Source organism: Brevibacterium sp. UCMA 11754 (assembly GCF_021532275.1).
Taxonomy (GTDB): domain Bacteria; phylum Actinomycetota; class Actinomycetes; order Actinomycetales; family Brevibacteriaceae; genus Brevibacterium.
Genome location: NZ_JACBOT010000029.1, coordinates 1 through 57,311 on the forward strand (window position 1 = coordinate 1; position 57,311 = coordinate 57,311).

Here is a 57,311-nt window from a genome sequence, read left to right on the forward strand (position 1 = left end):
AGATGCCGTTCCGACCAAGCGTCAACCCCAACCAGCGTGAACGCCTGAAGATGAACGGCCTCGACGCCGCCGTCTGATCGACGCCGCCGTCTGATCGACGCCGCCGTCTGATCTGCGGCGAGTGACTGGATAGCGGGAGGTCTCTGCCTCTGAGTTCCGCTCCCCTGATCCGAGCGCGGTCACCGTGCAATATGCCGGTGGCCGCGCTCGCTTGCGCCCCCAGCTGGGTATCTCGCTCAACATAGTTGGGCATCTTACTCACCGCAGAGCCAAAGACTTCCCGCGCGGCTACTGCCTTCTCGCGGTGCCGATAGCAACCGCTGGTTTCACCTGAGGCACTGTCGTGCCAATTCATACATCTGCGGCGGGGTGATTTGCGGCTTGCGGTGAGGTGGAGCCCACCAACACGCGTGCAACGAAGTCGATGTCTCCGATGGCCGCACTATGGTCTTGGCCGCGCTCTCACGAAGCGGTGAAGTGTCTGCTGCTGCGATTCAGCCTCCGTGTCGCAGGCCGCTTCTCACTGCGGCCGATTCTCACTGCGGCCCTCTCCGAGTCACTTCTTGCGCAGCGCCTTCACCTTGGCCAGGAGTTCGTCTTCGGCGTTGGGACCTGCTTTGACGCCGGTGGGCAGGCGGAACATGAAGAAGATGCCGACGGCGAGCCAGAGTCCGAACATCGCCCACGACTGCCACGCCAGCTGCGCGGAGAACGGGGTGATGGGCAGGTAGAGGATGAAGAGCGCCAGGGTGAGCACGGCCGAGATGGTGCCGATGACCATGCCGCCGTTGCCCTTGCCGCCGATGCGCAGGGGACGGCCCATCGCAGGTTCGCGCTTGCGCAGAATGATGAACCCGACGCTGACGAGGAAGTAGGCGATGACGATTGCCGTGAACCCCGTCGACGATCCAGCCCAGGGCCGCTGAGCCGAGGAACGGAGCCAGGGCGGAGAGGATTCCGATGAAGATGATCGAGTTGACGGGGGTGCGGTACTTGGGGTGCAGCTTGCCGAACCAGGCAGGAATCATGCCGGCCACGGCCATGGCCCACATCAGGCGGGACGACCCCATGAGGAACGCGTTCCACGAGGTGATGATGCCGGCGAGCCCACCGGCGATGACGAGCTTGCCCCAGAAGGCGGAATTGAACATCGTCGCCAGCGCATCGGCCGTGACGAGGTCGTGGGTGGCCAGTTCGGAGGCCGGCATCGCCAGCGAGGTCATCCAGATGATGATGATGTAGAACGCGATCGCCATGAAGACTGAGGCAACGACGAGCTTCCCGATCTTTGCCGGTGGGAGCTTGATCTCCTCCGCCGACTGCGGGATGACGTCGAAGCCGACGAACAGGAACGGCACGACAGCGACCACGGCGATGAAGCCTGCGCCGCCGCCGGTGAAGAGTGGTTCGGTGTTGGCAGCTTCTCCGCCGGTGAGACCACCTGCCAGGAGGAGGAGGGCGACGATGACGAGGAATGAGACGACGAATGTCTGCACCAGTGAGGCAAGCTTGACGCCGCGGATGTTGATCCACGAGATGATGATCGCGGTGACGGTCCCGACGAGGGCCCAGGTGAGGTAGACGTCGAATTCGGCGATGGTCCACAGCTTGAAGTGTTCGAGGTTCGGGAACAGATACAGGGCGGTCTTCGGCACTGCGACTGCTTCGAACATGACGACGCTGATGTAGCCGCCGGTGATCGCCCAGGACCCGAAGAGTGAGACCTTGGGGCCCATCGCCCGGATGAGATAGTTGTGCTCACCTCCAGCGTGCGGCATGGCAGCGACCATCTCGGAGTAGACCGTGCCGACGAAGCACATGATGATGCCGCCGACGACGAACGCGAGAATCGCACCCATTGTGCCGGCACCGCTGAGCCATTCTCCGGTGAGGACGACCCAGCCGAAGCCGATCATCGCTCCGAATCCGATGAATAGTGCATCGACCGTGCCAAGCGCCTTGACGAAGCCGTGGCCCCGGTCTTCGACCTCTGTCTGCTGTTGCGACATCGCATCCCTCATTTCACCCGACTGTGCTGTTGTGCACAGTAGCAGGATTCTGAGAGTTTCCGGCCGGTAATCTCAACGCCATCTCCAAAAGGGTCACGGGTGCGATCACCCAACAAATGGGAGCTGTCAGCCAGAGCCTATGGGCGGCAGGGCGGGCAACCCAGTGGCTGTGGTGCCGGTAAGGACTCGACCTTTGAGTTCGCCGTGTCTCGAGTTCGGCGGCTCCCTGGCGAGGGGGCTCGTCAAGCACGGAGTCGAGGTCATCGGCATCGACATCTCCGAGGAGGTCGACCGTGTCGTCATCGCAGTGGGCAGCGACCTCGAGGCGAGCATCCTCATCACCTCACGCATCCTCAAATTGGGCAATCGGCACATCTGGGCCAAGGCCATCACCGAACCCCACGCCGAGATCCTGCATCAGCTGGGGGTCAAGAAGGTGGTCAGTCCGGAGAACGACATGGGTCGGCGCCTGGCGCACCTCATCAAGGGACACATCTCGGACTTCCTGCCCATCGATGAGAATTTCGTCCTCGCCAGGACCACACCGCCGGTGCGAGTCGCCGACGTGCCGCTGGGGTCGCTGGGACTGCGTACGGAATACGGCGTCACGATCGTCGCCTTCAAACGCGATGGAGGCGGTTCCTGGGACATCGCCGGCACACCGCGGAACGTGGAGACCTTCAGCGAACTCGACAAGGACAGCGACAGCTGGAGCGCGATCCGCTGCCCCGTCGACGGCAGATGTCAGTCGCCGAGGTCGACGACCTCGAACTCGAGAAGGTTGGCTTGTTCCGAGACGGGTTCTTTGCCGCCGGTTTCGTGTGAGGGCTTGCGGGCGGAGCGCCAATTCTCGAAGTCCTCACGGGTGGCCCATTGGGTGTAGACGAAGTACTGGTCACCGCCGGAGACCGGACGCAGCAGCTGGAAGCCCTCGAAGCCGGGCGAACCGTCGACGGAGTGCTTGCGTGCCGCGAAGCGCTTCTCGAGTTCACCGCGTGCGGCTTCGGGAACGGTGAGGGTGTTGATGGCGACGATTGACAAGATTGCTCCTTGTGAAGAGGGTTTTTGCGGCGATGACCGGTCGTTCTTCAGCCTACGATCCGATTCTGGATCTCCGCTGAAGTTCTCACCGGGTCGGTTGGTCTGCGGTCTTCTTCGTCGCGTCGATGACGCCGAAGGCAGTCCCGGAACCGGCACCGAGGTGAGGGGAGGTGAACGCAGATTCGGCCGTGCCGTGGCAGTCAGGGCACGGCACGGACTCGGGTTTCCTGCTCATCGGAAAGGCCTGTTCGGTGTCGCCGCAGGTGGTGCATCGGTAGACGTAGTTGGGCACAAGATCACTCTTCTCGAAATCATTGCCGACAGATCAGCCTTAATGCATTCCTACACCGTCGCCAGGAGAGACTCAAGGATGCTGATGAGAATTCACTGCTCGGCCACCGCGACTTCGGTGAAGCGAAGCTCGGGGTGGTGGCGTTTCGCGGCACGTCGGATCCGCTCTGCGGTGAGTCGGCTGATCTCGGGGAAGCCGTCCTCGGAGTCCGCGCCCACGAGGCTGCGCGCATTCTTCGTCTGCAGCGGTTCCGGGGTCTGGATGAGGATGAACGTGCGTGAGCCTGCGTCGCGGTGGTTGGCAGCCATCACCGCCTGCGCGGTTGTGCCGGAGCCGGCGAAGAAGTCGAGGACGATTGCTTCGGGGTCGAAGAAGGTCTGGGAGGCCACGAGCGTCTTGACCAGTTCGACGGGCTTCGGATAGCTGAAGATCCCGCCCAGCCCGAGATCCTCGAGGTCGTTCTGTCCTCCCAAGGCCTTGATGATCGAGTAGAGCTTGGAGCTCGCCTTCTCCGCCGGTGTCACCCGCACCACAGCATGTTTGCCCGTCGGACCCCAGGCGCGCAGAACATATTCTCCCGTGCCCAACTTCGCGTCCACCTCGGCGAGCTTCTTCGCGCCCTTGACCTCGAGGATGTCCTCGTACATGAGCCGACGTTCCTGGCCGCGAGCGTAGCGGCCGAATCCGGCGCGGAGCACATCGGTTTCGACGAGCATGCGTCTGCCGTCGATGATCTCGAGCTTCGCCGGTGCCTTCTTCTCCGTCAGGAACGCACCTACTTGTTCGGCGGATTTGGCCCACACATGGACGTAGTCGTGACCGCGGACGAAGGAGGGGGAGTTGCCTCCGCCCTTGGCACGCTGATGGATGAGCGTGCCCAGAGAATTATCCTCGCCGAAGATCTCATGCCCCAGCAGCTGCGCCCAGGCACTCTCACCATCGTCGAGGTGGATGAAGATCACCCCGTCCTCGCGCATGAGTTCGCGCGCCAGCATCAGCCGCGGCGTCATGAAGTTCAGCCAGCTCGCGTGATCATGCCCGTGATCCTTATACGCCAGCGCGTTGCCCGTGTTGTAGGGCGGATCGATGTAGATGACCTTGATTCGTCCCCGGTGTGTGGCAAGCAGCCCGGTCAGCGCCGGCAGATTGTCCCCGACGACGAGCATGTTCTCATCGACGGTGGGGACGTAGGAGTCGCCGTCACGAAGGAAGTGCGGACCCTCGCCGAGGCGGCCCGAAGTCTCCGCAGAGATCAGCCGTCGACCGAGTGCGAAGGCGGCGTCCTTGCCAGTCCAGTTCAGGGCCGTCGACATCCTTCTCCTTCTCCGCGATCGGTGCCAAGATTGCTGTATGAGTATTTCACGAGTGGCCATAGTCGGTGCCGGAATCGTCGGAGTGGCGCTCGCCCGTGAGCTCACCGGCAGGCTCCCCGCCGCCGAAGTCACCGTCTTCGACAAGGCAGACCGCCTCGCCGCGCATCAGAGCGGGCACACATCGGGAGTCGTGGATCCCGACCTCGCTGCGCAGCCGGGTTCGCCGGAGGCGAAGCTCGCTCGCCGAGGTGTGGAGCTGCTGGTCCCGTTCGTGTCCGAACGCGGCATCCCCTACCGCGAGTGCGGGCAGCTGCTCGTTGCGCAGAACACGGACGAGGCCGACCGGCTTGAGGAGATCCTCGCCCGGGCCGAAGCGAACTCGATCCCGGGAGTCCGGCTGCTCGATCGTAAGCAGATGCTGGAGGTCGAACCCAACGCCAGGGGCGTCCTCGCGCTCTACGCACCGCACACGGCCGTCACCGATTTCACGGCTCTGACCGAGGCGCTCGCCTCCGATGTCAGCGCTGCCGGCGGCACGTTCCGCTTAGGCACGGAGGTCACCGGCTTCGACGTGATGAGCGACGAGGTTCGCCTGCGCCTGCGCACGGCAGCGCCCGAGCAGAGCGAGCCCGCTGGCGGCCCCGATAGCTCCGGCGATGACTCCGCTTCAGGCTCCGAGGGTTCTGCTTCAGTCCGCGACGCTGACTCCGCCGCAGAATCCGACAGGGATATCGACGATCAGGTGCACGAGGCTCCGCGGACATATCGCGGCGATAACACCACCGGACCGGTCATCGACGTCCGCGACGAGCTGCGCAGTCGTTTCGGCTCTCAGGACTGGTTCAAACAGGTCGAAGACACGATCGGCAACCTCAGTGAACGATTCTCCAACCCCGCCTCGGGACGGTCTCGACACTCGGGTGCGGACGAGCCCCGGCACACCGGTGGCGACGAGCACCGGGAACCTGCCGGACGCGAGCGCGAACGTGCGGTCCGGCCCGAGGACACGGAGGTGTTCGACCTCGTCATCGTCTGCGCCGGCCTCCAAGCCGACCGTCTGGCAGCGGCGGCGGGCTTCGACGAGGAGCCTCGCATCGTCCCGTTCACCAGCGACTACTACGCCATCGACAACCCCGCCACCGACAACCCCGCCGAGGTGGTCCGGGGCATCATCAGCACGGTTCCCGATCCGAGCTCCCCGTTCTCCGAGAGATCCGTGGTCAGAGGCATCAGCGGTGAGCTGGTCCTAGGGCCGAACACCATCGTGTCTCTGGGGCGCGAACGCTATGACAAGCACGGCTTCAACCTCGGCGATATGGGGTCGACAGTCGGCTTCAAGGGATTCTGGAAGTTCGCGGCGCAGACAGCGAAGACCGCCGCTCGCGGAGCCAAGTCAGCCGTGAGCACCTCCGCCTTCGTCGAGGAGATCCTAAAGTTCGTTCCTGCCATCGACGCAACGGCTGTCCGAGCCGACTCGCGCGGAATCCGCGCGCAGGCAATCGACGCCGATGGCACGCTCGTGGACGAACTGCGCGTGACCACGCGCGGCAGGCTCACCATGGTCAGAAGCCTCCCCAGGTCAGGGGCCACCTCGGCGCTGGCGACGGCTGAACGTGTCGCGAACCGAGTCCTCGACGGCCCCGCCGACGCGGACGGCTGAGGCGAACGCTCGGTAACCTCAGCCGGCACGCACGCTCGGTGACCTCAGCCGGCACGCACGGTTGGTTCGTCCGAATCAGCCGGAGTGGCGTTCGAGGAACTCGTAGACCTCGGTGTCATCGACACCCGGGACAGCGCCCGGGGGCACAGCCGCGAGCAGGGATGCGTGCATCTGCGCCGAGGGCAGTGCCTGGTTCTCCCACTTCTCGGCGAGGTCCTCCGGCGCCTGCCGGCAGCAGGCGGGATCCGGGCAGGCCGACTTCGAACGGATCGGTGATTCCCGTCCCTCGAACCACTTCACGTGGGCGAACGGAACGCCGACGCTGATGGCGAAGTCACCGCCGGGGAGCACGCGAGCGGTGCACCAGAACGATCCCTCCGGGGTGTCCGTGTACTGGTAGTACGGGCTGAATCTGTCGGCGACCCGGAACACCGTGCGAGAGGTGAACCGTTTGCACGCGAACTGTCCCTCGATGGCGCCGAGCGGGTCGGTCGGATAGGGCAGGCCGTCATTCGAGTACGCCTTGTGGATCGTGCCCGAGCGATGGACCTTCATGAAGTGCACGGGCAGCCCCAGATGCTCGGTGGCCAAGTTCGTGAACCGGTGGGCGGCCATCTCGTAGCTGACTCCGAACATATCGCGCAGGTGCTCGACCGAGATCTCACGCTTGCGCTTCTCCTCCACGAGCATCGGCACGGCAGCGCTCTGCGGCAGCAGCACCGCAGCGGCCAGATAGTTCGCCTCGACCCGCTGCTGGAGGAATTCGCTGAAGTCCTTCGGGGAATCATGACCGAGGACGTGGGCGGCGAGGCTCGTGAGGAGATGGGAGCGCGGATCCGCGGCGGCATCGGCGTTGGGCAGGTAGAGACGGTTGTTCGCGGTATCGGAGATCGACCGGGTCGAATTCGGCAGGTCGGAGACGTAGTGGAGGCTGAAGCCCAGCTTCTCCGCGATCATCGCCGTCTGCCGCTGTGACACGGTGCCGGACTCATAGTCGGCCAGGCGCAGCAGCTCCGCGGCCTGGGCCTCCAGGTCGGCGAAGTAGTTGTTCTTCTCGCGCATCCGCTCGCGCAGTTCCCGGTTGGCCCGACGAGCCTCTTCCGGAGTCGCGGCACGGCGTTCGAGAACCTGGCCCAACTGCCGCTGCAGACCCACGATCGCTTCGAGGGCATCATGGGGCAGCGACTTGATCCGCACCTGCGGCAGACCCAATGACGAGTACATGGGTGAGGCCTGATTGCGCTCGGCTTCAAGCTCAAGAGCCTGTCTGCCATCGACGGGCGTGGGATCGATGAGCTCGGCGACCTCGGTCTGCAGGGCTTTCGCGATGGCACTGAGCAGGGTGACAGAAGTTTCTCGCTTGCCGTTCTCAATCGTCGAGATCTGGGAGGCTGCACGCCCCACTTTCTCGCCCAGCTCGGTGAGGGTCAGACCGCGCTGTTTGCGAAAAAACCGGATTCTTCTGCCGATGCTCAGGGTGTCCGCTTCTGCCTCGGCATCCCTCAGATCGGTCTCGTTGCTTGTCATTGCGGCTCCAGTCGATATCGTGGCGTGGTTCACATGCACTGAAAATCAGTATGACAGAACGTCGGAATTTCTAAAACCAGAAAACAGTCGATTATTCATCGGAGAAATCTCTATCGGCCCCCTTGCAGTCACGGCAGACTGATCTCACCAACCCCGAACGACTAGGAGTGAATGAGAATGACTGAGAACACCACGCAGAGCAACTTGCACGATGCTGAGGCCATCCGCCGCGACTGGGCCACCAATGCCCGCTGGTCGGGAGTTGCTCGTGACTACGAGCCCGAGGATGTCGTCAAACTGCGCGGTTCGCTGATCGAAGAGCACACGCTGGCTCGCCACGGTGCCGAGCGCCTCTGGAACCAGGTGGCCTCCACCGACATCAAGTCCGGCGACTACGTCAACGCACTCGGTGCGCTGACCGGCAACCAGGCAGTGGAGCAGGTCAAGGCCGGCCTCAACGCCATCTACCTCTCCGGCTGGCAGGTCGCCGCCGATGCGAACAATGCCGGACAGACCTACCCCGATCAGTCGATCTACCCGGCCAACTCGGTGCCACAGGTCGTGCGTCGCATCAACAACGCCCTGATGCGCGCCGACCAGATCGAGACCTCGGAAGGCAAGAAGAACGTCGACGACTGGTTCGCACCGATCGTGGCCGACGCAGAAGCAGGCTTCGGCGGTTCGATCAACGTCTACGAGCTCATGCGCTCGATGATCTCCTCCGGCGCAGCCGGTGTGCACTTCGAGGATCAGCTCGGTTCTGAGAAGAAGTGCGGCCACCTCGGCGGCAAGGTCCTTGTCCCGACCTCGCAGCACATCCGCACCCTCAACGCGGCTCGCCTCGCAGCCGACGTCGAGAACGTGCCCAGCCTCGTCATCGCCCGTACCGACGCAGAAGCGGCAACGCTCATGACCTCGGACATCGACGAGCGCGATCAGCGCTTCGTCACCGGTGAGCGCACCTCTGAAGGCTTCTACAAGATCACGAACGGCATCGAAGCAGGCATCGCCCGCGGACTGTCCTTCGCTCCCTACGCAGACATGCTGTGGATGGAGACCTCCACACCGGACCTCGAAGCTGCCAAGCAGTTCGCGGACGCCATCCATGCGGAGTACCCGGACCAGATGCTGGCCTACAACTGCTCGCCGTCGTTCAACTGGAGCAAGCACCTCGACGATGCCACCATCGCGAAGTTCCAGCGTGAGCTGGGAGCCATGGGCTACAAGTTCCAGTTCATCACCCTGGCCGGCTTCCACGCGCTCAACTACTCGATGTTCGATCTGGCTCACGGCTACGCCCGCAACCAGATGACCTCGTACGTCGAGTTGCAGGAACGAGAGTTCGCTGCCGAGAGCCGCGGCTACACCGCAACCAAGCACCAGCGTGAGGTCGGAACCGGATACTTCGACCTGGTCTCGACCGCGCTGAACCCAGAGTCCTCGACGACAGCTCTGGCCGGTTCGACCGAATCCGCTCAGTTCAGCTGAGCCTTCGGTGACCCGACCGGTCACGCGACGACGCACACCGGCCTCGCCGGGGCCGGTCACCTAGTACTCGGCGCGGATCGACAGTGTTTTCACGGGGTTTGCACTGTTGGTCCGCGCCGGCACACCAGACATCACAGCTCCAACCACAACCTCGGCGACACCAGCACCACCGCAGAACCGCACCACCGCAGCACAGCCACCGCAACGCACATCAGCAGCACACATTCCGACGGGTGAGGAGAAGCCCCATGTCTCACATCAAAATCAACGCCCCCATCGAACCAGGCTTCGACACGATCCTCTCGGAGTCCGCCCTCAACTTCATCGCAGCGCTCCATGATCGCTTCAGCGACCGTCTGGGCAAGCTGCTGGGAGTCCGCGGACGTCAGGCGCAGAGCATCCGGAACGGCACGTTCCCGAGGTTCACCCCCGACACTGCAGGAATCCGGGCCGACACCACATGGAAGGTCGCCGGCGCGACCGGAGCCCCCGGTCTCGAAGACCGCCGCGTCGAACTGACCGGCCCCGTCTCCGAACCTGAAGTGGTTGCGGCGCTGAACTCCCGTGCGAAGGTCTGGCTCGCCGACCTCGAAGACGCAACCAGCCCGACCTGGGCCAACGTCATCGGCGGACAGCTCAACCTGTTCAACGCCATCCGGGGCAACCTGCCGGGCGTGAACAACCGTGAGCAGCCCACCATCGGCCTGCGTCCCCGCGGCTGGCACCTGCCGGAGAAGCACCTGATCCACGTCGATGACAAGGGCAGCCAGTCAGAGACCTCAGGCGCCATGGTCGACTTCGGTCTCTACTTCTTCCATAATGCCCGCCGACTCGTCGACAACGGCTCGGGACCATACTTCTACCTGCCGAAGCTCGAGTCCTTCCGCGAAGCACGCCTGTGGAACGAGATCTTCGTCTTCGCACAGGACTACATGGGCATTCCGCAGGGAACCATCCGGGCGACAGCTCACATCGAGACGATCACCGCTGTGTTCCAGATGGAAGAGATCCTGTGGGAGCTGCGCGATCACTGCGCCGGCCTCAACGCCGCAGGTTGGGACTACCTGTTCTCACTCGTGAAGAACTTCCGCAACTCCCCGGAGTGGGTGCTGCCGGATCGCGAGCACCTGACAATGGGACTGCCGCTGCTGCAGGCGTTCGCAGACCGCCTCGTCTCGACGTGTCACCGCCGCGGAGCACACGCGATCGGGACCATGGGCAACCTCATGACCACTCACCCGGACAAGGAATTCGTTGCCTCGGAGCTGGTGAAGATGCGCGAAGACAAGGCTCGTGAAGCCTCGCGCGGCTTCGACGGCACCTGGGTGGCCGAGCCTGGACTGGTGGATGACGCGCTGGAGGTCTTCGATGCCGCACTCGGCGACAAGCCGAACCAGCTCGACAACCGCCGGGTCGATGCCCACGCCTGCGCCGAGCACATGCTCGACGTGTCGGGTCTGGACACCACGGTCACCGAGGAAGGTGTTCGCCTGAACATCCGTGTGGCCATCGGCTACATGAACGAATGGCTGGGCGGCAACGGCAACGTCGCACTCGAGAACCTGCTCGAAGACGCGTCGACCGCTGAGATCTCCAGGTCCCAGATCTGGCAGTGGATCCGCCACTCGGTGACGCTGGACAACGGGAAGCAGGTCACCCGAGACCTGGTGGAGCGGTACATGGGCGAGGAGCTCGCAGTCATCGAGCGCCACCCCGCAGACCACTACACCGAGGCCGTTGAGATCTTCCGCAAGAGCGCACTGGGTGAGGACTTCCCAGAATTCCTCACGATGCCCGCCTACACCGACCACCTGGTCGACAGGGTGTCGAAGGGCGCTGTGTTCGCGGCCTGAATCTCAGGCGCCGACGCTGTCGGCATTGCCGGCAAGACCAACTACCCGATTCTGCATCAGCACTTCGCACTCACCGTGCTGATGCAGAATCGGGTAGTTTTTTGCGTGCTGCAGGCGCCAGGCTGGTTCAGCTCGCCCATTCTTCGGGTGGCCAGGGCTGACCTTCGGCCTGGGCATTGAGCTGATAGGCGATCGCGCCATCGATGGACTCGCGGATGATGTCCGCATGACCGACATGGCGGGCGATCTCGGTGTTGAGATGGCCCAGGATCCACCGGACGTTCATGATGAAGTCCTTGGGCATCCACGGATTGTGAGGCATCGGGACGACCGTGGACAGATCGGTCCCGTTCTCTTCGACCGCCCTGCGGGCCACGTCGATCTCGGTCATGGCCGTCTCGAAGGCGGTGACCACATCGGCGATGTCGAGGTCGGGAAGAACGGAGCCATCGAACATTCCGTCGAGGCCCAAGCGTCGGTTGTAGTCGGCATAGTCGTTTGCCGTGACCTCGAGCGAAGGATCGCGAACCTGCTGGATCCAGGAGAACAGCACCTGGGCGGCGTGCGTCAAGAGGCCGGAGATGCTCAGCCCGCTCACCGTCGGCGTGCTGCGCGCCTGTTCGTCGGTGAGGCCGAGGGCGGTGATCTTGAGCTGCGAGCACTGCTGTTCGAGGAACGAGAACTGGGCGTCGGCTTCGGTCGTGACTGATGGGGCGAAGAAGGGCATGATCTCTCCTGATCGTCTGGTGCAGAACCGGATGTCCGGATCCGTGACACAAGTGTCCAACCCTTTGCGGACATATACTGTCCGCTATGACCGCTGATTCTCGACTGTTGTCCTTGCTGGGGATGATCGCCTCGGGACGGACCTACTCCGCGACCGAGCTGGCCGCGCATTTTCGCGTCACGCCTCGCTCCATTCGCCGCGACATCGCGAATCTGCGCCAGCTCGGCTATGTCATCGATTCCGTCTCGGGCGCGGCCGGCGGATACCGTGCTCATTCGCGCACTGTTCTGCCCCCACTGCAGCTCGAGACCGGGGAGGCACTGGCCACAGCACTCGGCCTGGCGCTGCTCAACGGCGCCGGCTTGGGCACCTCGAACGCCGATTCGGCCACCGCGAAGCTGCGCGGGATGCTTCCTGCCGGGATGCGCCAGACGATCGGTGACATCAGCACGGCAGTCTCTGTTGTTGCTGGTCACGAACCGGGAGTCGACATGGCAGCGGTCATGACGACCGCCTCGGCGATCGCGTCCCGGAGCGTCCTGACCTTCAACCACGTGAAACGGATGAGCGCAGAAAGCTCGAGCGCGAAGTCGATGGAACGCCGGGTGGAGCCAGTGCGGATGGTCGTCCTCGGCGCGCATTGGTATCTCTACGCCTGGGATCTCGCCCGCAGTGACTGGCGGGTCTTCCGACTCGATCGGATGAGTCAGGTCCATGAAACCACCTTCGCCTTCGCGCCCAGAGACCATCCCGACGCCGAGGCGGCCGTGAGTTCCGCCGTCACCACCGACGCGTACCGCCACACCGTGATCATCGATGTCGACGCAACCGTGGCCGAGACCAAATCGTGGTTCCCGACGAGGACGGCGACGATCACGAAGACCGACGACGGCGCCCGCGTCGAGTACGGTGTCGAGGACCTTGCTTGGGCGGCCGTGATCACCGCAGCGACTCCCGTGGATTTCCGAGTCGTCGAGCCACCGGAGCTCTTGGGCGCGCTGCGCGATCTCGGCGAGCGGGCGGCCCAGGTGAGCAGAACTGGCAGCAGCCGCGCGGAATGAGCACTCTGTGCACGGCCGGCCACCTCAACCTGCAAAAGCGTCGTGCAGGCGGTGGGCTTTTGCAGGTTCGGGTAGCTGGAGCTGGGATGACCGTGCGATGTCCTCACGGTGATACGGGAATGAACGAATCGGGGTCGAGCCAATATACTGATCGATATGACGATTCTCATTGGCTATCTTCCTGCTCCTGAGGGTGAGGCGGCTCTGCGCGCGGGCTTCGCAGAGGCCAAACTTCGGTCGAGCGACGCTGTTGTGATCAACTCCCAACGACGCGGAGCCAGTGGCACCCCGACCGAGATCGACCAAGACGTCATTGACCGCATCGTCGCACTGGGCAAGGAATCGGATGTCGCAGTTGAGGTTCTTCAGCCCGATCACGAAGACGATCTGCCCGGGACTCTCAACGATCTCGTGACCGAGCACGACGCACAGCTCATCGTCATCGGGCTGCGCAAGCGCTCGGCGATCGGCAAGTTCATCCTCGGCTCGCAGGCTCAGCGAATCCTGCTCGAGCCGAAGTCCCGGTCCTCACCGCCAAGCCTGAACCCAGGCGTCATCCGCCGGGTCCGGCCGCTCATCGGCAGCCCCGCCAATTACCGGGCGGCCCCGCCGCTTACCAGGCGGCCCCGCCGCCTATCGGGTGGGTTCGAGGCCCCAGCCCCAGGCCAGCAGTTCCGGCAGTGACACACCCTGCGCGTCGCTGAGGTCGGCGATCTGAGTGCGGCAGGAATAGCCGTCGGCCAACACGACCCGCGTCTGTCGGCCCCTTCGCTTTTCGTCCTGTCTTCCTCTTCACCATTCGCCGACTGGTCCCGAATTGTCGCTTGCTCCCGCAGCGAAGCCTCCCACCAGTGCTTGTTCCCGCAGTGATGCCTCGCGTCGCGCAGGGCCGGCAGCAAAGCCACCTCGGCCACGGCGACCGAGGTGTCGTAATGTCCTTCCTTCGACGCCGAAGTTTCCGGCCAGACCGCAGCAGCCGCCCAAGAATCGGCTTGCGGCACCGGTTTCTAGGCCAGCAGCTCCTTGTCCGCGGCAGGCGAGATCGACAGGAGCTGCTGGCCAGAACCGGTGCCGCAAGCCGATTCTTGGGCGGTGCTGCGGTCTGGCCGGAAACTCGGCGTCGAAGAAGGACCATCACGACACCTCGGTCGCCGTGGCCGAGGTGGCTCTGCTGCCGTCCCTGCGCGACGCGAGCTCACTGCGGGGACAAGCACTGGTGCGGGAGGCTTCGCTGCGGAGCAAGCGACATTCGGGACCATGTCGGCAATGGTGAGAGGAAGACAGGACGAAAAGCGAAGGGGCCGACCAGACGCGGTCGTGTTGGCCGACGGCTATTCCTGCCGCACTCAGATCGCCGACCTCAGCGACGCGCAGGGTGTGTCACTGCCGGAACTGCTCCTGGGGCTGGGGCCTCGACCCACCCGATAGGCGGCGGGGCCGCCTGTAAGCGGCGGGGGGCCGCCCGGTAATTGGCGGGGCTGCCCGATGAGCGGCCCGGACCCCGGCGGATGACGCCTGGGTTCAGGCCTTGGCGGTGAGGACCGGGACTTCTTCGCCTCGAGCAGGATTCGCTGAGCCTGCGAGCCGAGGATGAACTTGCCGATCGCCGAGCGCTTGCGCAGCCCGATGACGATGAGCTGTGCGTCGTGCTCGGTCACGAGATCGTTGAGAGTCCCGGCAGCAGATCGTCTTCGTGATCGGGCTGAGAACCTCAACTGCGACATCCGATTCCTTGCCCAGTGCGACGATGCGGTCAATGACGTCTTGGTCGATCTCGGTCGGGGTGCCACTGGCTCCGCGTCGTTGGGAGTTGATCACAACAGCGTCGCTCGACCGAAGTTTGGCCTCTGCGAAGCCCGCGCGCAGAGCCGCCTCACCCTCAGGAGCAGGAAGATAGCCAATGAGAATCGTCATATCGATCAGTATATTGGCTCGACCCCGATTCGTTCATTCCCGTATCACCGTGAGGACATCGCACGGTCATCCCAGCTCCAGCTACCCGAACCTGCAAAAGCCCACCGCCTGCACGACGCTTTTGCAGGTTGAGGTGGCCGGCCGTGCACAGAGTGCTCATTCCGCGCGGCTGCTGCCAGTTCTGCTCACCTGGGCCGCCCGCTCGCCGAGATCGCGCAGCGCGCCCAAGAGCTCCGGTGGCTCGACGACTCGGAAATCCACGGGAGTCGCTGCGGTGATCACGGCCGCCCAAGCAAGGTCCTCGACACCGTACTCGACGCGGGCGCCGTCGTCGGTCTTCGTGATCGTCGCCGTCCTCGTCGGGAACCACGATTTGGTCTCGGCCACGGTTGCGTCGACATCGATGATCACGGTGTGGCGGTACGCGTCGGTGGTGACGGCGGAACTCACGGCCGCCTCGGCGTCGGGATGGTCTCTGGGCGCGAAGGCGAAGGTGGTTTCATGGACCTGACTCATCCGATCGAGTCGGAAGACCCGCCAGTCACTGCGGGCGAGATCCCAGGCGTAGAGATACCAATGCGCGCCGAGGACGACCATCCGCACTGGCTCCACCCGGCGTTCCATCGACTTCGCGCTCGAGCTTTCTGCGCTCATCCGTTTCACGTGGTTGAAGGTCAGGACGCTCCGGGACGCGATCGCCGAGGCGGTCGTCATGACCGCTGCCATGTCGACTCCCGGTTCGTGACCAGCAACAACAGAGACTGCCGTGCTGATGTCACCGATCGTCTGGCGCATCCCGGCAGGAAGCATCCCGCGCAGCTTCGCGGTGGCCGAATCGGCGTTCGAGGTGCCCAAGCCGGCGCCGTTGAGCAGCGCCAGGCCGAGTGCTGTGGCCAGTGCCTCCCCGGTCTCGAGCTGCAGTGGGGGCAGAACAGTGCGCGAATGAGCACGGTATCCGCCGGCCGCGCCCGAGACGGAATCGATGACATAGCCGAGCTGGCGCAGATTCGCGATGTCGCGGCGAATGGAGCGAGGCGTGACGCGAAAATGCGCGGCCAGCTCGGTCGCGGAGTAGGTCCGTCCCGAGGCGATCATCCCCAGCAAGGACAACAGTCGAGAATCAGCGGTCATAGCGGACAGTATATGTCCGCAAAGGGTTGGACACTTGTGTCACGGATCCGGACATCCGGTTCTGCACCAGACGATCAGGAGAGATCATGCCCTTCTTCGCCCCATCAGTCACGACCGAAGCCGACGCCCAGTTCTCGTTCCTCGAACAGCAGTGCTCGCAGCTCAAGATCACCGCCCTCGGCCTCACCGACGAACAGGCGCGCAGCACGCCGACGGTGAGCGGGCTGAGCATCTCCGGCCTCTTGACGCACGCCGCCCAGGTGCTGTTCTCCTGGATCCAGCAGGTTCGCGATCCTTCGCTCGAGGTCACGGCAAACGACTATGCCGACTACAACCGACGCTTGGGCCTCGACGGAATGTTCGATGGCTCCGTTCTTCCGACCTCGACATCGCCGATGTGGTCACCGCCTTCGAGACGGCCATGACCGAGATCGACGTGGCCCGCAGGGCGGTCGAAGAGAACGGGACCGATCTGTCCACGGTCGTCCCGATGCCTCACAATCCGTGGATGCCCAAGGACTTCATCATGAACGTCCGGTGGATCCTGGGCCATCTCAACACCGAGATCGCCCGCCATGTCGGTCATGCGGACATCATCCGCGAGTCCATCGATGGCGCGATCGCCTATCAGCTCAATGCCCAGGCCGAAGGTCAGCCCTGGCCACCCGAAGAATGGGCGAGCTGAACCAGCCTGGCGCCTGCAGCACGCAAAAAACTACCCGATTCTGCATCAGCACGGTGAGTGCGAAGTGCTGATGCAGAATCGGGTAGTTGGTCTTGCCGGCAATGCCGACAGCGTCGGCGCCTGAGATTCAGGCCGCGAACACAGCGCCCTTCGACACCCTGTCGACCAGGTGGTCGGTGTAGGCGGGCATCGTGAGGAATTCTGGGAAGTCCTCACCCAGTGCGCTCTTGCGGAAGATCTCAACGGCCTCGGTGTAGTGGTCTGCGGGGTGGCGCTCGATGACTGCGAGCTCCTCGCCCATGTACCGCTCCACCAGGTCTCGGGTGACCTGCTTCCCGTTGTCCAGCGTCACCGAGTGGCGGATCCACTGCCAGATCTGGGACCTGGAGATCTCAGCGGTCGACGCGTCTTCGAGCAGGTTCTCGAGTGCGACGTTGCCGTTGCCGCCCAGCCATTCGTTCATGTAGCCGATGGCCACACGGATGTTCAGGCGAACACCTTCCTCGGTGACCGTGGTGTCCAGACCCGACACGTCGAGCATGTGCTCGGCGCAGGCGTGGGCATCGACCCGGCGGTTGTCGAGCTGGTTCGGCTTGTCGCCGAGTGCGGCATCGAAGACCTCCAGCGCGTCATCCACCAGTCCAGGCTCGGCCACCCAGGTGCCGTCGAAGCCGCGCGAGGCTTCACGAGCCTTGTCTTCGCGCATCTTCACCAGCTCCGAGGCAACGAATTCCTTGTCCGGGTGAGTGGTCATGAGGTTGCCCATGGTCCCGATCGCGTGTGCTCCGCGGCGGTGACACGTCGAGACGAGGCGGTCTGCGAACGCCTGCAGCAGCGGCAGTCCCATTGTCAGGTGCTCGCGATCCGGCAGCACCCACTCCGGGGAGTTGCGGAAGTTCTTCACGAGTGAGAACAGGTAGTCCCAACCTGCGGCGTTGAGGCCGGCGCAGTGATCGCGCAGCTCCCACAGGATCTCTTCCATCTGGAACACAGCGGTGATCGTCTCGATGTGAGCTGTCGCCCGGATGGTTCCCTGCGGAATGCCCATGTAGTCCTGTGCGAAGACGAAGATCTCGTTCCACAGGCGTGCTTCGCGGAAGGACTCGAGCTTCGGCAGGTAGAAGTATGGTCCCGAGCCGTTGTCGACGAGTCGGCGGGCATTATGGAAGAAGTAGAGACCCGAAGTCGACCATGGCGCCTGAGGTCTCTGACTGGCTGCCCTTGTCATCGACGTGGATCAGGTGCTTCTCCGGCAGGTGCCAGCCGCGGGGACGCAGGCCGATGGTGGGCTGCTCACGGTTGTTCACGCCCGGCAGGTTGCCCCGGATGGCGTTGAACAGGTTGAGCTGTCCGCCGATGACGTTGGCCCAGGTCGGGCTGGTTGCGTCTTCGAGGTCGGCGAGCCAGACCTTCGCACGGGAGTTCAGCGCCGCAACCACTTCAGGTTCGGAGACGGGGCCGGTCAGTTCGACGCGGCGGTCTTCGAGACCGGGGGCTCCGGTCGCGCCGGCGACCTTCCATGTGGTGTCGGCCCGGATTCCTGCAGTGTCGGGGTGAACCTCGGGAACGTGCCGTTCCGGATGCTCTGCGCCTGACGTCCGCGGACTCCCAGCAGCTTGCCCAGACGGTCGCTGAAGCGATCATGGAGCGCTGCGATGAAGTTGAGGGCGGACTCCGAGAGGATCGTGTCGAAGCCTGGTTCGATGGGGGCGTTGATTTTGATGTGAGACATGGGGCTTCTCCTCACCCGTCGGAATGTGTGCTGCTGATGTGCGTTGCGGTGGCTGTGCTGCGGTGGTGCGGTTCTGCGGTGGTGCTGGTGTCGCCGAGGTTGTGGTTGGAGCTGTGATGTCTGGTGTGCCGGCGCGGACCAACAGTGCAAACCCCGTGAAAACACTGTCGATCCGCGCCGAGTACTAGGTGACCGGCCCCGGCGAGGCCGGTGTGCGTCGTCGCGTGACCGGTCGGGTCACCGAAGGCTCAGCTGAACTGAGCGGATTCGGTCGAACCGGCCAGAGCTGTCGTCGAGGACTCTGGGTTCAGCGCGGTCGAGACCAGGTCGAAGTATCCGGTTCCGACCTCACGCTGGTGCTTGGTTGCGGTGTAGCCGCGGCTCTCGGCAGCGAACTCTCGTTCCTGCAACTCGACGTACGAGGTCATCTGGTTGCGGGCGTAGCCGTGAGCCAGATCGAACATCGAGTAGTTGAGCGCGTGGAAGCCGGCCAGGGTGATGAACTGGAACTTGTAGCCCATGGCTCCCAGCTCACGCTGGAACTTCGCGATGGTGGCATCGTCGAGGTGCTTGCTCCAGTTGAACGACGGCGAGCAGTTGTAGGCCAGCATCTGGTCCGGGTACTCCGCATGGATGGCGTCCGCGAACTGCTTGGCAGCTTCGAGGTCCGGTGTGGAGGTCTCCATCCACAGCATGTCTGCGTAGGGAGCGAAGGACAGTCCGCGGGCGATGCCTGCTTCGATGCCGTTCGTGATCTTGTAGAAGCCTTCAGAGGTGCGCTCACCGGTGACGAAGCGCTGATCGCGCTCGTCGATGTCCGAGGTCATGAGCGTTGCCGCTTCTGCGTCGGTACGGGCGATGACGAGGCTGGGCACGTTCTCGACGTCGGCTGCGAGGCGAGCCGCGTTGAGGGTGCGGATGTGCTGCGAGGTCGGGACAAGGACCTTGCCGCCGAGGTGGCCGCACTTCTTCTCAGAACCGAGCTGATCCTCGAAGTGCACACCGGCTGCGCCGGAGGAGATCATCGAGCGCATGAGCTCGTAGACGTTGATCGAACCGCCGAAGCCTGCTTCTGCGTCGGCCACGATCGGTGCGAACCAGTCGTCGACGTTCTTCTTGCCTTCCGAGGTCTCGATCTGGTCGGCGCGCATCAGGGCGTTGTTGATGCGACGCACGACCTGTGGCACCGAGTTGGCCGGGTAGATCGACTGATCGGGGTAGGTCTGTCCGGCATTGTTCGCATCGGCGGCGACCTGCCAGCCGGAGAGGTAGATGGCGTTGAGGCCGGCCTTGACCTGCTCCACTGCCTGGTTGCCGGTCAGCGCACCGAGTGCGTTGACGTAGTCGCCGGACTTGATGTCGGTGGAGGCCACCTGGTTCCAGAGGCGCTCGGCACCGTGGCGAGCCAGCGTGTGCTCTTCGATCAGCGAACCGCGCAGTTTGACGACATCCTCGGGCTCGTAGTCACGAGCAACTCCCGACCAGCGGGCATTGGTGGCCCAGTCGCGGCGGATGGCCTCAGCATCGTGCAAGTTGCTCTGCGTGGTGTTCTCAGTCATTCTCATTCACTCCTAGTCGTTCGGGGTTGGTGAGATCAGTCTGCCGTGACTGCAAGGGGGCCGATAGAGATTTCTCCGATGAATAATCGACTGTTTTCTGGTTTTAGAAATTCCGACGTTCTGTCATACTGATTTTCAGTGCATGTGAACCACGCCACGATATCGACTGGAGCCGCAATGACAAGCAACGAGACCGATCTGAGGGATGCCGAGGCAGAAGCGGACACCCTGAGCATCGGCAGAAGAATCCGGTTTTTTCGCAAACAGCGCGGTCTGACCCTCACCGAGCTGGGCGAGAAAGTGGGGCGTGCAGCCTCCCAGATCTCGACGATTGAGAACGGCAAGCGAGAAACTTCTGTCACCCTGCTCAGTGCCATCGCGAAAGCCCTGCAGACCGAGGTCGCCGAGCTCATCGATCCCACGCCCGTCGATGGCAGACAGGCTCTTGAGCTTGAAGCCGAGCGCAATCAGGCCTCACCCATGTACTCGTCATTGGGTCTGCCGCAGGTGCGGATCAAGTCGCTGCCCCATGATGCCCTCGAAGCGATCGTGGGTCTGCAGCGGCAGTTGGGCCAGGTTCTCGAACGCCGTGCCGCGACTCCGGAAGAGGCTCGTCGGGCCAACCGGGAACTGCGCGAGCGGATGCGCGAGAAGAACAACTACTTCGCCGACCTGGAGGCCCAGGCCGCGGAGCTGCTGCGCCTGGCCGACTATGAGTCCGGCACCGTGTCACAGCGGCAGACGGCGATGATCGCGGAGAAGCTGGGCTTCAGCCTCCACTACGTCTCCGACCTGCCGAATTCGACCCGGTCGATCTCCGATACCGCGAACAACCGTCTCTACCTGCCCAACGCCGATGCCGCCGCGGATCCGCGCTCCCATCTCCTCACGAGCCTCGCCGCCCACGTCCTCGTCATGATTCCCCGAAGGACTTCAGCGAATTCCTCCAGCAGCGGGTCGAGGCGAACTATCTGGCCGCTGCGGTGCTGCTGCCGCAGAGCGCTGCCGTGCCGATGCTCGTGGAGGAGAAGCGCAAGCGTGAGATCTCGGTCGAGCACCTGCGCGATATGTTCGGAGTCAGCTACGAGATGGCCGCCCACCGGTTCACGAACTTGGCCACCGAGCATCTGGGGCTGCCCGTGCACTTCATGAAGGTCCATCGCTCGGGCACGATCCACAAGGCGTACTCGAATGACGGCCTGCCCTATCCGACCGACCCGCTCGGCGCCATCGAGGGACAGTTCGCGTGCAAACGGTTCACCTCTCGCACGGTGTTCCGGGTCGCCGACAGATTCAGCCCGTACTACCAGTACACGGACACCCCGGAGGGATCGTTCTGGTGCACCGCTCGCGTGCTCCCCGGCGGTGACTTCGCCATCAGCGTCGGCGTTCCGTTCGCCCACGTGAAGTGGTTCGAGGGACGGGAATCACCGATCCGTTCGAAGTCGGCCTGCCCGGATCCCGCCTGCTGCCGGCAGGCGCCGGAGGACCTCGCCGAGAAGTGGGAGAACCAGGCACTGCCCTCGGCGCAGATGCACGCATCCCTGCTCGCGGCTGTGCCCCCGGGCGCTGTCCCGGGTGTCGATGACACCGAGGTCTACGAGTTCCTCGAACGCCACTCCGGCTGATTCGGACGAACCAACCGTGCGTGCCGGCTGAGGTCACCGAGCGTGCGTGCCGGCTGAGGTTACCGAGCGTTCGCCTCAGCCGTCCGCGTCGGCGGGGCCGTCGAGGACTCGGTTCGCGACACGTTCAGCCGTCGCCAGCGCCGAGGTGGCCCCTGACCTGGGGAGGCTTCTGACCATGGTGAGCCTGCCGCGCGTGGTCACGCGCAGTTCGTCCACGAGCGTGCCATCGGCGTCGATTGCCTGCGCGCGGATTCCGCGCGAGTCGGCTCGGACAGCCGTTGCGTCGATGGCAGGAACGAACTTTAGGATCTCCTCGACGAAGGCGGAGGTGCTCACGGCTGACTTGGCTCCGCGAGCGGCGGTCTTCGCTGTCTGCGCCGCGAACTTCCAGAATCCCTTGAAGCCGACTGTCGACCCCATATCGCCGAGGTTGAAGCCGTGCTTGTCATAGCGTTCGCGCCCCAGAGACACGATGGTGTTCGGCCCTAGGACCAGCTCACCGCTGATGCCTCTGACCACGGATCTCTCGGAGAACGGGGAGCTCGGATCGGGAACCGTGCTGATGATGCCCCGGACCACCTCGGCGGGGTTGTCGGTGGCGGGGTTGTCGATGGCGTAGTAGTCGCTGGTGAACGGGACGATGCGAGGCTCCTCGTCGAAGCCCGCCGCCGCTGCCAGACGGTCGGCTTGGAGGCCGGCGCAGACGATGACGAGGTCGAACACCTCCGTGTCCTCGGGCCGGACCGCACGTTCGCGCTCGCGTCCGGCAGGTTCCCGGTGCTCGTCGCCACCGGTGTGCCGGGGCTCGTCCGCACCCGAGTGTCGAGACCGTCCCGAGGCGGGGTTGGAGAATCGTTCACTGAGGTTGCCGATCGTGTCTTCGACCTGTTTGAACCAGTCCTGAGAGCCGAAACGACTGCGCAGCTCGTCGCGGACGTCGATGACCGGTCCGGTGGTGTTATCGCCGCGATATGTCCGCGGAGCCTCGTGCACCTGATCGTCGATATCCCTGTCGGATTCTGCGGCGGAGTCAGCGTCGCGGACTGAAGCAGAACCCTCGGAGCCTGAAGCGGAGTCATCGCCGGAGCTATCGGGGCCGCCAGCGGGCTCGCTCTGCTCGGGCGCTGCCGTGCGCAGGCGCAGGCGAACCTCGTCGCTCATCACGTCGAAGCCGGTGACCTCCGTGCCTAAGCGGAACGTGCCGCCGGCAGCGCTGACATCGGAGGCGAGCGCCTCGGTCAGAGCCGTGAAATCGGTGACGGCCGTGTGCGGTGCGTAGAGCGCGAGGACGCCCCTGGCGTTGGGTTCGACCTCCAGCATCTGCTTACGATCGAGCAGCCGGACTCCCGGGATCGAGTTCGCTTCGGCCCGGGCGAGGATCTCCTCAAGCCGGTCGGCCTCGTCCGTGTTCTGCGCAACGAGCAGCTGCCCGCACTCGCGGTAGGGGATGCCGCGTTCGGACACGAACGGGACCAGCAGCTCCACACCTCGGCGAGCGAGCTTCGCCTCCGGCGAACCCGGCTGCGCAGCGAGGTCGGGATCCACGACTCCCGATGTGTGCCCGCTCTGATGCGCGGCGAGGCGGTCTGCCTTGTCGAAGACGGTGACTTCGGCGGCGGGGAGCCTGCCGGTGAGCTCACGGGCGAGCGCCACTCCGACGATTCCGGCACCGACTATGGCCACTCGTGAAATACTCATACAGCAATCTTGGCACCGATCGCGGAGAAGGAGAAGGATGTCGACGGCCCTGAACTGGACTGGCAAGGACGCCGCCTTCGCACTCGGTCGACGGCTGATCTCTGCGGAGACTTCGGGCCGCCTCGGCGAGGGTCCGCACTTCCTTCGTGACGGCGACTCCTACGTCCCCACCGTCGATGAGAACATGCTCGTCGTCGGGGACAATCTGCCGGCGCTGACCGGGCTGCTTGCCACACACCGGGGACGAATCAAGGTCATCTACATCGATCCGCCCTACAACACGGGCAACGCGCTGGCGTATAAGGATCACGGGCATGATCACGCGAGCTGGCTGAACTTCATGACGCCGCGGCTGATGCTGGCGCGCGAACTCATGCGCGAGGACGGGGTGATCTTCATCCACCTCGACGATGGTGAGAGTGCCTGGGCGCAGCTGCTGGGGCATGAGATCTTCGGCGAGGATAATTCTCTGGGCACGCTCATCCATCAGCGTGCCAAGGGCGGAGGCAACTCCCCCTCCTTCGTCCGCGGTCACGACTACGTCCATGTGTGGGCCAAATCCGCCGAACAAGTAGGTGCGTTCCTGACGGAGAAGAAGGCACCGGCGAAGCTCGAGATCATCGACGGCAGACGCATGCTCGTCGAAACCGATGTGCTCCGCGCCGGATTCGGCCGCTACGCTCGCGGCCAGGAACGTCGGCTCATGTACGAGGACATCCTCGAGGTCAAGGGCGCGAAGAAGCTCGCCGAGGTGGACGCGAAGTTGGGCACGGGAGAATATGTTCTGCGCGCCTGGGGTCCGACGGGCAAACATGCTGTGGTGCGGGTGACACCGGCGGAGAAGGCGAGCTCCAAGCTCTACTCGATCATCAAGGCCTTGGGAGGACAGAACGACCTCGAGGATCTCGGGCTGGGCGGGATCTTCAGCTATCCGAAGCCCGTCGAACTGGTCAAGACGCTCGTGGCCTCCCAGACCTTCTTCGACCCCGAAGCAATCGTCCTCGACTTCTTCGCCGGCTCCGGCACAACCGCGCAGGCGGTGATGGCTGCCAACCACCGCGACGCAGGCTCACGCACGTTCATCCTCATCCAGACCCCGGAACCGCTGCAGACGAAGAATGCGCGCAGCCTCGTGGGCGCGGACTCCGAGGACGGCTTCCCCGAGATCAGCCGACTCACCGCAGAGCGGATCCGACGTGCCGCGAAACGCCACCACCCCGAGCTTCGCTTCACCGAAGTCGCGGTGGCCGAGCAGTGAATTCTCATCAGCATCCTTGAGTCTCTCCTGGCGACGGTGTAGGAATGCATTAAGGCTGATCTGTCGGCAATGATTTCGAGAAGAGTGATCTTGTGCCCAACTACGTCTACCGATGCACCACCTGCGGCGACACCGAACAGGCCTTTCCGATGAGCAGGAAACCCGAGTCCGTGCCGTGCCCTGACTGCCACGGCACGGCCGAATCTGCGTTCACCTCCCCTCACCTCGGTGCCGGTTCCGGGACTGCCTTCGGCGTCATCGACGCGACGAAGAAGACCGCAGACCAACCGACCCGGTGAGAACTTCAGCGGAGATCCAGAATCGGATCGTAGGCTGAAGAACGACCGGTCATCGCCGCAAAAACCCTCTTCACAAGGAGCAATCTTGTCAATCGTCGCCATCAACACCCTCACCGTTCCCGAAGCCGCACGCGGTGAACTCGAGAAGCGCTTCGCGGCACGCAAGCACTCCGTCGACGGTTCGCCCGGCTTCGAGGGCTTCCAGCTGCTGCGTCCGGTCTCCGGCGGTGACCAGTACTTCGTCTACACCCAATGGGCCACCCGTGAGGACTTCGAGAATTGGCGCTCCGCCCGCAAGCCCTCACACGAAACCGGCGGCAAAGAACCCGTCTCGGAACAAGCCAACCTTCTCGAGTTCGAGGTCGTCGACCTCGGCGACTGACATCTGCCGTCGACGGGGCAGCGGATCGCGCTCCAGCTGTCGCTGTCCTTGTCGAGTTCGCTGAAGGTCTCCACGTTCCGCGGTGTGCCGGCGATGTCCCAGGAACCGCCTCCATCGCGTTTGAAGGCGACGATCGTGACGCCGTATTCCGTACGCAGTCCCAGCGACCCCAGCGGCACGTCGGCGACTCGCACCGGCGGTGTGGTCCTGGCGAGGACGAAATTCTCATCGATGGGCAGGAAGTCCGAGATGTGTCCCTTGATGAGGTGCGCCAGGCGCCGACCCATGTCGTTCTCCGGACTGACCACCTTCTTGACCCCCAGCTGATGCAGGATCTCGGCGTGGGGTTCGGTGATGGCCTTGGCCCAGATGTGCCGATTGCCCAATTTGAGGATGCGTGAGGTGATGAGGATGCTCGCCTCGAGGTCGCTGCCCACTGCGATGACGACACGGTCGACCTCCTCGGAGATGTCGATGCCGATGACCTCGACTCCGTGCTTGACGAGCCCCCTCGCCAGGGAGCCGCCGAACTCGAGACACGGCGAACTCAAAGGTCGAGTCCTTACCGGCACCACAGCCACTGGGTTGCCCGCCCTGCCGCCCATAGGCTCTGGCTGACAGCTCCCATTTGTTGGGTGATCGCACCCGTGACCCTTTTGGAGATGGCGTTGAGATTACCGGCCGGAAACTCTCAGAATCCTGCTACTGTGCACAACAGCACAGTCGGGTGAAATGAGGGATGCGATGTCGCAACAGCAGACAGAGGTCGAAGACCGGGGCCACGGCTTCGTCAAGGCGCTTGGCACGGTCGATGCACTATTCATCGGATTCGGAGCGATGATCGGCTTCGGCTGGGTCGTCCTCACCGGAGAATGGCTCAGCGGTGCCGGCACAATGGGTGCGATTCTCGCGTTCGTCGTCGGCGGCATCATCATGTGCTTCGTCGGCACGGTCTACTCCGAGATGGTCGCTGCCATGCCGCACGCTGGAGGTGAGCACAACTATCTCATCCGGGCGATGGGCCCCAAGGTCTCACTCTTCGGGTCCTGGGCGATCACCGGCGGCTACATCAGCGTCGTCATGTTCGAAGCAGTCGCAGTGCCGAAGACCGCCCTGTATCTGTTCCCGAACCTCGAACACTTCAAGCTGTGGACCATCGCCGAATTCGACGTCTACCTCACCTGGGCCCTCGTCGGGACCGTCACCGCGATCATCATCTCGTGGATCAACATCCGCGGCGTCAAGCTTGCCTCACTGGTGCAGACATTCGTCGTCTCATTCCTCGTCATCGTCGCCCTCCTCCTCCTGGCAGGTGGTCTCACCGGCGGAGAAGCTGCCAACACCGAACCACTCTTCACCGGCGGCGGCGCAGGCTTCATCGCCGTGGTCGCTGTCGTGCCGTTCCTGTTCGTCGGCTTCGACGTCATCCCGCAGTCGGCGGAGGAGATCAAGCTCCCACCGGCAAAGATCGGGAAGCTCGTCGTTGCCTCAGTCTTCATGGCGATCGCGTTCTACATCATCATCATCTGGATGACCTCGCTGGCGATGCCGGCCTCCGAACTGGCCACCCACGACCTCGTCACGGCCGATGCGCTGGCGACGATGTTCAATTCCGCCTTCTGGGGCAAGCTCGTCATCGCCGGTGGGCTCGCCGGCATCATCACCTCGTGGAACGCGTTCCTCATGGGGTCGTCCCGCCTGATGTGGGCCATGGCCGTGGCCGGCATGATTCCTGCCTGGTTCGGCAAGCTGCACCCCAAGTACCGCACCCCCGTCAACTCGATCATCTTCATCGGAATCCTCTCCGCCCTGGCTCCGTTCCTCGGCTCAGCGGCCCTGGGCTGGATCGTCGACGCGGGTTCACCGGCAATCGTCATCGCCTACTTCCTCGTCAGCGTCGGGTTCATCATTCTGCGCAAGCGCGAACCTGCGATGGGCCGTCCCCTGCGCATCGGCGGCAAGGGCAACGGCGGCATGGTCATCGGCACCATCTCGGCCGTGCTCACCCTGGCGCTCTTCATCCTCTACCTGCCCATCACCCCGTTCTCCGCGCAGCTGGCGTGGCAGTCGTGGGCGATGTTCGGACTCTGGCTCGCCGTCGGCATCTTCTTCATGTTCCGCCTGCCCACCGGCGTCAAAGCAGGTCCCAACGCCGAAGACGAACTCCTGGCCAAGGTGAAGGCGCTGCGCAAGAAGTGACTCGGAGAGGGCCGCAGTGAGAATCGGCCGCAGTGAGAAGCGGCCTGCGACACGGAGGCTGAATCGCAGCAGCAGACACTTCACCGCTTCGTGAGAGCGCGGCCAAGACCATAGTGCGGCCATCGGAGACATCGACTTCGTTGCACGCGTGTTGGTGGGCTCCACCTCACCGCAAGCCGCAAATCACCCCGCCGCAGATGTATGAATTGGCACGACCAGTGCCTCAGGTGAAACCAGCGGTTGCTATCGGCACCGCGAGAAGGCAGTAGCCGCGCGGGAAGTCTTTGGCTCTGCGGTGAGTAAGATGCCCAACTATGTTGAGCGAGATACCCAGCTGGGGGCGCAAGCGAGCGCGGCCACCGGCATATTGCACGGTGACCGCGCTCGGATCAGGGGAGCGGAACTCAGAGGCAGAGACCTCCCGCTATCCAGTCACTCGCCGCAGATCAGACGGCGGCGTCGATCAGACGGCGGCGTCGATCAGACGGCGGCGTCGAGGCCGTTCATCTTCAGGCGTTCACGCTGGTTGGGGTTGACGCTTGGTCGGAACGGCATCTCCACCACCTCGGCGCGGACGGGCTCTCCCGGGGTGTCGGCGAAGGGCTCGGGCAGATGCACCCAGTATTCGGTGCCCAGCTCACTGGCGTCGACCGGTACATGGGCCATTGCGATATTGGCTTCGAGCTCCGGCGAATACCACGGTGAGGTCACGTAGCCGACCGCCTCACCGTCAGCGGTGGCGCTGACCAGCCAGAAGTCGGGGGCGTAGTCCGTGACCGGTTTGCCGCCGACCAACAGCCCCACAAGCTGAGTCCTGAACGGTGGGGTTCCGGCTGCGATCTGCTTACGAACAGCTTCGAGCCTCGCCTTGCCGATATAGTCGGCCTCCTTCTTCCGCGGCACCTGATAGGCGAGGTTGACCTGGAACGGGTAGGTCTCGAAGTCCATGTCCTGACCCCACGAGAGGATGCCTGCGGCGATCCTGCGGTGATGACTGGGAGCTACGACCCTGAGGTTGTAGGGAACGCCGGCTGCGAGCACCGCGTTCCACATGTCCTCGGCATACTTCGTCGAGTCCTTGAGGTAGATCTCGTAGCCCTTCTCCCCCGTGAACCCGGTCTGGGAGATGATGACATCGTGCCCGCCGACCTGGGCCTCCATGAGCCCGTAGCTGGGCAGGGTACGGCCCTCCTCACCGACGAGGTCGGCGATGACATCGACGGACTTGGGTCCCTGGACCTGCACCGGCGAGACATCGATCTCGGCAATGGTGACATCGAATCCCTTGCCGACATTGACGCCCTGCAGCCAGAGCATGAGATCGGTGTCGGAGAGGCTGAACCAGAATTCGTCGATCGCCACCCGCAGCAGGATCGGGTCGTTGAGGATGCCTCCGGCCTCATTGCACAGGATCACATAGCGAGCGCGCATGACTGGGATCTTGGTCGCGTCACGGGTGATGACATAGTTCACGAACGCCTCGGCGTCGGGACCCTTGACCTGGATCTGACGTTCGACGGCGACGTTCCACAAGGTCACGTCGTTGACGAGGGACTGGTACTCGACCATCATCCCGCCGTCTTCGCGGGACACATAGCCGCGCGGATGGTACATCCGGTTGTAGATCGAGGCCCGCCAGCAGCCTTCCTGCATGGACAGCTCCCAGTACGGAGACTTCCGCACTCGGGTGTCGATGAGCATCTCGACCGGTGTGGGGCCTGATTGGCGTAGGTTGATTGGGACTTGCCTGTCGCTTTGGTCCACTGATGGAACGTTGTTGTCCATGATGTTCTCTGCCTCAAACAGTTCTATAATATGGAACTGGATTCCCATATTATGGGTACAATTAGTGTAGGATTGAAGTATCGGCGGACGCAAGGGTTTCCGAAGAGAATCATCACCCGTCGACCACTTCCCAGGAGTCTCTCAAGGGAGCCGAGGATGTCACAGGAAGTTCTGGCCTCACTGCTGAAGTCCGCGCGGTACGAAATCCTCCCCACCGCGGGCGTGGTCGACCGTGTCCACGAATATGTCGTGCCCGGCCGCGTGATCACCGTGACCGCTTCGACCGGCCTGACTCTTGAGGCGACTCTGTCCACGGCAGAGCAGCTGCAGGCGCTCGGATTCCAGGCGGTGCCCCACATCGCGGCACGAATGGTCCAAGGCAGAACCGAACTCGAGGAGATCGTCGAGCGCCTGACGCAGGCCGGCATCGATCGGATCTTCGTCCCGGCCGGCGACGCCACCCCTCCTGCGGGCGGCTATGCGGGAGCACTCGACCTCATCGTCGACCTCGCAAGCATGGCGGCACCGATCCAGCACCTCGGCGTCAGCGCCTATCCGGAGACCCATCCGCTCATCTCCGACGATGTCACCGTCCAGGCGATGTGGGACAAACGCGACTATGCCACCCACCTCGTGTCGAACCTGTGCTTCGACCCTGGGACCATAACCACCTGGCTGGCCAGGGTACGAGCGCGCGGCATCGATCTGCCGCTCATCCTCGGCATCGCGGGCAAAGTGGAATTGGCGAAGCTGGCCCGAGTCGCATCGAAGATCGGGGTCGGCGAATCGACGCGTTTCCTGCGCAAGAACACCGTCACGTTCACCAAGATGGCCAAACCCGGCGGCTACAACCCCCGGAAGTTCCTCGACAAGCTCGCACCAGTCCTGGACAACCCGACCATGGGCGTGGCCGGTCTCCACCTCTATACCTTCAACCAGATCAAGGACACGGAGATCTGGCGGCGCAGGCAGCTTGCGGCTCTCGGCCACAACGACGAGGTCCCAAGCACATCCTGAGGCAGCAGACGTGCCTGAGCGGCAACAGATTCGTGTGACCATGTCACACTTCGAGCCCGCCATCCGACGATGTTGGTGACAGGCGAAATACGTCTGCCGCAGCGTTCCCACCGGAACGTGCCGTTCCTGTCAGGAAAGGACACTCATGGCTCGCATCAGCCTCGACCAGGTCAGCAAAAAGGGCTACTCCCATGTCGCTCGGCTCGATACCTACTGCCGCACCGCGCTCGGCGACGAACTCTACGATCTCATCAAGCTCCGCGCCTCAATCGTCAACGGCTGCGGCTTCTGCGTCGACATGCACTCCACAGACCTGGAGCGGCTCGGTGTCCCGTCCCGAAAGCTCTTCGCTGTGTCCGCCTGGCAGCACGCAGGTGCCCTGTTCGATGAGAGTGAGCGCAGTGTATTCGCCCTCACGGATGCGGTGACGAAGCTCGGCCCGGAGACCGTGACGGACGATATCTGGGATGAGGCGGCCAAGCACTTCAACGCCGAGCAGCTCGGCGATCTGCTTCTGGCCATCTCCACGATCAACATCTGGAATCGTCTGGCGATCGCCACCGAGACCACTCCGCCGGTCGGCGACGAATCTGCAGCACCCGCCGAGGCGACCGTTGCCTCGGGCGCGGAATCATCGGCCGACTGATCTACATTGGGAAGGTGGACGAGATCAAGCTCGGCATCGCTGAGGACACAGACACCGTCACCGAGGCGACCCGCGCCTGGGACGCCGAGAGGGGTCGTCTGTTCGGAATCGCCTACCGCATCCTCGGCGATGCCGGCCATGCTGAAGATGTGGTCTCAGAGGTCGGCATTGCCGCAGTCGTCCACGAACGCAAGACCGACGAGGCCATTGTCTCCTGGCCTGCCTGGCTGACGACGGTCAGCGTCCGACGTGCGATCGACCGCTCCCGGCAGCTCTCACACATCAAAGAGGACTATCCCGGCCCGTGGCTGCCGGAGCCGGTCGCGACCGATCAGCTGCCTGAGGACGCGGTCGCGAACCGGGAGCTGTTGTCGCTGACGCTTCTCCACCTTGCCGAGCAGCTGAGTCCGGAGGCTCGAGCGGCCTTCGTCCTGACTCGGGCATTCGATATGAGCACCGAGGAGGTCGCCCGGATCCTCGAGAAGAAGCCGGCCGCTGTGCGGCAGATGGTCTCACGGGCGGCGCGCCGTCTCGACGTTGACCAGCCGGTGACTCGTGCAGCGGACAGGACGGTGCTGACTCGCCTCATCGACGCCATCCACAGTGGGGATCTGTCCACCGCGCTTTCTCTGCTGCTGGCGGAGGATGGCGTCTTCTGGGCCGATGGCGGAGGAAAGGTCTCCTCCGCGCTCAATCCGATCTTCGGAGCCGTTCGGATCACCCGGTTCTTCAGCTCCGTCATCACACCCGGTGACCCGAGCGGTCTGGACTTCAAAGGGATCGTCGAAGTCAACGGCGGAGTGGTCGTCGCTGTGGTCCGTGCCGGTCACGACCATGTCCTTGAGGTGCAGGTCGATGCCGCCGGCCGCATCTGCAGCCTGCGCCTGGTGAGCAATCCGGACAAACTGGGTCGGATCTGAACTCGCAGGAAAACTTCTCATTCCTCACCGGGTTGAGGCCGATCAAGACGCGAGAGAGATGCTGCCACCACCGCGAGAATGTCGACGACACGAGTCGGGAGCGTGCCTAGCGGTGGGTGACCTTGCGTTTGAGGCTGCGGGAGAGCAGACCTGCCTCGTCGACGAGGAGTTCGCCGACGGTCTCGTGGTGGTCAGCGATGCGCATGGTCGGACCCGAGATGCCGATAGCCGCAACCACATCGCCGTCGACTCCGTACACGGGAGCGGCCAGGGCGTCGAGCCCCTCTTCGAACTCCTCGTGCACGATCGCGTACCCACGTTCGCGCACCTCGGCGAGGTTGTCCATGAGTTCCTTCCGGGACCCCAGAGTGTACTGGGTGCGCCGTTCCAGACGGCCGGAGGGGACCGGGATGATGTCGAAGGCGTACATGATCTTGCCCAACGCCGAGCAGTGCGCCGGCACCTCCACGTCGACCCAATTGGTGGCGCCGAGGACGAAGGTCGAATCGACCTGCGCGACCTGCACGACGCCCGTGGAGCTCGGAACGGCGAGGTTGACTGTCTCCCCGGTCTCCTCACTCAGCCGCTGCAGCGTGGGATCGGCCGCCGTGACCAGCGTTTCGACCCGATCGAAACGCGAAGCGTAGGTCGCGAACAGGGAACCTCCGCGATAGAGCCCCTCGCCGTCACGTTCGACCAGCCCGTTGCGTTCGAGGGCAGAGAGCAGGCGTGAGACCGTCGAGCGAGCCAGCTCCGTCGACTCCACCACCTCGGTGTAGGAGATCGGGTCATCCGACTTCACCACCAGCGACAATATCTCTGCCGCGCGATCGATCGACTGGGTCCCATTGGTCATAGCGCTCAACTCCGTCGGGGAAAGATATGCCGCGGCACCATCGGCACTCCGGCGGCATTCACCCTACATCACACGTGGTTCGCCTCTGTCCGCGTTGTGTCATCTGAGCTACAGTTTCGGGATGAGCAACAGCGCGACGCACTCCGGTTCCGTGCAGTCGGTTGACCGCGCGGTCACGATCCTCGAGGTCATCGCCCGCACCGGGCTCGCCGGCGTCACCGACATCGCCGCCGAACTCGGCGTGCACAAATCGACGGCGTCGCGCATCGTCTCCACGCTCGAGGCCCGCGGCCTCGTCGAACAGGACCAGCATCGCGGCAAGTACCGCCTGGGTCTTGGCATCCTCCGCCTCGCCGGGGCCACCACCGCACGCCTCGACATCGTCCAGGAAGCCCGCCCCATCGCCAAGCGCTTAGCCGAACAGACCGGTGAGACGATCAACGTCGCCGTCCTCTCCGACGGCGCGGCCCTCTACCTCGACCAGGTATCGGGCAACGCCTCTGTCCAGAGCCACAACTGGGTCGGCCAGCGCATCCCCCTGCATGCCACCTCGAACGGCAAGGTCCTCCTGTCGGGCCTGAGCGAGGCCGGCATCCGCACCGCGCTCGAAACGAAGCTGCCGACCTACACCCCGCACACGGTGACGTCGATCCCCCGCCTGCTCACCGAAATCGCCGAGGTTGTCGCCGCCGGGCACTCGATCGTCATCGACGAGCTCGAGGTCGGCCTCACCGCCGTGTCTGCACCCATCCGCAACGCCCATGGCGATGTCATCGCCTCGATCTCGGCCTCGGGCCCGGGCTTCCGCTTCACCGACACAAAGGTCGATGCCGCCAAGGACCTGCTGGTGGCTGCGGCCGCCGACATCTCGTCACGGTTCGGCTGGCGCGAGCACTGACGAGCGCTCGCTGAACAAACCCTTGACACACCTCGGCGGGCGGAGGACGATCAAAGCACCCAGTTTCACATAGTGCGTCACGTTGCATAGTACGCAACATGTGCCGTTGAAGGCGAAGATGCCTTCGGAGAGGAGCCTCCTATGGCTTCCATTCCCACCCAGGCCAGTGTCGTTGTCGTCGGTGCAGGCATCGTCGGCAACAGCCTCGTCCACCATCTGGCCGAGCTCGGATGGAGAGACATCGTCCAGGTCGACAAGGGCCCGCTGCCCAACCCGGGCGGCTCGACCGGACACGCCTCGAACTTCATCTTCCCGGTCGACCACTCTCGTGAGATCACGGACCTCACCCTCGACAGCGTGCGCCAGTACAAGGAACTCGGCGTCTTCACGCAGTCCGGCGGCTTCGAAGTCGCCCGCACCCAAGAGCGCATGCAGGAGCTGAGACGCAGGATGGCCTCGGCGAAGGCCTGGGGCATCGAATCCCACCTGGTCACCCCCGAAGAAGTCGTAGAGAAGGTCCCCTTCCTCGACCCGTCAGTCATCGTCGGTGCTTTCTGGACACCGACTGTCGGCGTCGTCGACTCCGTGGGGGCGGGCACGATGATGCGCGAATCCGCGCAGAACAAGGGCGCGCTCACGGTGTCACCGAACACCGAGGTGACCGGCATCGACGTCGAGAACGGGGCGATCGCACGCGTCCACACGACCAAGGGCCCGATCGAGACAGATAAGATCCTCATCGCCTGCGGAGTCTGGAGTCCGCGCATCGCGGCCATGGCCGGTGCCGCGATCCCGCTGACTCCGGCGGTGCACCAGATGATCAGCGTGGGCCCGGTTCCGCAATTGGCCGAGCAGACGGGTGAGATCTCCTTCCCCATCGTGCGCGATATGGACACCTTCTGCTACGAACGCCAGCACGGATCGGACATGGAGATCGGCTCCTACGCTCACCGGGCGATTCTTCACGAACCCGACGAGATCCCATCGATCGAGGCCGCGAAGCTCTCTCCCACGGAGATGCCCTTCACCGACGACGATTTCGACCCGCAGCTCGAACAGGCCCTCGAACTCATGCCCGATGTCCTGTCCAACCCCGACGTCGAGATCCGCTACGCGATCAACGGCCTCCTGTCCCTGACCCCCGACGGTGCACCCATCCTCGGCGAATCGCCTGAGGTCAAGGGCTTGTGGTCGGCGGCAGCGGTGTGGGTCAAGGAAGGTCCGGGCGTGGGTCGGGCCGTGGCCGAGTGGATGACGAACGGATGTCCGGAAGTCGATGTCCAGGGCGCTGACATCGCCCGCTTCCACCCACACCAGCGCACCCGCGCACATGTGCAGGCCCGCACCTCGGAAGCCTTCATCAAGACCTACGGCATCGTCCACCCAGGCGAGCAGTGGAACTCCGATCGCAACGTCCGACTCTCCCCCATGCACGAACGCGAGAAGGAACTCGGCGCCGTCTTCTTCGAAGTCGCCGGCTGGGAACGCCCCCAGTGGTACGCATCGAATTCACCGCTGCTCGAGGAATTCGGCGAGCGCGTCATGGACCGCACCGCCGAATGGGACTCGCGCTGGTGGTCACCGATCATCAATGCCGAACACCTCGCACTGCGCGAACGCGCAGGACTCGTCGACCTCTCAAGCTTCGTCATCTTCGACGTATTCGGACCTGCAGCCCTCGATGCCGTCCAATCCATCGTGCTGGCCCAGATGGACGTGAGCATCGGTCGAGTCGTCTACACCCCGGTCCTCGACGAGACCGGCGGGTTCCGCTCGGACCTGACCATCATGCGACTGGCCCACGACCGATTCCGGGTCGTCACGGGCGCTGCCCACGGCATGGTCGACGTCAAATGGTTCGCCGATCGGCTCCAGGAGACGGGTGCCCAGATCGCCGAGCTCACCTCATCGTGGACGACGATCGGCCTCTGGGGACCACGAGCACGCGACATCCTCTCCCAGGTCACGAACGCAGATGTCTCCCACGAAGGCTTCAAGTTCGGCACAGCCCGGACCATCGAAGTCGGCTCGCTGCAGGTCCTGGCCTCCCGCATCTCCTACGTCGGCGATCTGGGTTGGGAGCTCTACATCCCCATGGAATCCGGACTCAGACTCTGGGACGTCCTCACCGAGGCCGGGACAGAAAAGGGCCTCGTGCCGGTGGGACTCGGCGTCTACGGCACGACCGGTCGCATCGAGAAGGGCTATCGCGCCTTCGGTGCCGAACTCGACTCCGAGCGCAGTGTCATCGAGGTCGGCATGGCCCGGCCGAAGGTGAAGTCGCAGAGCTTCGTCGGCCGCGACGCCCACCTGCGCCACCGCGAGGAGGACCCGAAGGCGATCCTGTGCTCGCTCACGGTCGATGATCACACGAGCGCCAGCGGCGAGAAGCGCTACATGCTCGGTGGGGAACCCATCCGATCAGAAGACGGGCAGCCGCTCATCGACGGGCACGGGCACCACGCCTTCGTCACCTCGGCGGGGTCGGCCCCGAGCCTCGGCAAGCATGTGCTCATGGCCTTCCTTCCTCCCGCCGAGGCGGTCCTGGGCAACCAGCTCATCGTCGTCTACATGGAGGAGGCCTACCCCGTGACGGTGGCCTCGATCGACGCCACCCCGCTGTTCGATCCCAGCAACGAGAGCATCAGGAGGTAGACGATGGACATCCTCGTCTGCATCAAACGCATCCCCGACATCTCTGGCCAGATCACGCTCGACGCCTCAGGCACGGACATCGACGACTCCGGCCTGGGCCACACCGCCTCGGCGCATGAGGAATGCGCGGTGGAGCTGGCCATCCAGACGGCCGCAGCCACCGGCGGCAAGGTCACGGTACTGACCTTGGGCCCCGCCGAGGCGGTCGAACAGCTGCGCGCGGCCGTGGGCGTGGGCGCCAACGACGGAATCCTCATCGAAACCGAGGATCCGGGTGCGTTCGGGCCCGAGGACATCGCCCAGATCATCGGCGACGTCATCCGCGACCGCGCCGAAGGGGGCCAGAGCTTCGATCTTGTGCTGCTGGGCAATGATGCCGCCGACACCGGCGACTTCCAGGTTCCCATCCGCCTGGCCTACGACCTCGAATACCCGGTGCTGACGGGGATCCAGACGCTGAGTGCGAGCGCGGGTTCCGACTCAGACAGTTCCGGCAGCTCAGCTGGTGGGTCTATCGAGGCACGCGGGATCGGGCCGGCCGGAACAGAGATCTTCTCTCTCGAACTGCCCGCCGTCATCGCGGTCCAGGAGGGCGGCGTCGACCCGCGCTATCCCTCGATCACCGGACGGATGAAGGCGAAGAAGGCTCGCATCGCCGAATATGTGGCACCCGAACCGGGCGCCGGAAATCCGCGCATCGGCCTCGAGCTGCCACCGGACACGGCGAATGAGGTCACCATCCTCGGCGAGGGCCCAGATGCAGCTGGGGCCCTGGTCGACGTTCTGGAAGAGATCGGAGTGATCAGGTCATGACTCTCGTATTCGTCGAAACCGATGAGAACGGCGAGGTGGCGCTGACGTCGGCCGAGGCGCTCACCTTCGCCCGCACGAACGCCTCAGCCCTCCTCCCCCAACTACCCGACGGCGCCCCTGATACCTCGCGCGAGGTGGCTGCGCCGCCGTCGGGTAGTACGGAGGCGGTCGTGGTGGGGCCGCTGAGCGAGGAGGCCGTCGGGGAGCTAAGCCGCCTCGGCGTGAGTCGGATCCACCACCTCGAGTCTGCTGATCTCGAGGCGTATTCGGCTCCTGCATGGGCGCAGGCGATCGTCGACATCGCGCCGGAGACCGGGGCGGTTCTGGCCTCGGGAACGCCGCGGGGCATGGAGCTCATGACCCATGTGGCGATGAGGACCGGGGAGCGGATGGCGGCCAATGTTGTGGCCGCCGATGAGGAGGGACTGCTGCGGCAGGTGCTCGGTGGGGCAGCGTTCGAACGTCTTCAGCTCGACGGTGACCTGCAGGTTCTCACCCTCGCCGGTCACGCCTGCAATCCCGAAGAGACAACACCGACGACACCGGAGATCCTCACACACTCCCCGGAATCAGCGGCCGAGGATCTGCGTACCCGCGTTGTCCGCACCGAGGTCGAGACCGCCGCTGACAATGACACCTCGGGCCTGACCCAGGCCCGAGCCGTCGTCGGTGCTGGTCGCGGGGTCGGTTCGGAGAACGGATTCGGCGAGGTCCTCGAACTCGTCGACCACCTCGGCGGGGCACTGGGTGTCTCTCGTGTGGTCACGGGTCTGGGCTGGCGACCGCATTCCGAGCAGGTCGGCCAGACCGGCAGTCGGATCACACCCGACGTCTACATTGCCTGTGGAATCTCCGGCGCGATCCAGCACATGGCCGGCATCGAGGGTGCGAAGACGCTCATCGCGATCAACACCGATGAGGAGTCGACGATGGTCCAGCGTGCCGACTACGCAATCATCGGAGACCTCCACGAGGTTGTCGGGGCCGTCAATGAGGAGATCCGGAGCCGCCGCGGCTGACCTCAGTGCCTGAGCTCGCTCACAGTCCCAATTCGGCGATCACCGCGTCGGTGTCGGCACCGATGACCGGTGCCCGCCGAGGTTGGCCTGCACTGGCCGCGCCAGTTGAGGTGGGGGCGGTTGCCTGGCCGAACCTCGGTGCCGGTGCGGGTTGCTCGATTCCGGCCTCATCGGTGTAGAAGAGTCCGCGGTGCTGGTTATGGGGATCGGTCTTCGCCTCGGCCATGGTGCGGACCGGTTCGACGCAGGCATCGCGACCGGTGAAGAGCTCTTCGAGTTCGGCCAAGGTGCGTGAGGCGAGCGCCTCGGCGAAGACTGGCCGCATGACGGGCCAGTGCTTCGGCTGCCAATGGTTGATCTCGCCCAGCGGTTCGGGCAGGCGGTCCTCGATGTCGAGAGTGCGCACGAATTCGGCGAAGAAGGCCGGTTCGATGCAGGCAACGGACACGTACCTGTCATCGGCGGTGGGATAGACATCGTAGAACGGTGCTCCGGAATCCAGGAGGTTGCGCCCGCGTGCATCGTGGCGCCACATCCCCATCTCGGCAAAGCCGTGCATCATCGAATACAGGAGGTTGGCGCCGTCGATCATGGCGGTGTCGACAACGCTGCCGATGCCGGTGGTGCGTGCACTGTTGAGTGCGCCGAGGACGCCGACGACGAGGAGCATTCCGCCACCGCCGAAGTCGCCGATCAGGTTCGCGGGGAACTGCGGCGGTCCGTCGGCGCGGCCGAGCTGGTTGAGCAGTCCTGTCGAGGCGATGTATCCGAGGTCGTGGCCGGCCTTCTGCGACTTCGGCCCGTCCTGACCGTAGCCGGTGATACGGCCGTAGACGAGGGCAGGATTGAGCGCGTGGAGATCGTCGGGGCCGAGGCCCAAGCGTTCCGCGGCGCCTGGGCGGAAGCCTTCGATGACGATGTCGGACTTCGCCGCCAGGGACCGGGCGAGTTCGATGCCGGCTTCGGACTTGAAGTCTGCGGTCATCGACCTCTTGCCGCGGTCGAGAACAGGGTTCATGGGCTGGCCGGCCGTCTTCGGTGGATCAAGGCGGATCACCTCGGCGCCCATGTCTGCCAACATCATTGCGGCGAAGGGGCCGGGGCCGATTCCGCCGAGGTCGAGAACGCGCACGCCTTTGAGCACTGCCATGATTTCCTTTCGTCGATCAATCATGTTCCACTATAGAACGATCGATCAGGTCCGAAGAGGCGGCAGGGCCGCACCCGACGATAAGAGGTCCCGGTGATCAGGACCGTCCGGCCACCCTGGTAACGTCCCATAGTCGGAGATGGAGAGTCTCCGAAGCAGATGAGTCGAAAGGTTGTCCGTGAAGACATTCGAGTATTCCCCAGAGGTGCGCTGGTCCGATCAGGACATGCTCGGCCACGTGAACAACGCGCGCATGATCACCCTCATCGAGGAAGGCCGCATCAGGTGGCTCCACGAGGCCAAGGCCGGAAGCATGACCGGCGGTGGCATGCTCGTCGCCAACCAGTCGATCGACTACCTGCTCCCCGTCATGTACGGCCCCGAACTCACAATGACGGTGACCATCAAGAGGATCGGCAACTCCTCATTCACCGTCCACACCCGCGGTGACCAAAGCGGCCAGAAGGTGTTCAACTCCGACGTCGTCCTCGTCCACATTGACCGGAAGACCGGCAGGCCCTCGCCGATCCCCGAGGGCATCCGCAGCATCCTCGAGGAATACCTCGCCGGGTGATCACTCAGCCGACCATCGGCGCGCAGATGCAGGCTCGGTTGCCGTCGGGGTCCTCTAGAACCCAATAGGACGGAGCAGCTGTGTCGCTGACGAGGTGGCCGCCCGCAGCGAGCGCTGCAGCAATCCGTCCTTCGGCCTCGTCATGGCTCACCCAGACATCGAGATGCCAACTCTGCGGGACGGCTGACTCCGGCAGAGGGAACTGGCCGTCGTCTCGTGGCCTCTGCCACCACAACAGCGTATTCACCTGACCAGTTGGATCGACGAGATCACCACCCGCATGCACTCCCGCAGGTTCACCGCCGAGGAGTGCCGCGTAGAAGTCAGACACTCGATCACTTGAACTCGTGTCGAGAGCGAATTCGGCCTGCATCAGGCTTGCGGTGTCAGCAGTCAGGCCCGATTCAGCGGCGATCGTGCTGATCTTTCGAGCGAGAGTGATATCCCGTTCGGTCACACCGCCGACGTCGTGACTGCCCACAGTCACGGTGACACCGATCTTCGTGAGAGTGATGTCGGGGGCATGGTTCGACAGTTCTGCCGCCTCCCCGACCGCGTTGACGAAGGCAAGACCTTGGCCGAATTCGTCGGTTCTGTATCTGGCCCTGATCGGCCCTGCCAACTGCCGCCAGTCCTCGACGTCAGCGTCGAAGATCTGCGAACTGGTGAGAACGCCATCGTGTCCCACAACTCGCTCCTCCCGTGATGCGTGATTGCGTTTGGTCGCAGGAGTCACGCTATCGGAGGAATGCTGCCTCTGCGGGAAGATGGCCGTTCTGTTCATGCTCGACCGGACCTGGTGCCCATAGCCTGAGAACATGAAACTCGACGCGATCTCAATCATCACCGCAGACATGTCCGCAGCAGTGCAGTTCTACTCCTCGCTCGGCCTCGACCTCGTCGACGGCGGCGCGGATGCTCCGCACACGGAGTTCTCCTCGGGCAGCCTCCGCCTGCTCCTCGACACTGAGGCGGTCATGCTCAGCATCGATCCCGGATGGACCTGGCCGACCGGTGGACACAAGATGTCCCTGGCCTTCGACTGTTCCACCGCCGAGGCGGTTGATACGACATTTGTCCAGCTCACTGCCGGTGGTGCCGGTTCAGATCCCGTGGCCGGAGTCGTCCACGAACCTTGGGATGCGTTCTGGGGCCAGCGGTACGCCGTGGTCTCCGATCCCGACGACAACTATGTCGACCTCTTCGCAGCATTGGGTTCACCGGCCCAGCAGTGACTTCTCGTCTCTCCACAGATGGGCCGCATCGGCGTAACCCGTTGCCGTTGCGGCCGCTGTGCGGGTGGAGCCTGCGTCGATGAGTGCCCGTGCGGCCTGCCAGCGAAGGACCTTCGACAGGTGTTTGGGTCCGTAGCCGAACCATTCGGAAGACAGCCTCCGCAGCTGTCTGGGTGAGTATGCGAACTGTGCGGCCACCTCGGCGATGTCCGGCGCCGGTGATTCATCACGCACGCCGAGCAGACCCGCCAGCTCAAGCGGCGTCGAATCGATGTCGGCCCGAGCCGTCAGCGTCTCGCCGATGTCCAACAGCCGCCTCTGCCCGACACCAGGTCCGGGTTCGGGGACGGTTGCGCGACTGCCTGCAGTCACCACAGCGTCGAGAGGGGTCACCCTGTCGGCGAGCTCGGCCGCCGAGGTGGTCAGCAGCTGCGGGAGCACTCCGGGGTCGAAGCGCAGACCCACGACCGGCTCCACTGCACCTCTCGTCGGTGTAGTTCGGAAGGCTCGTGCGGTGGAGTCTGCTCCGGCGACGACGACGCTGGAATCGATGACGATGAGATCCATGCAGCCGTCGGGCACGATGAGGGAAGGCTCGGGCGGGACGCTCACAGCCACCTCGGCGAGGGCCGATATCGGGTGGGCGTCGGGGGCCGAGGTCCACAGCGAAGCGCGGAGCCTGGGGATGCGCATCTCCGTGTACATGGGGTGCTCGTCCTTCTTCACTTTCGAGCGGTATTCTTGGAACTCATCAGCCCGTCCCAGGCCGACGCCGTCTGTTCTCAGACTAGCCGGTACGAGACTCCCCAGGAAGGAACAATGGCAGCTGCATCCCCTTCGCCGACATCAGCACGTCGGCAGGCACGGCATGTCACTGTCTTCCTCGACGTCGACGGAGTGCTCAACTCGTACCCGGTGCCCAAACTGCGCATCATGACCGAGGGACGCAGGAAGCTGCAGGCCTGGCACTACGAACTGCACTATAAGCCTGCGGTGATCGCGTTCTTCGACCATCTCGTCGAAACCCACGATGTCGACGTCGTGTGGCTCTCCACCTGGTCTAAGCGGTGCAAAACGGAGCTGGAGCCGAAGTTCGGTCTGCGCAACTCCTTCGAGGTCATTGAGATGCCCGATGAATCTCACAACCGCCACGCCAACGATCCGCACCTGTGGTGGAAGGCGCGTGCGATAGAGGACTGGCTCGCGGAGCACGAACATGGTCGGGCCGTCTGGATCGATGACGATCTTGCGGCACCGGCCACGCACGACTACTTCGTCGAGCACTATCCGGCGAACCGGCTCAAGCTCATTGCTCCTGAGTTCGCGCAGGGCCTGACGAAGGCGCACCTGAAGGAGATCAAGGAATTTGCCTACCCGAAAGAGGATTCATGACGCGTATCGGTCTGCTCGATTCCGGACTCGGGCTGCTCGGCACCGCCGATGCACTGTTCCACCTGGCTCCGCACGCGGATCTGATCCTGGCCATGGACCCGGACTTCACCCCCTACGGCAGCCTCAGCCCGGAAGCACTTGAAGCCAGGGCCCTGAACTCCGCCGCGGTGCTCGCCGAGTGGGAGCCCGATGCGATCGTCATCGCCTGCAACACCGCCTCCGTCCAAGCCCTCGAGGCCGTACGCGCCCGCTACGAACCCGACATTCCCGTCATCGGCACCGTGCCGGCCGTGAAGATGGCGGCCGGGACCGGGCAGGACTTCGCCATCTGGGCGACCCCAGCCACGACGGGCAGCGACTATCAGCAGAACCTCATCGACACCTTCGCCGCCGAGGTGACGGTGTCCAAGGTGGCATGCCCGGGCCTCGCCGAGGCGATCAATGAGGCTGACATCGCCACGATCGATTCCGCGATCGACGCAGCCCTGAACCAGATGGATCCCGGCATGGAGACCATCGTGCTCGGGTGCACCCATTACGGTCTGGTCGCCGACCGGATCATGGCCGCCCGGGCCGGTGCGATCACACTCTTCGACTCCCCCATTCCGGTGGCGAAGCAGACTCTGCGCAGGGTCGGAGTCGAGGCCCACGGTGTGAGCCCGAATCAGCCCGACACCGGCGAGGTCATCGCCACCTATGCCTCCGGTCGACTCGTGCGCCTGCCCCAGTCACTGGATGCCTATCCCGCCGGCAAACGACTGCTGGCGCGAGAGCGAATCGCGACAGCAGCGTCCTGATGGTTCGCGACTCCTTGAACCGTCACCGAGAGTCGGCTCGGCATTGTCGCCGCTCCGGGTCTTTTTTGCCGCAACGGGGTTAATCTGAAAGGACAGGCAATCGTCTGAGGAGGCGGTTCGATGTTCTTCCTAATTCTCATCTTCGGTCTGATCGTGCTCGGTGCCATCGGCCTCGGAAACAGTCTGAAGATCGTCAAACAGTACGAGCGCGGTGTCGTGTTCCGCCTGGGTCGAGTCACCGAGGAACCCAAGCGGCCCGGCATGACGGCCATCATCCCATTCGTGGACAAGCTGGAGAAGGTCAGCCTGCAGATCATCACCATGCCGATCCCCGCCCAGGAAGGCATCACCCGTGACAATGTCACCGTCCGGGTTGATGCGGTCATCTACTTCAAGGTCGTCGATCCCAGGCGTGCCATCGTCGATGTCGAGAACTACCAGCTCGCCGTCGGACAGGTGGCACAGACGTCTCTGCGCTCGATCATCGGCCAGAGCGATCTCGATGATCTGCTCACGAACCGAGAGCGGCTCAATCAGGGTCTGGCCATCATGATCGACAACCCTGCCGTGGACTGGGGTGTCCACATCGACCGAGTCGAGATCAAGGACGTGGCCCTGCCGGAGTCGATGAAGCGATCGATGTCGCGCCAGGCAGAGGCCGAACGTGAGCGTCGTTCACGCGTGATCATCGCCGACGGTGAGTTCCAGGCCTCGAACAAGCTCGCCCAGGCCGCAAGTGCGATGGCGGATACGCCCGCAGCTCTGCAGCTGCGTCTGCTCCAGACGATCGTCGAAGTCGCCTCCGAGAAGAATTCGACACTGGTTCTGCCCTTCCCGGTCGAGCTGCTTCGTTTCCTCGAGGGGAACACCCCGAAGCCGGCGTCAACCTCAGCCGAGGACGTCCCCGCGGGGACGTCGAGTGGCGAGCCCACCGGCGCGGCGACGAACTCCTCGCTGAGCGCCACCTTCGTGGCCAAGGACACAGAACATTCGTCGGACGATCTCAGCGGGATGGTCCGTGCCCTCTCCGATTCGATGAGGCTGAACGAGACGATGCACCTGCCCGCATCGATCAAGCTGCCTGGCATGGAAAACGACACGGCCACCTCGGGGAGCACAGCCGCGAACGACAAAAAGACGCCTGCATGATGTGCTGTGATCTGCTGTGCTCAGCGAGCTTCCATCCCGAGTGACTAGGCTTGAGTCATGGACTTGAAACGCACCAGCAGATCAGTCATCGTCAATGGCGTCATCGCGATTCTCGTCGGATTGCTGATGGTGGTTTGGCCTGGCACCAGCGCCGAGGTGGTCGTGCGCATCTTCGCCATCTGGCTGGCCGTCATCGCCGTTTCATCCTTCGTCCTGGCGCCGAAGGGCACACGTTCGGGAAGTCTGGTGGCTCGCTCCGTCCTGTTGATTCTGCTGGGCGCGCTCATCTTCTTCTCGCCCATGTTGTTCGCATCCTTCGTCACCATACTGACCGGATTCGCGGTCATCTTCTTCAGCTTCCTCGCAGTCACCGCCTCGCTGTTCATTCGCCGCATCGGGGTGCGCATGTGGTGGCTGTTGACGGCCATCGGCGTCGCCGGCATCATCCTCGGCGGATTCTTCCTCTTGGCCCCGGGTGCTGGCATCACCGCACTGATCTTCACCCTCGCGGGCTTCATCGTCGTCGTCGGCATCGGCCTGGTCACCCTCGGGTGGCGTCTGCGCAAGACCGCTCAGACGATTCGCCAGGATCCGCACCGCAGGCCGCCTGAGGATGGTGGCGGCGACGTCATCAGCGGCGAGATCATCGAATAGGTCTCGGCCACCTCGGCGAGTTCAGCCACTCGTCCCGGTTTCGGTCGAATTCGACTCGAACTCTGGATCAATGGCAAGGCTCCGTGCTAGCTTATTGACCATGGGAACATTAAATCGCAGCGCAACGACAGCGCTGAGCTTCTACATTCGCAATCGCCGCGCCTGACAGCGCGCTCGATTCACTTCCTGTGATCCACTGACCTCATCGAAGTCTCGGCGTCACCGGTCCATTGATGGACTGGTCGCCGCCGAACCGATCGAGCAGGATCTGTAGCAGCGCGTTGTCGACCCGGACAGACATCAGCATCCGGGGCGAAGCCGCAATTCTCTGACACACGTCTTTGCGCATTGCGCTGCCTTGGGTGCTCCCTTCTTCACTTCCGGAGCGCGCCCATGCGACCTCATTCATCATTCGGCGGCCGACACGAACTCGGCCAGAACTTCCTGCGTTCACCCTCAGCCCTCAACACGATCGCGAACCTCACCCGCGCCACCACCGGTTCCATTCTGGAGATCGGGCCCGGCACCGGTGCGGTGACTGCTCGGCTGTACCCGCTCGGCAGACCGCTCACGCTCGTGGAACTCGACGAAACGAGGATCAGTCACCTTGAACACTCATTCCCGCGCGCCCAGGTCAGACACGCAGATGTCCTGAGGTCCAGGCTCGACCAGCCCGTGATCGTCGGCAGCCTGCCCTTCCACCTGACCACACCCATTCTGCGCAGACTCCTGCGCGCCAGGAAATGGCAGAACGCCATTCTGCTCACCCAATGGGAAGTGGCCCGCAAACGCGCCGGCGTCGGCGGATCGACCATGATGACCGCCCAATGGGCACCGTGGTTCGACTTCCGACTCATCGAACGCGTACCTGCCCACGCCTTCACACCGAAGCCCAGCGTCGACGGCGGCATCCTCACCATCGATCGCCTGGCAAGCAGCCTCGTGCCGGACCGGCACAGGTCGGACTACCAACAATTCGTCCGCACGGCCTTCACCGGACGCGGACGTGGGATGAAAGGAATCCTTACGACAATGAACCTCACTGACCGCACCACGCTGCAATCGACCATGGACCGCAACGACGTCAGAGGAGACACCTTGCCACGGGACCTCAAACCAGAACAGTGGGCCGGACTGTATTCGGCCCTCGGCACGACCGAGACAAGTACTGCGAAGAACCCATCAGCTGCACAGAAGCAGAGCAGGAAATCACAGAAGAAGGGAAACACCATGCGAAACGACAAAGGACACAAGAGCCCCAGCGTCGCGGCCGGAACAGGAGAGATCCCCGTGATTGCCGAGAAGCCGGTGATCACGGGCGAGATTCCCATCGTCGGCGCCGACCAGGCGGCACAGAAGCTCGAGGCCCAGATACCGGGAGTCGACCCTGAGGCCAAGACGAAGAGCCACGATAAGGGACACCTGCAGGCCGAGCGCGGTTTCATGCCGCAGCACGGCAAGCCGTCCCAGCCCCAGCCGCGGTGGAATCTGCCACGGCGCCAAGGCTGACGACTGACAGTTGACGGTCCCACCACACGCGGGCACGAGCCAATCGTGCCCGCGTGTCCATCATCACAACCAGAATTCCGCTCGGCAGACATACTCACTGAGCTCGGATCAGATGGCGACTGCATACCATCTGACCTGGAACTTCACGTAAACACAAGATAAACTACGGCTATTGTGCACCTCCTGTTCGCCGGAGGGGCTGAGTGTGTTCATCTTCCATTCATCAACCCCTTAACCTTGCGGACATCCAGAGTGCGAATCATGGGAGACAGCTGGAAATACATCTCATGATCCTCGCTAGGAGACGCGCATGACCCAGGCTCTGGCACCAGAGACCTTCACACCGACGCAGACCGTCGGCCGCAGCAATGATCGTCGCTGGCACCTGGCCTTCGGCCTGCTGCTCGCGATCACTCTCATCGCCTTCACCTTGTGGTCATTCGGCTATGTCAGCCAGGGCGCACCGCGCATGGTGCTGATCACGACGGTCATCTTCGGTGCGTTCATGGCCTTCAACATCGGAGGCAACGATGTGGCGAACGCCTTCGGCACCTCGGTTGGTGCAGGCACCCTGACGATGAAGCAGGCGCTCCTTGTTGCGGCTGTCTTCGAGGTCAGCGGTGCGCTGCTGGCCGGCGGCGATGTCACTGACACCATCAAGAGCGGAATCGTCGACCTGGGTGCCGTCTCCCTCGACCCGATGGAGTTCGTCTACATCATGATGGCCGCCCTCCTCGGTGCGGCAGTGTGGCTGCTGATCGCCACTCGCATGGGCTGGCCGGTCTCGACCACGCACTCGATCATCGGCGGCATCATCGGCGCCTCCCTGACCATCGGCTTCGTCACCGGCACCGGAGGCTTCGCCATGGTGCAGTGGTCAGAGGTCGGCATGATCGCTATCTCGTGGGTCCTCTCCCCCGCGCTCGGCGCACTCGTCGCCTTCCTCATCTACGGGGCGATCAAGAAGTACGTCCTCGGCGATGCCCTGTCAAAGACCCTGAAACCCCACATGCTGGCTCCCACCGGCGAGAGCAGCCACGCTGCAGACGCCGGACTGGACCTTGAGCGCGATCCCGATACCACGGCTTCGGCCGATCAGTCGGTCGGTTCGCACTCCACACTCCAACGTTGGGTTCCGCTCATCGCCGCAGGCGGTGCCGTCATCCTCACCGCAATGCTCCTGTTCAAGGGCCTGAAGAATCTCGACGTTGCAGTCGGCGCCGTCGGAGGCACCCTCATCATGGCGATGATCGGCCTCGCCGTGTGGATGGCAGTATTCGTCTTCGCCAAGACCCTGCGCAAGCAGACAGTTCCCCGTGCGACCTACGTCCTCTTCTCCTGGATGCAGGTGTTCACCGCCTCGGCGTTCGCCTTCAGCCATGGCTCCAACGACATTGCGAACGCGATCGGGCCCTTCGCCGCAGTCCTCGACGTGCTCAAGACCGGCAACATCAGCTCCGAGGCATCCGTCCCCTTCGCCGCCATGCTCACCTGCGGGATCGCCCTCGTTGCCGGCCTCTGGTTCATCGGCCGCAAGGTCATCGCCACGGTCGGGACCAAACTCACGGAGATCCACCCTGCATCCGGCTTCGCCGCCGAGCTCGCTGCCGCGGCCGTCGTGATGGCAGCTTCAGTCAGCGGTCTGCCCGTCTCTTCCACCCATATCCTCATCGGTGCGATCATCGGCGTAGGTCTGGTCAACCGATCGGCGAACTGGAAGCTGATGAAGCCGATCGCCATGGCTTGGGTCATCACCCTGCCGGCCGCCGCGAGCATCGGTGCCATCAGCGTCCTCACCTTGCGTACGCTCTTCGGCTGACTCTCCGATAGTCGCCTCGGCGGCCTGCGCAGCGGGCAGCCGAGGCGACTGTCTCATTCACCGACCGGTGGGGTTATCGACACCGACGGTTCCGCTCCTGACATCCGTGTCAGCCTCTGCCGATAGAATCATTCACACGTTCACGAGTCGTGGCCATCGGTACCTGGCCGGCCACGCGGCAACCCGTCATCGACCGGGTGCCCCAGGGATAGAGCGGGTCAGCGCCACATGGCGTTGGCAAGATTCGATCCGGGCGCATGCTGCCCGAGAAACGAGTGTCACCGTGTCTCACGAGGCAGCGGAGCGCTGGCCGGGATTCTCCGAAACAGAAGCCCTCGAATGGAGCCGTGTAATCCTCCACCATTCTCCTGACCCCCTGCCAGCCAGCATCAAGGCTCAGATGTCGGCGGCGATCAGGAGAGGAACTCCGGTCGCGGCACCTGGTTGGGCTCGGACGGCCGATCAGGCACGCGACTGTGGTTTCACACCGATCCTCTACCACTCACTATTCGCAGTGCTCCATGCGATCGATCCGAATTCCTTCAGGTCGCATCCGCACCATCGCCAGGTCACCCACCGCAACCAGTTTCCGGGCGTCCCGTTCGAAGCCGAGCTCTGGCAAGAGTGGCCGCGGCTGGTGCTCAATGATGGTCCCTCACCGGGGACAGCGGCCGAACTGGTGCTCCTGTTCGCGACATCAACCTGATGCCTTCAGATACACCGCCGAGGCGACCGGACGGTCCACGTCTATGCGTTTCACGTCGCTCTGTCCTGCTCCGGACTGCTTCGATTCGAGAGGTTCGCTGAACACCGAAATCGAGACAGCTCCGCTGCCTTCTCTCTCGGTGACGTCGAGGCGTGCACCCGGGCGCACCCCCACCTCGGCGAGGTGGGCAAGGACTGAGGGATCCGCGTCCGAGACCCGGATGACCGTGTAGGACCCGGGGCCAGCCTCAGCGAGGAGGAGCGAGGAATCATGGGACTCGATCTTCCCGTCGGGGCCGGGGATCGGGTCCCCGTGAGGATCGGCCTGGGGACGGCCGAGGAACGCGTCGATGCGATCGACAAGCCGATCCGAGGCCGCATGTTCGAGGATCTCCGCCTCATCGTGGACCTCGTCCCAGCCATAGCCCAAGGATTCGACGAGGAACGTTTCGAGCAGGCGATGCCTGCGCACCATCGATAGCGCTATCGTCTCCCCCTTCGAGGTCAGCACCGGAGGGCGATAGGGCACGCGGACGATGAGCCCGAGCTCGTCGAGACGTTTGAGCACCTCGGTGACGTTGGCCTTGGTGGTGCCGAAGCGATTCGCCAGCTCGGTGGCAGTCATCGGTGTCCCGCCCCATTCCTGGGCCGACCAGATCGCCTTGAGATAGTCCTGGCTGACCTCGGACACTTCGCCTGCACGCATGCGCTCAGCGTAGCCGATGTGCCGGGACCGCCAACAGATTCGGTCCTCGTCTACAGTCGAGGGTGAGACCTGAGCAGACCCAGCGGAGAAGACGACGATGACCATGCACCTCGGCCGCACCATCACCACCGGCCCTGGCCAAAGCTCGGGCCCGAGTCTGACCTTCGGCTCAGGTCAAGTCCGGCTCTTGCGCCGACACGAGGGGTCGCGGATCTGGAACAACTTTCGCCTCCGGGAGAAGGTGCAGCCTGGAAGAATCACAGTATGAGGATGAGGACGCATAAGTTGAGCACGACCCTGGTCTATGGAGTGACGCTCGCACTATTCATGTTGGTCATCTTCTTCCTCACGAACGCCGGCATCGACCCCCGTGCCAATCGTATGGGGGATTTCGACCCCAAAGGCGCCGCGACGGTGTGCTTCGGCCTGCTTGGCCTCTATCACGCGATTGCGATCATCTTCTTCGACGAGGGTGACTCATCGAAGTCGGCCGCTGCGGCCGCCGACTCCCACCTCCCCAGGGCACCCGATTCGTACACCGGCTTCATCCGACAGTCCTGGTACAAGGTGCTGTCGGTCGGGCCCATCTTCGCGGTCTTCTGCACAGCCTCGGTGTTCATCTGGCATTCGTTTGCCGAATTCCCGGGAAGTCCGGGAACGGTGTGGGGTGACTACGCCACATCGCCAGCGCCTGCCCTCACCCTCTTCCTCCTGTGCTGGGCCAGCACGAATATCGGGTTCATTTTCGCCGCCATCGCCGAGGCGTTCAACCGTGATCGGTCCGGTCTCTTCATCACGGCAATGGTCATCATGTTCATCGTCGGCCTCGGCATCACTGTCGGTTTCATATTCCTCCCGGAGCAGTCGACCGGCGCGGCGCTGACGATGGCCGCACTCGCCCTGCCCTTGACCCTGCTCACCGTCATCGGTGCCCGCGCCTGGGCCATCGCCCGAGTGAATCGCTACGATGCGAGCCACCCCCGACTGAGTGCTCGGGAACGACGACGTTCGGAGCAGTTCGGCCCCGATCATCAGCGTCGGCCCACTCCAGGTCCGCCGCCGTTCGACATGCTCCGAGATGGGGAGCAGCTGCTCATGCACTTCAAGAGCGAGCGGACCCCGGAACCGCAGATGCTCATCGCCACGAATCAGAGGTTCGTCCGTGCCTCGGTCCTCGGATCCGATCGGACCTTCATTCTCGAACAGGCCAGTCCCGGGCAGCTCCTCGGCGCCAGTTCTGAGCGCGTGGGTCACGATCTGATGACCACTGCGCACTTCCGCGACCGCCAGGACATGCGCGTCGTCGGTGGAGATCCCGAGCAGTCCCGTGCCTTCGCCGAGGCGGTCACCCGTCTCGCACGAACCGGACAACTCCGCGGCTGAGAACAGCGCCTGGTCCTCGGCTGAGAGCCGGACCGTCACGGCGCCTCCTCACCGCCTATGCCCGGCGACGCGAGCTACCTGAAAGTAACGAACTCGCCCTGAAAGTAGGGGGCGGAGTCCCTGACAAAACACCGAGAGTCTACGATGGAGCGGTGCCTTTTGGGCCAATCCAGATTTTCCGACCGGAGGTAATGCGTGCAGGATCCCAACGACGAGAAGATGAAGCGGCCAATCGTCGAGCGTGAGCGCTTCGGCGGAACCGACAGACCTGCCCGAGACGTCGACCCCGAGAAGCGCCCTCCGATCTCCAGCACGGAGATGAGCCGCGGTCCCGCCGAGCTCACGGACGAGCGGGGATCCCGGGTCAACTGGAAGGTCTTCATCATCTCCTCGGCGGTGATCCTCGGCTTCTCGATCTGGGCGATGCTCATGCCCGACTTCGCGCAGTCGACGATGAAGTCGATCGTCGGCTGGATCGCCACCAACCTCGGCTGGTATTACGTCCTCACGGTCACCGTCGTCATCGCCTTCGTCCTCTGGGTCGCCCTGTCCAAGGAAGGTTCGGTCCGTCTGGGCCCGGATCATTCCCGCCCCCAATACAACCTCTTCACCTGGGTCGCAATGCTCTTCGCCGCCGGCGTGGGCATCGACATGCTCTTCTATTCGGTGACGGGGCCGATCACCCAGTTCCTGCAGCCGGTCAACGCCGATCCCGAGTCAGCGGCCGCCGCGCAGGACGCCGTGGTGTGGACGATGTTCCACTACGGCATCGCCGGCTGGTCGATGTACTCGCTGCTGGGCATGGCCATGGGCTACTTCGCCTACCGCTGGGGCATGCCCCTGTCGATCCGCGCTGTCCTCTACCCCTTGCTGGGCAAGCGGGTGCGCGGAGCCACGGGTGACGTCATCGACATCTTCGCGCTCGTCGGCACCGTCTTCGGCGTAGCCACCTCGATGGGCATCGGCGTCGTCCTGCTCAACGTCGGCTTCTCCGAACTCTTCGGTCTGCAGCAGGGCCTCGCCCTGCAGATCGCGCTGGTCATCGTCGCGGTCATCATGACGATCGCGGCCTGCACCTCCGGCGTCGACAAGGGCATCCGCCTGGTCTCCGAGCTCAACCTCTGGTCCTGTGCCGCGATGATGCTCTACATCCTCGTCACCGGCAAGACGGCCTTCCTGCTCAATGCATTGGTCGAGAACATCGGCCGCTTCATCTTCACTCTGCCAGAGCGCACCCTGTCCACGTTCGCCTATGTCGATGACGGCTCTGCCTGGATGGGCGCTTGGACGCTGTTCTTCTGGGCATTCTGGCTGGCTTGGGGACCCTTCGTCGGATTGTTCCTGGCCCGCATCTCCCGTGGACGCACACTGCGCGAGTTCGTCATCGCTGCGATCACCGCGCCCGTGATCTGCGACTTCATCATCGTCTCGATCTTCGGCAACTCCGCCCTCTCAGAGGTCTTCAGCGGCAATATGGACTTCGCTCAGCAGGCCATCGATTCACCCGAACAGGGCTGGTATGCCCTCCTCGACATGTTCCCGGGATCGACGTTCCTCATCGGCCTGGCCACGCTCTCCGGTCTGCTTTTCTACCTCACGAGTGCGAACTCGGGTGCGATGGTGATGTCGAACTTCAGCTCCACCATCCCCAACCCCGAGGAAGACGGAGCGAAATGGCTGCGGATCTTCTGGGCGGTCGTCACTGCTGTGCTGACCATCGCCATGCTCGTCGCGGGAGGGGTGACGACGATGGAATACGCGACCCTGATCTTCGCCCTGCCGGTGACGGTCATCGCCTACCTCGTCATGGCCTCCTTCTCGAAGGTGCTGCGCATGGAGCGAGCCGAACGAGAGGGCCGGACCCGCAGGCGCCGGACCACGGCTGCCCACGGTGGCAGGACTCCAGAGAAGACCTGGCGTCAGCGCCTCGCGACTCTGCGCTCCTACCCATCGAAGAAGTCGGTCGACAGGTTCGTCAACGAGGTGGTCGAACCCGCACTGGAAGCCGTGGCCGCCGAGTTCCGCGAACTCGAATACACGGTCGAGCTGACCCAGGAGACCGGCCCGGAGTCGGGGATCACGGAGTCCACGCTCATCGTCGACATGGGTCAGCAGCGCAACTTCCAGTATCAGATTGCCGCTGTCGAACACAATGTTCCCTCGTTCGGTGCACGCAATGCCCCGCGCGGCGATGACGTGTACTACCGGATCGAGGTGTTCACGCAGACCGGTTCCGAGGGCTATGACCTCATGGGTCTGAGCGGTCAGCAGATCATCGACGACGTCCTCGATCGCTACGAGAACCACCTGTCGTTCCTCGCCTACTCGCACGAGCACTCGTACCAGTCGGTCGTCACCCCGCCGACTCCCCCGGCCACGGATTCGGTTCCGGCGGTGCCTTCCTCGGCGGATGAGGTCGAGGAGGTCGGCGAAGCTGATCCGGAGCCGGCACTGGCCGACGACATCCGCTGACCCGCAGCCGGTGGCCGGTGGTGAGCATAGCCGAATGTGAACCGAGGCTGCCTCCGACACCGGGGGCAGCCTCGGCGCATTCATCGGGGTGTTGCACGATCGCGTCCTTGGCACCATAGTCGAGACAGGGATGTCGAGCGCCCTGCGAACGCATGAACCGGGAGGTGGTCGCCGTGGACATGACCGCGGTGCTGTCAGTCTTGTCAGCCGAGGACTACACGATCGCCCGCGAAGTGCTGCAGCGCGGCGTCGCGACTCTGTTCTTCATCGCCTTCCTCAGCGCCTGGAATCAGTTCCCCGCTCTGCTCGGTGAGCGCGGGCTGACCCCAGCACCACGGTTCATCGCACTCACCACCTCCGCTCAGGCACCGAGTCTGTTCCGGTGGAAGCACTTCACCTACACGGACCGCCGGCTGCGCCTCGTGTGCGGCACCGGCATGATCGCGGCGGTGACCGTCATCGTCGGCCTCCCCCAGGCCGGGCCCGCGTGGGCGACGATCCCGGTGTTCGGGCTGATGTGGTGGCTCTACTTCTCCATCTCGAGCATCGGGCAGCGCTTCTACGGCTTCGGCTGGGAATCGCTCCTGCTCGAGGCCGGATTCCTGGTCGGCTTCCTCGGCTCCCACGAGGTGGCCCCCTCGCTGCTGATGATCGTCTTCCTCCGCTGGTTCGTCGTCCGCGTCGAGTTCGGGGCGGGCATGATCAAGATGCGCGGGGACAGTTCCTGGCGTGACCTGTCCGCCATGGACTATCACCATCAGACCCAGCCGATGCCGGGCCCCTTCAGTCGCCGAGCCCACCTGATGCCCGGATGGTGGCATCGCGGTGAGACTCTTGGCAGCCATGTCATCCAGCTCATCGCACCGTGGCTGCTGTTCCTGCCCCAGCCCATTGCCTCCTTCGCCGCCGTCGCCATCATCATCTCGCAGCTCGCGCTCGTCATCACCGGCAACTATGCCTGGCTGAATTGGGCAACGATCCTCCTCGCCTTCGCCGGAATCAGCGACTCGTTCCTGGGCTGGATCATCGGCGGTCCGTGGCCCGGATGGGGCACGGCCGATTCTTCCGGCGCCGAGGTGGCTGATGCTTCCAGCGCTTTCCCACTGTGGTGGGCGACCCTCATCGCGGCCTTCGTCATCTGGCAGTGCGTGCTCAGCATCCCTGCTCTGCGCAACCTGTTCTCGCCGCATCAGAAGATGAATGCCAGCTTCAATCGGTGGGGGTTGGGCAACGCCTATGGCGCCTTCGGGTCGATGACCGAGTCCCGTGACGAGATCATCATCGAAGGCACCCTGGATCCCGATGCGACGATGGACTCGGGAGACTGGCGGCCCTATATGTTCAAGGGCAAACCCGGCGACGTGCATCGTCGCTCCCCGATCGTTGCGCCCTATCACCTGCGCCTGGACTGGCTGATGTGGTTCGCAGCCCTCGGTGACTACCGCCAGTCCTGGTTCTATGCACTGCTCGAGCGCATCGGTGACGGGGACGCTCAGATCCGAACGCAGCTGGGTCCTGACCCCTTCGACGGGCAGGCACCGGCCCTCATCCGGGTCCGGATCTTCACCTACCGCTACGCCACCGGTGAGGAACGACGGCAGGCACGGGAGGAAGGACAACCTCGGCCGTGGTGGGTGCGTTCGGATCCTCGCACCATGGTCGAGCCCACGGACCTGCGCGAGGGCTGAGGACGCTGCAGCACCATCGGACTGGGTTGCACATTTGCGCAGATGAGAAAGTTGCCACGGAGACCGGACGGACCTAAAGTTAACGTACATTAACTTTCCGATCCTGACTCAGGCTCGGGCACCAGTTTCCGAAGCAGGAGCCACCTTGCCCCACCCCAGCCATCCACATCTCAGCTGCCGCCACCGCAGTCGCCGCCATCTCTCCCGCACACTCACAGCCGCCATCGCGTCCGCCCTCACAGTCGCCATCGCGTCCGCCCTCACAGTCGGCCTCACCGCCTGCACAGCCGGCGATCCCTCGGCCGGGTCGGCGGACGGCGAGGGAGACAAGCCGGTCGTCCTCACCACCTTCACCGTGCTCGCCGACATCGCAGAGAACGTCGCCGGCGACCATCTCGACGTCGCGTCCATCACCAAGGCCGGCGCCGAGATCCATGGCTATGAACCGACCCCCGGAGACATTCGCAGAGCATCGCAGGCCGACCTCGTCCTCGACAACGGGCTCAACCTCGAACAGTGGTTCGAACAGTTCGTCGGCGACCTCGACGTTCCCCATGCTGTCGTCAGCGAAGGCATCGAGGAGCTCTCGATCACCGAGGATGCTTACGCCGGCAAACCCAATCCCCACGCCTGGATGAGTCCGCTCAACGTCCAGATCTACGCGGACAACATGGCCGAGGCCTTCAGCGACCTCGACCCCGTGCACGCCGACGACTTCACAGCCCAGGCGGAGGCCTACAAAGCCGAACTGCAGACGGTCCAGGACGAACTCGTGGAGGACCTGTCGGCTCTGCCGAAGCGACAGCGAGCACTCGTCACCTGCGAAGGCGCGTTCTCCTACCTCGCCAGAGACGCCGGCCTGAGTGAGAAGTACATCTGGCCGGTCAACGCCGAGGCACAGGCGACGCCCGGCCAGATCACCTCGGCGATCGAGTTCGTCGAGGACAAGGAGGTGCCCGCGGTGTTCTGCGAATCCACGGTCTCCGCGGCACCCATGAAGCAGGTCGTCGAGGCCACCGAGGCCGACTTCGGCGGCACCCTCTACGTCGATTCGCTCTCCGAAGCCGACGGCCCGGTTCCCAGTTACCTCGATCTCATCCGGCACGATTCCGCGGTGATCTCCGACGCCCTGACCGGGAAGAGCTCATGAGCGCCCCCGCCATCGCCGTCGCCGAGGTGACCGTCCACTATGGACAGGTCCTGGCCCTCGATCGAGCCGCCCTCACCCTCGAGACCGGGCGGATCTGCGGGCTCATCGGCATGAACGGGTCAGGCAAGTCGACCCTGTTCAAGACGATCATGGGACTGCTGGAACCCGACCAGGGACGCGTGCTGATCAATGGCGCATCCACGACGAGCGCACGCCGGTCGGGCATTCTCGGCTACGTGCCGCAGAGCGAGGATGTCGACTGGGACTTCCCGCTGTCGGTGCGGGAAGTCGTCACCATGGGTCGGTACGGGCATATGGGACCGCTGCGGATACGACGGAAGACCGACCGTGAGGCCGTCGACCGCGCCCTCGAACGCGTTGAACTCACCGAGTACGCCGACCGCCAGATCGGCCAGCTCTCCGGCGGTCAGAAGAAGCGGGCATTCGTCGCACGGGGCATTGCGCAGGGGGCCACGATCCTGCTCCTCGACGAGCCGTTCGCCGGTGTCGACAAGCGCACCGAGGCCACGATCACGCGACTGCTGCGAGAGCTCGCCGAGGACGGCGCCACGGTGCTCGTGTCCACCCATGACCTGCATGCGCTGCCGGACCTCGCCGACGAGGCGATCCTGCTCATGCGCAGGGTGCTGTTCCACGGCGACCCCCAGGAGGTGCTCCGGCCCGAGAACCTCGCCCTGGCCTTCGGGCTCGATGTGATGAACAGCGGTGATGGGGTATGAGCGCCATTCAGCTCGTGCTCGAGCCTCTCGGTTACGATTTCATGCTCCGCGCCCTGGCGACGACGCTGATCGCATCGATCGTCTGCGCCGCCCTCTCTTGCTGGCTGGTGCTCATCGGCTGGT

49 protein-coding genes, 7 pseudogenes and 1 riboswitch (1 of these 57 running past the window's edge) are annotated in these 57,311 nt (G+C 63.9%); of the genes and pseudogenes, 35 read left to right on the top strand and 21 right to left on the bottom strand.

Annotated features, from left to right (window positions below):
* Positions 1-556 precede the first annotated feature (556 nt).
* Positions 557-2,009: pseudogene (locus HX613_RS15685) on the bottom strand (APC family permease).
* Between the two features lie 139 nt (positions 2,010-2,148).
* Here HX613_RS15685 and HX613_RS15690 point away from each other — a divergent pair.
* Positions 2,149-2,445, top strand: a pseudogene (locus HX613_RS15690) (NAD-binding protein); the annotation flags it as partial.
* A 308-nt stretch (positions 2,446-2,753) separates the two neighbouring features.
* Here HX613_RS15690 and HX613_RS15695 read toward each other — a convergent pair.
* The 3 genes from HX613_RS15695 to HX613_RS15705 form a co-directional block, all read right to left on the bottom strand.
* The gene (locus tag HX613_RS15695; protein WP_235346177.1) at positions 2,754-3,050 is read right to left on the bottom strand and encodes an antibiotic biosynthesis monooxygenase family protein; all 297 of its coding nucleotides are present in this window, start codon (positions 3,048-3,050) and stop codon (positions 2,754-2,756) included.
* Positions 3,051-3,135: 85 nt separating this feature from the next.
* Positions 3,136-3,342 (bottom strand): FmdB family zinc ribbon protein, encoded by a 207-nt coding sequence (locus HX613_RS15700; RefSeq protein ID WP_235346178.1) that lies wholly within the window; start codon positions 3,340-3,342, stop codon positions 3,136-3,138.
* Between the two features lie 92 nt (positions 3,343-3,434).
* Entirely contained in the window at positions 3,435-4,655 is a 1,221-nt protein-coding gene (locus HX613_RS15705) for a site-specific DNA-methyltransferase (protein WP_235346179.1), read from the bottom strand.
* 37 nt (positions 4,656-4,692) lie between these two features.
* Between HX613_RS15705 and HX613_RS15710 the strand changes: the two genes are divergently transcribed.
* A complete protein-coding gene (locus HX613_RS15710; protein WP_235346180.1) occupies positions 4,693-6,315 on the top strand; it encodes an FAD-dependent oxidoreductase in 1,623 nt (540 codons plus the stop codon).
* Between the two features lie 75 nt (positions 6,316-6,390).
* On the opposite strand, the gene HX613_RS15715 is transcribed toward HX613_RS15710, so the two are convergent.
* Positions 6,391-7,842 carry a helix-turn-helix transcriptional regulator gene (locus HX613_RS15715; RefSeq protein WP_235346181.1) on the bottom strand — a complete coding sequence of 484 codons (1,452 nt, stop codon included), beginning with the start codon at positions 7,840-7,842 and terminating at the stop codon, positions 6,391-6,393.
* A 177-nt stretch (positions 7,843-8,019) separates the two neighbouring features.
* Between HX613_RS15715 and aceA (HX613_RS15720) the strand changes: the two genes are divergently transcribed.
* Both aceA (HX613_RS15720) and aceB read left to right on the top strand, forming a co-directional pair.
* Entirely contained in the window at positions 8,020-9,330 is a 1,311-nt protein-coding gene (gene aceA / locus HX613_RS15720; RefSeq protein WP_198397478.1) for an isocitrate lyase, read from the top strand.
* A 248-nt stretch (positions 9,331-9,578) separates the two neighbouring features.
* Complete coding sequence (aceB, locus tag HX613_RS15725; RefSeq protein WP_235346182.1) at positions 9,579-11,183, top strand: malate synthase A; 1,605 nt, start codon at positions 9,579-9,581, stop codon at positions 11,181-11,183.
* Positions 11,184-11,310: 127 nt separating this feature from the next.
* On the opposite strand, the gene HX613_RS15730 is transcribed toward aceB, so the two are convergent.
* A complete protein-coding gene (locus HX613_RS15730; protein WP_235346183.1) occupies positions 11,311-11,910 on the bottom strand; it encodes a mycothiol transferase in 600 nt (199 codons plus the stop codon).
* Positions 11,911-11,996: 86 nt separating this feature from the next.
* On the opposite strand from HX613_RS15730, the gene HX613_RS15735 reads away from it, so the two are divergent.
* Entirely contained in the window at positions 11,997-12,971 is a 975-nt protein-coding gene (locus tag HX613_RS15735) for a helix-turn-helix transcriptional regulator (RefSeq protein ID WP_235345009.1), read from the top strand.
* A 156-nt stretch (positions 12,972-13,127) separates the two neighbouring features.
* Positions 13,128-13,655 carry a universal stress protein gene (locus tag HX613_RS15740; protein WP_235346184.1) on the top strand — a complete coding sequence of 176 codons (528 nt, stop codon included), beginning with the start codon at positions 13,128-13,130 and terminating at the stop codon, positions 13,653-13,655.
* Here HX613_RS15740 and HX613_RS23075 read toward each other — a convergent pair.
* From HX613_RS23075 to HX613_RS15755, 3 genes and pseudogenes are all read right to left on the bottom strand, one after another.
* Positions 13,605-13,955: pseudogene (locus HX613_RS23075) on the bottom strand (hypothetical protein); the annotation flags it as partial. The gene HX613_RS15740 and the pseudogene HX613_RS23075 sit on opposite strands and share 51 nt — an antisense overlap.
* A gap of 537 nt (positions 13,956-14,492) precedes the next feature.
* Positions 14,493-14,885, bottom strand: a pseudogene (locus HX613_RS23080) (universal stress protein).
* 156 nt (positions 14,886-15,041) lie between these two features.
* On the bottom strand, positions 15,042-16,016 hold the full coding sequence (locus HX613_RS15755) for a helix-turn-helix transcriptional regulator (protein WP_235345009.1): 975 nt from the start codon (positions 16,014-16,016) through the stop codon (positions 15,042-15,044).
* A gap of 86 nt (positions 16,017-16,102) precedes the next feature.
* Here HX613_RS15755 and HX613_RS22295 point away from each other — a divergent pair, with 86 nt between their 5' ends.
* On the top strand, positions 16,103-16,441 hold the full coding sequence (locus HX613_RS22295; RefSeq protein ID WP_268826970.1) for a mycothiol transferase: 339 nt from the start codon (positions 16,103-16,105) through the stop codon (positions 16,439-16,441).
* Entirely contained in the window at positions 16,438-16,701 is a 264-nt protein-coding gene (locus HX613_RS22300; RefSeq protein WP_268826971.1) for a mycothiol transferase, read from the top strand. The genes HX613_RS22295 and HX613_RS22300 overlap by 4 nt, the downstream gene beginning before the upstream one ends.
* Before the next feature lie 127 nt (positions 16,702-16,828).
* On the opposite strand, the gene HX613_RS15765 is transcribed toward HX613_RS22300, so the two are convergent.
* From HX613_RS15765 to aceA (HX613_RS15770), 4 genes are all read right to left on the bottom strand, one after another.
* Positions 16,829-17,929, bottom strand: coding sequence for a malate synthase (locus tag HX613_RS15765; protein ID WP_328284969.1), 1,101 nt, complete (start codon positions 17,927-17,929; stop codon positions 16,829-16,831).
* Positions 17,862-18,140, bottom strand: coding sequence for a hypothetical protein (locus tag HX613_RS22745; RefSeq protein WP_328284970.1), 279 nt, complete (start codon positions 18,138-18,140; stop codon positions 17,862-17,864). Before HX613_RS22745 ends, HX613_RS15765 begins: the two co-directional genes overlap by 68 nt.
* 23 nt (positions 18,141-18,163) lie before the next feature.
* The gene (locus HX613_RS22750; RefSeq protein ID WP_328284971.1) at positions 18,164-18,433 is read right to left on the bottom strand and encodes a hypothetical protein; all 270 of its coding nucleotides are present in this window, start codon (positions 18,431-18,433) and stop codon (positions 18,164-18,166) included.
* Positions 18,434-18,681: 248 nt separating this feature from the next.
* Positions 18,682-19,992, bottom strand: a complete 1,311-nt coding sequence (aceA, locus tag HX613_RS15770; RefSeq protein WP_198397478.1) for an isocitrate lyase — start codon at positions 19,990-19,992, stop codon at positions 18,682-18,684.
* A gap of 177 nt (positions 19,993-20,169) precedes the next feature.
* Here aceA (HX613_RS15770) and HX613_RS15775 point away from each other — a divergent pair.
* Positions 20,170-21,620: pseudogene (locus tag HX613_RS15775) on the top strand (helix-turn-helix domain-containing protein).
* Between the two features lie 75 nt (positions 21,621-21,695).
* On the opposite strand, the gene HX613_RS15780 reads toward HX613_RS15775, so the two are convergent.
* Complete coding sequence (locus tag HX613_RS15780) at positions 21,696-23,318, bottom strand: FAD-dependent oxidoreductase (protein ID WP_235346180.1); 1,623 nt, start codon at positions 23,316-23,318, stop codon at positions 21,696-21,698.
* Positions 23,319-23,355: 37 nt separating this feature from the next.
* Here HX613_RS15780 and HX613_RS15785 point away from each other — a divergent pair, with 37 nt between their 5' ends.
* The 3 genes from HX613_RS15785 to HX613_RS15795 all read left to right on the top strand — a co-directional run bounded on the left by HX613_RS15785 (position 23,356) and on the right by HX613_RS15795 (position 25,257).
* Positions 23,356-24,576, top strand: a complete 1,221-nt coding sequence (locus HX613_RS15785; protein ID WP_235346179.1) for a site-specific DNA-methyltransferase — start codon at positions 23,356-23,358, stop codon at positions 24,574-24,576.
* A 92-nt stretch (positions 24,577-24,668) separates the two neighbouring features.
* Positions 24,669-24,875 (top strand): FmdB family zinc ribbon protein, encoded by a 207-nt coding sequence (locus HX613_RS15790; RefSeq protein ID WP_235346178.1) that lies wholly within the window; start codon positions 24,669-24,671, stop codon positions 24,873-24,875.
* 85 nt (positions 24,876-24,960) lie between these two features.
* Positions 24,961-25,257, top strand: a complete 297-nt coding sequence (locus HX613_RS15795; protein ID WP_235346177.1) for an antibiotic biosynthesis monooxygenase family protein — start codon at positions 24,961-24,963, stop codon at positions 25,255-25,257.
* A gap of 308 nt (positions 25,258-25,565) precedes the next feature.
* Here the strand turns inward: HX613_RS15795 and HX613_RS15800 are convergent.
* A pseudogene (locus HX613_RS15800) lies at positions 25,566-25,862 on the bottom strand (NAD-binding protein); the annotation flags it as partial.
* 139 nt (positions 25,863-26,001) lie between these two features.
* On the opposite strand from HX613_RS15800, the gene HX613_RS15805 reads away from it, so the two are divergent.
* The gene (locus tag HX613_RS15805) at positions 26,002-27,456 is read left to right on the top strand and encodes an APC family permease (protein ID WP_235346186.1); all 1,455 of its coding nucleotides are present in this window, start codon (positions 26,002-26,004) and stop codon (positions 27,454-27,456) included.
* A 480-nt stretch (positions 27,457-27,936) separates the two neighbouring features.
* Here the strand turns inward: HX613_RS15805 and HX613_RS15810 are convergent, their stop codons facing one another.
* Complete coding sequence (locus HX613_RS15810; protein ID WP_235346187.1) at positions 27,937-29,157, bottom strand: glycine cleavage T C-terminal barrel domain-containing protein; 1,221 nt, start codon at positions 29,155-29,157, stop codon at positions 27,937-27,939.
* Positions 29,158-29,397: 240 nt separating this feature from the next.
* Here HX613_RS15810 and HX613_RS15815 point away from each other — a divergent pair, with 240 nt between their 5' ends.
* The 3 genes from HX613_RS15815 to HX613_RS15825 all read left to right on the top strand — a co-directional run bounded on the left by HX613_RS15815 (position 29,398) and on the right by HX613_RS15825 (position 31,824).
* The gene (locus HX613_RS15815; protein ID WP_235346188.1) at positions 29,398-30,258 is read left to right on the top strand and encodes a methylenetetrahydrofolate reductase; all 861 of its coding nucleotides are present in this window, start codon (positions 29,398-29,400) and stop codon (positions 30,256-30,258) included.
* Between the two features lie 145 nt (positions 30,259-30,403).
* On the top strand, positions 30,404-30,904 hold the full coding sequence (locus HX613_RS15820; RefSeq protein ID WP_235346189.1) for a carboxymuconolactone decarboxylase family protein: 501 nt from the start codon (positions 30,404-30,406) through the stop codon (positions 30,902-30,904).
* 14 nt (positions 30,905-30,918) lie between these two features.
* Positions 30,919-31,824: a sigma-70 family RNA polymerase sigma factor gene (locus tag HX613_RS15825; protein ID WP_235346190.1), complete on the top strand. Its 906-nt coding sequence runs from the start codon at positions 30,919-30,921 to the stop codon at positions 31,822-31,824.
* Between the two features lie 106 nt (positions 31,825-31,930).
* Here HX613_RS15825 and HX613_RS15830 read toward each other — a convergent pair whose 3' ends face one another.
* Positions 31,931-32,680: an IclR family transcriptional regulator gene (locus HX613_RS15830; protein ID WP_235346191.1), complete on the bottom strand. Its 750-nt coding sequence runs from the start codon at positions 32,678-32,680 to the stop codon at positions 31,931-31,933.
* A gap of 121 nt (positions 32,681-32,801) precedes the next feature.
* Here HX613_RS15830 and HX613_RS15835 point away from each other — a divergent pair, with 121 nt between their 5' ends.
* The 4 genes from HX613_RS15835 (at position 32,802) to HX613_RS15850 (ending at position 38,065) form a co-directional block, all read left to right on the top strand.
* Positions 32,802-33,578, top strand: a complete 777-nt coding sequence (locus tag HX613_RS15835) for an IclR family transcriptional regulator (RefSeq protein WP_235346192.1) — start codon at positions 32,802-32,804, stop codon at positions 33,576-33,578.
* Positions 33,579-33,719: 141 nt separating this feature from the next.
* Entirely contained in the window at positions 33,720-36,233 is a 2,514-nt protein-coding gene (locus HX613_RS15840) for a GcvT family protein (protein ID WP_235346193.1), read from the top strand.
* A gap of 3 nt (positions 36,234-36,236) precedes the next feature.
* Positions 36,237-37,046, top strand: coding sequence for an electron transfer flavoprotein subunit beta/FixA family protein (locus tag HX613_RS15845; protein WP_235346194.1), 810 nt, complete (start codon positions 36,237-36,239; stop codon positions 37,044-37,046).
* The gene (locus tag HX613_RS15850) at positions 37,043-38,065 is read left to right on the top strand and encodes an electron transfer flavoprotein subunit alpha/FixB family protein (RefSeq protein WP_235346195.1); all 1,023 of its coding nucleotides are present in this window, start codon (positions 37,043-37,045) and stop codon (positions 38,063-38,065) included. Before HX613_RS15845 ends, HX613_RS15850 begins: the two co-directional genes overlap by 4 nt.
* Positions 38,066-38,084: 19 nt before the next feature.
* Here HX613_RS15850 and HX613_RS15855 read toward each other — a convergent pair whose 3' ends face one another.
* A complete protein-coding gene (locus HX613_RS15855; protein WP_235346196.1) occupies positions 38,085-39,239 on the bottom strand; it encodes a CaiB/BaiF CoA transferase family protein in 1,155 nt (384 codons plus the stop codon).
* A 154-nt stretch (positions 39,240-39,393) separates the two neighbouring features.
* On the opposite strand from HX613_RS15855, the gene HX613_RS15860 reads away from it, so the two are divergent.
* The gene (locus HX613_RS15860) at positions 39,394-39,789 is read left to right on the top strand and encodes an acyl-CoA thioesterase (protein ID WP_235346197.1); all 396 of its coding nucleotides are present in this window, start codon (positions 39,394-39,396) and stop codon (positions 39,787-39,789) included.
* Positions 39,790-39,793: 4 nt separating this feature from the next.
* Here HX613_RS15860 and HX613_RS15865 read toward each other — a convergent pair whose 3' ends face one another.
* Positions 39,794-40,573, bottom strand: coding sequence for a 4a-hydroxytetrahydrobiopterin dehydratase (locus HX613_RS15865; protein ID WP_235346198.1), 780 nt, complete (start codon positions 40,571-40,573; stop codon positions 39,794-39,796).
* Between the two features lie 34 nt (positions 40,574-40,607).
* Here HX613_RS15865 and HX613_RS15870 point away from each other — a divergent pair, with 34 nt between their 5' ends.
* Entirely contained in the window at positions 40,608-41,024 is a 417-nt protein-coding gene (locus tag HX613_RS15870) for a VOC family protein (protein ID WP_235346199.1), read from the top strand.
* Here the strand turns inward: HX613_RS15870 and HX613_RS15875 are convergent.
* Positions 41,007-41,750 (bottom strand): helix-turn-helix domain-containing protein, encoded by a 744-nt coding sequence (locus HX613_RS15875; protein ID WP_235346200.1) that lies wholly within the window; start codon positions 41,748-41,750, stop codon positions 41,007-41,009. The two genes, HX613_RS15870 and HX613_RS15875, sit on opposite strands and share 18 nt — an antisense overlap.
* Positions 41,751-41,843: 93 nt before the next feature.
* On the opposite strand from HX613_RS15875, the gene HX613_RS15880 reads away from it, so the two are divergent.
* From HX613_RS15880 to HX613_RS15910, 7 genes and pseudogenes are all read left to right on the top strand, one after another.
* A complete protein-coding gene (locus HX613_RS15880; RefSeq protein WP_235346201.1) occupies positions 41,844-42,416 on the top strand; it encodes an HAD domain-containing protein in 573 nt (190 codons plus the stop codon).
* Complete coding sequence (locus tag HX613_RS15885) at positions 42,413-43,213, top strand: glutamate racemase (protein ID WP_235346202.1); 801 nt, start codon at positions 42,413-42,415, stop codon at positions 43,211-43,213. The genes HX613_RS15880 and HX613_RS15885 overlap by 4 nt, the downstream gene beginning before the upstream one ends.
* Positions 43,214-43,333: 120 nt before the next feature.
* Complete coding sequence (locus HX613_RS15890; protein ID WP_235346203.1) at positions 43,334-44,362, top strand: slipin family protein; 1,029 nt, start codon at positions 43,334-43,336, stop codon at positions 44,360-44,362.
* 57 nt (positions 44,363-44,419) lie between these two features.
* Positions 44,420-45,016 carry an HdeD family acid-resistance protein gene (locus HX613_RS15895; RefSeq protein WP_235346204.1) on the top strand — a complete coding sequence of 199 codons (597 nt, stop codon included), beginning with the start codon at positions 44,420-44,422 and terminating at the stop codon, positions 45,014-45,016.
* A gap of 393 nt (positions 45,017-45,409) precedes the next feature.
* A pseudogene (gene erm / locus HX613_RS15900) lies at positions 45,410-46,168 on the top strand (23S ribosomal RNA methyltransferase Erm); the annotation flags it as partial.
* A gap of 667 nt (positions 46,169-46,835) precedes the next feature.
* Complete coding sequence (locus HX613_RS15905) at positions 46,836-48,344, top strand: inorganic phosphate transporter (protein ID WP_235346206.1); 1,509 nt, start codon at positions 46,836-46,838, stop codon at positions 48,342-48,344.
* A gap of 138 nt (positions 48,345-48,482) precedes the next feature.
* A riboswitch (SAM riboswitch) is annotated at positions 48,483-48,594 on the top strand.
* A gap of 33 nt (positions 48,595-48,627) precedes the next feature.
* Positions 48,628-49,050 (top strand): hypothetical protein, encoded by a 423-nt coding sequence (locus HX613_RS15910; protein WP_235346207.1) that lies wholly within the window; start codon positions 48,628-48,630, stop codon positions 49,048-49,050.
* On the opposite strand, the gene HX613_RS15915 is transcribed toward HX613_RS15910, so the two are convergent.
* On the bottom strand, positions 49,042-49,755 hold the full coding sequence (locus tag HX613_RS15915; RefSeq protein ID WP_235346208.1) for a metal-dependent transcriptional regulator: 714 nt from the start codon (positions 49,753-49,755) through the stop codon (positions 49,042-49,044). The genes HX613_RS15910 and HX613_RS15915 overlap by 9 nt on opposite strands.
* A gap of 285 nt (positions 49,756-50,040) precedes the next feature.
* On the opposite strand from HX613_RS15915, the gene HX613_RS15920 reads away from it, so the two are divergent.
* The 6 genes from HX613_RS15920 to HX613_RS15945 all read left to right on the top strand — a co-directional run.
* Positions 50,041-51,138 (top strand): hypothetical protein, encoded by a 1,098-nt coding sequence (locus HX613_RS15920; RefSeq protein WP_235346209.1) that lies wholly within the window; start codon positions 50,041-50,043, stop codon positions 51,136-51,138.
* Positions 51,139-51,357: 219 nt separating this feature from the next.
* Positions 51,358-53,610, top strand: a complete 2,253-nt coding sequence (gene betT / locus HX613_RS15925; RefSeq protein WP_235346399.1) for a choline BCCT transporter BetT — start codon at positions 51,358-51,360, stop codon at positions 53,608-53,610.
* A gap of 179 nt (positions 53,611-53,789) precedes the next feature.
* The gene (locus HX613_RS15930) at positions 53,790-55,298 is read left to right on the top strand and encodes a lipase maturation factor family protein (RefSeq protein ID WP_235346400.1); all 1,509 of its coding nucleotides are present in this window, start codon (positions 53,790-53,792) and stop codon (positions 55,296-55,298) included.
* A gap of 223 nt (positions 55,299-55,521) precedes the next feature.
* Positions 55,522-56,448 carry a metal ABC transporter substrate-binding protein gene (locus tag HX613_RS15935; RefSeq protein ID WP_442862612.1) on the top strand — a complete coding sequence of 309 codons (927 nt, stop codon included), beginning with the start codon at positions 55,522-55,524 and terminating at the stop codon, positions 56,446-56,448.
* On the top strand, positions 56,445-57,188 hold the full coding sequence (locus HX613_RS15940; RefSeq protein WP_235346210.1) for a metal ABC transporter ATP-binding protein: 744 nt from the start codon (positions 56,445-56,447) through the stop codon (positions 57,186-57,188). The genes HX613_RS15935 and HX613_RS15940 overlap by 4 nt, the downstream gene beginning before the upstream one ends.
* On the top strand, positions 57,185-57,311 hold the 5' portion of the coding sequence (locus tag HX613_RS15945; protein ID WP_235346211.1) for a metal ABC transporter permease. Its footprint extends 758 nt past the window's final position; 127 of the gene's 885 nt are visible here — the first part of the coding sequence; the start codon lies at positions 57,185-57,187; its stop codon lies off the right edge, out of view. The genes HX613_RS15940 and HX613_RS15945 overlap by 4 nt, the downstream gene beginning before the upstream one ends.

What these genes read in the sequence shown, in the direction of transcription:
- HX613_RS15895 (WP_235346204.1), top strand. Translation starts at nt 44,420, where the DNA reads ATGGACTTGAAACGCACCAGCAGATCAGTCATCGTCAATGGCGTCATC.
- HX613_RS15915 (WP_235346208.1), bottom strand. Translation starts at nt 49,755, where the DNA reads ATGCGTGCAGGCGAAGTGTCCGAGGTCAGCCAGGACTATCTCAAGGCG.
- HX613_RS15710 (WP_235346180.1), top strand. Translation starts at nt 4,693, where the DNA reads ATGAGTATTTCACGAGTGGCCATAGTCGGTGCCGGAATCGTCGGAGTG.
- HX613_RS15730 (WP_235346183.1), bottom strand. Translation starts at nt 11,910, where the DNA reads ATGCCCTTCTTCGCCCCATCAGTCACGACCGAAGCCGACGCCCAGTTC.
- HX613_RS15780 (WP_235346180.1), bottom strand. Translation starts at nt 23,318, where the DNA reads ATGAGTATTTCACGAGTGGCCATAGTCGGTGCCGGAATCGTCGGAGTG.
- HX613_RS22300 (WP_268826971.1), top strand. Translation starts at nt 16,438, where the DNA reads ATGACCGAGATCGACGTGGCCCGCAGGGCGGTCGAAGAGAACGGGACC.
- aceA (WP_198397478.1), top strand. Translation starts at nt 8,020, where the DNA reads ATGACTGAGAACACCACGCAGAGCAACTTGCACGATGCTGAGGCCATC.
- HX613_RS15820 (WP_235346189.1), top strand. Translation starts at nt 30,404, where the DNA reads ATGGCTCGCATCAGCCTCGACCAGGTCAGCAAAAAGGGCTACTCCCAT.
- HX613_RS15880 (WP_235346201.1), top strand. Translation starts at nt 41,844, where the DNA reads ATGGCAGCTGCATCCCCTTCGCCGACATCAGCACGTCGGCAGGCACGG.
- HX613_RS22750 (WP_328284971.1), bottom strand. Translation starts at nt 18,433, where the DNA reads ATGTCTCACATCAAAATCAACGCCCCCATCGAACCAGGCTTCGACACG.
- HX613_RS15735 (WP_235345009.1), top strand. Translation starts at nt 11,997, where the DNA reads ATGACCGCTGATTCTCGACTGTTGTCCTTGCTGGGGATGATCGCCTCG.
- HX613_RS15845 (WP_235346194.1), top strand. Translation starts at nt 36,237, where the DNA reads ATGGACATCCTCGTCTGCATCAAACGCATCCCCGACATCTCTGGCCAG.
- HX613_RS15885 (WP_235346202.1), top strand. Translation starts at nt 42,413, where the DNA reads ATGACGCGTATCGGTCTGCTCGATTCCGGACTCGGGCTGCTCGGCACC.
- HX613_RS15755 (WP_235345009.1), bottom strand. Translation starts at nt 16,016, where the DNA reads ATGACCGCTGATTCTCGACTGTTGTCCTTGCTGGGGATGATCGCCTCG.
- HX613_RS15785 (WP_235346179.1), top strand. Translation starts at nt 23,356, where the DNA reads ATGTCGACGGCCCTGAACTGGACTGGCAAGGACGCCGCCTTCGCACTC.
- aceA (WP_198397478.1), bottom strand. Translation starts at nt 19,992, where the DNA reads ATGACTGAGAACACCACGCAGAGCAACTTGCACGATGCTGAGGCCATC.
- HX613_RS15835 (WP_235346192.1), top strand. Translation starts at nt 32,802, where the DNA reads ATGAGCAACAGCGCGACGCACTCCGGTTCCGTGCAGTCGGTTGACCGC.
- HX613_RS15810 (WP_235346187.1), bottom strand. Translation starts at nt 29,157, where the DNA reads ATGCTCATCGACACCCGAGTGCGGAAGTCTCCGTACTGGGAGCTGTCC.
- HX613_RS15840 (WP_235346193.1), top strand. Translation starts at nt 33,720, where the DNA reads ATGGCTTCCATTCCCACCCAGGCCAGTGTCGTTGTCGTCGGTGCAGGC.
- HX613_RS15850 (WP_235346195.1), top strand. Translation starts at nt 37,043, where the DNA reads ATGACTCTCGTATTCGTCGAAACCGATGAGAACGGCGAGGTGGCGCTG.
- HX613_RS15815 (WP_235346188.1), top strand. Translation starts at nt 29,398, where the DNA reads ATGTCACAGGAAGTTCTGGCCTCACTGCTGAAGTCCGCGCGGTACGAA.
- HX613_RS15715 (WP_235346181.1), bottom strand. Translation starts at nt 7,842, where the DNA reads ATGACAAGCAACGAGACCGATCTGAGGGATGCCGAGGCAGAAGCGGAC.
- HX613_RS15865 (WP_235346198.1), bottom strand. Translation starts at nt 40,573, where the DNA reads ATGAACAGAACGGCCATCTTCCCGCAGAGGCAGCATTCCTCCGATAGC.
- HX613_RS15940 (WP_235346210.1), top strand. Translation starts at nt 56,445, where the DNA reads ATGAGCGCCCCCGCCATCGCCGTCGCCGAGGTGACCGTCCACTATGGA.
- HX613_RS15705 (WP_235346179.1), bottom strand. Translation starts at nt 4,655, where the DNA reads ATGTCGACGGCCCTGAACTGGACTGGCAAGGACGCCGCCTTCGCACTC.
- HX613_RS15905 (WP_235346206.1), top strand. Translation starts at nt 46,836, where the DNA reads ATGACCCAGGCTCTGGCACCAGAGACCTTCACACCGACGCAGACCGTC.
- HX613_RS15855 (WP_235346196.1), bottom strand. Translation starts at nt 39,239, where the DNA reads ATGATTGATCGACGAAAGGAAATCATGGCAGTGCTCAAAGGCGTGCGC.
- aceB (WP_235346182.1), top strand. Translation starts at nt 9,579, where the DNA reads ATGTCTCACATCAAAATCAACGCCCCCATCGAACCAGGCTTCGACACG.
- HX613_RS15830 (WP_235346191.1), bottom strand. Translation starts at nt 32,680, where the DNA reads ATGACCAATGGGACCCAGTCGATCGATCGCGCGGCAGAGATATTGTCG.
- HX613_RS15805 (WP_235346186.1), top strand. Translation starts at nt 26,002, where the DNA reads ATGTCGCAACAGCAGACAGAGGTCGAAGACCGGGGCCACGGCTTCGTC.
- HX613_RS15870 (WP_235346199.1), top strand. Translation starts at nt 40,608, where the DNA reads ATGAAACTCGACGCGATCTCAATCATCACCGCAGACATGTCCGCAGCA.
- betT (WP_235346399.1), top strand. Translation starts at nt 51,358, where the DNA reads ATGAAGCGGCCAATCGTCGAGCGTGAGCGCTTCGGCGGAACCGACAGA.
- HX613_RS15765 (WP_328284969.1), bottom strand. Translation starts at nt 17,929, where the DNA reads ATGACAAGGGCAGCCAGTCAGAGACCTCAGGCGCCATGGTCGACTTCG.
- HX613_RS15930 (WP_235346400.1), top strand. Translation starts at nt 53,790, where the DNA reads ATGACCGCGGTGCTGTCAGTCTTGTCAGCCGAGGACTACACGATCGCC.
- HX613_RS15890 (WP_235346203.1), top strand. Translation starts at nt 43,334, where the DNA reads ATGTTCTTCCTAATTCTCATCTTCGGTCTGATCGTGCTCGGTGCCATC.
- HX613_RS22295 (WP_268826970.1), top strand. Translation starts at nt 16,103, where the DNA reads ATGCCCTTCTTCGCCCCATCAGTCACGACCGAAGCCGACGCCCAGTTC.
- HX613_RS15740 (WP_235346184.1), top strand. Translation starts at nt 13,128, where the DNA reads ATGACGATTCTCATTGGCTATCTTCCTGCTCCTGAGGGTGAGGCGGCT.